The 57,671-nt window shown below is 71.8% G+C and carries 45 protein-coding genes, 1 tRNA gene and 1 riboswitch (2 of these 47 cut by a window edge); of the genes, 20 read left to right on the plus strand and 26 right to left on the minus strand.

Going from position 1 to position 57,671, the window contains the following annotated elements; all coding sequences use genetic code 11:
* The 5 genes from SNA_RS04050 to SNA_RS04070 all read left to right on the plus strand — a co-directional run.
* Positions 1-112, plus strand: partial view of a hypothetical protein gene (locus tag SNA_RS04050; protein WP_052808875.1) — the 3' portion only. 395 nt of this gene lie to the left of the window's left edge; 112 of the gene's 507 nt are visible here — the last part of the coding sequence; its start codon lies off the left edge, out of view; the stop codon is at positions 110-112.
* Positions 109-459, plus strand: a complete 351-nt coding sequence (locus tag SNA_RS04055) for a winged helix-turn-helix domain-containing protein (protein ID WP_030068040.1) — start codon at positions 109-111, stop codon at positions 457-459. Before SNA_RS04050 ends, SNA_RS04055 begins: the two co-directional genes overlap by 4 nt.
* Positions 456-1,496: an ABC transporter ATP-binding protein gene (locus SNA_RS04060; protein WP_044363263.1), complete on the plus strand. Its 1,041-nt coding sequence runs from the start codon at positions 456-458 to the stop codon at positions 1,494-1,496. The genes SNA_RS04055 and SNA_RS04060 overlap by 4 nt, the downstream gene beginning before the upstream one ends.
* Positions 1,493-2,440 carry an ABC transporter permease gene (locus SNA_RS04065; protein ID WP_078969669.1) on the plus strand — a complete coding sequence of 316 codons (948 nt, stop codon included), beginning with the start codon at positions 1,493-1,495 and terminating at the stop codon, positions 2,438-2,440. The genes SNA_RS04060 and SNA_RS04065 overlap by 4 nt, the downstream gene beginning before the upstream one ends.
* A gap of 136 nt (positions 2,441-2,576) precedes the next feature.
* Positions 2,577-4,112, plus strand: coding sequence for a type III PLP-dependent enzyme domain-containing protein (locus SNA_RS04070; protein ID WP_241779535.1), 1,536 nt, complete (start codon positions 2,577-2,579; stop codon positions 4,110-4,112).
* Positions 4,113-4,163: 51 nt separating this feature from the next.
* On the opposite strand, the gene SNA_RS04075 is transcribed toward SNA_RS04070, so the two are convergent.
* A complete protein-coding gene (locus SNA_RS04075; protein ID WP_044363266.1) occupies positions 4,164-5,117 on the minus strand; it encodes a MurR/RpiR family transcriptional regulator in 954 nt (317 codons plus the stop codon).
* Positions 5,118-5,276: 159 nt separating this feature from the next.
* Here SNA_RS04075 and SNA_RS42085 point away from each other — a divergent pair, with 159 nt between their 5' ends.
* On the plus strand, positions 5,277-5,582 hold the full coding sequence (locus tag SNA_RS42085) for a hypothetical protein (protein WP_157879859.1): 306 nt from the start codon (positions 5,277-5,279) through the stop codon (positions 5,580-5,582).
* 105 nt (positions 5,583-5,687) lie between these two features.
* Here SNA_RS42085 and SNA_RS04080 read toward each other — a convergent pair whose 3' ends face one another.
* Together SNA_RS04080 and SNA_RS04085 are read right to left on the minus strand one after the other, a co-directional pair.
* On the minus strand, positions 5,688-6,761 hold the full coding sequence (locus tag SNA_RS04080) for a sigma-70 family RNA polymerase sigma factor (RefSeq protein ID WP_078969670.1): 1,074 nt from the start codon (positions 6,759-6,761) through the stop codon (positions 5,688-5,690).
* A 390-nt stretch (positions 6,762-7,151) separates the two neighbouring features.
* Positions 7,152-8,540, minus strand: coding sequence for a cystathionine beta-synthase (locus tag SNA_RS04085; RefSeq protein ID WP_030068046.1), 1,389 nt, complete (start codon positions 8,538-8,540; stop codon positions 7,152-7,154).
* Positions 8,541-8,774: 234 nt separating this feature from the next.
* Between SNA_RS04085 and SNA_RS04090 the strand changes: the two genes are divergently transcribed.
* The 3 genes from SNA_RS04090 (at position 8,775) to SNA_RS04100 (ending at position 12,647) form a co-directional block, all read left to right on the plus strand.
* Positions 8,775-9,791 (plus strand): SGNH/GDSL hydrolase family protein, encoded by a 1,017-nt coding sequence (locus SNA_RS04090; RefSeq protein WP_241779539.1) that lies wholly within the window; start codon positions 8,775-8,777, stop codon positions 9,789-9,791.
* A 207-nt stretch (positions 9,792-9,998) separates the two neighbouring features.
* The gene (locus tag SNA_RS04095; RefSeq protein ID WP_030068049.1) at positions 9,999-11,219 is read left to right on the plus strand and encodes an acetyl-CoA C-acetyltransferase; all 1,221 of its coding nucleotides are present in this window, start codon (positions 9,999-10,001) and stop codon (positions 11,217-11,219) included.
* A 489-nt stretch (positions 11,220-11,708) separates the two neighbouring features.
* Complete coding sequence (locus tag SNA_RS04100) at positions 11,709-12,647, plus strand: hypothetical protein (protein WP_044363269.1); 939 nt, start codon at positions 11,709-11,711, stop codon at positions 12,645-12,647.
* A 33-nt stretch (positions 12,648-12,680) separates the two neighbouring features.
* Here SNA_RS04100 and SNA_RS04105 read toward each other — a convergent pair whose 3' ends face one another.
* Complete coding sequence (locus SNA_RS04105; RefSeq protein ID WP_030068052.1) at positions 12,681-13,025, minus strand: hypothetical protein; 345 nt, start codon at positions 13,023-13,025, stop codon at positions 12,681-12,683.
* 98 nt (positions 13,026-13,123) lie between these two features.
* Between SNA_RS04105 and SNA_RS04110 the strand changes: the two genes are divergently transcribed.
* The gene (locus tag SNA_RS04110) at positions 13,124-13,351 is read left to right on the plus strand and encodes a DUF4287 domain-containing protein (protein WP_030068053.1); all 228 of its coding nucleotides are present in this window, start codon (positions 13,124-13,126) and stop codon (positions 13,349-13,351) included.
* An 88-nt stretch (positions 13,352-13,439) separates the two neighbouring features.
* On the opposite strand, the gene SNA_RS04115 is transcribed toward SNA_RS04110, so the two are convergent.
* Entirely contained in the window at positions 13,440-14,258 is an 819-nt protein-coding gene (locus SNA_RS04115) for a Bax inhibitor-1/YccA family protein (RefSeq protein WP_044363272.1), read from the minus strand.
* Positions 14,259-14,870: 612 nt separating this feature from the next.
* Here SNA_RS04115 and SNA_RS04120 point away from each other — a divergent pair.
* Positions 14,871-17,732, plus strand: a complete 2,862-nt coding sequence (locus SNA_RS04120) for a bifunctional glycosyltransferase/CDP-glycerol:glycerophosphate glycerophosphotransferase (protein WP_198534980.1) — start codon at positions 14,871-14,873, stop codon at positions 17,730-17,732.
* An 11-nt stretch (positions 17,733-17,743) separates the two neighbouring features.
* Complete coding sequence (locus SNA_RS04125; protein WP_030068057.1) at positions 17,744-18,910, plus strand: glycosyltransferase; 1,167 nt, start codon at positions 17,744-17,746, stop codon at positions 18,908-18,910.
* Positions 18,911-19,220: 310 nt separating this feature from the next.
* Here SNA_RS04125 and SNA_RS04130 read toward each other — a convergent pair.
* Positions 19,221-19,302: transfer RNA gene (locus SNA_RS04130), tRNA-Leu, on the minus strand.
* Positions 19,303-19,723: 421 nt separating this feature from the next.
* Here SNA_RS04130 and SNA_RS04135 point away from each other — a divergent pair.
* Together SNA_RS04135 and SNA_RS04140 are read left to right on the plus strand one after the other, a co-directional pair.
* Positions 19,724-20,536: an ABC transporter ATP-binding protein gene (locus SNA_RS04135; protein ID WP_044363275.1), complete on the plus strand. Its 813-nt coding sequence runs from the start codon at positions 19,724-19,726 to the stop codon at positions 20,534-20,536.
* 51 nt (positions 20,537-20,587) lie between these two features.
* Positions 20,588-23,128 (plus strand): ABC transporter permease, encoded by a 2,541-nt coding sequence (locus SNA_RS04140; protein ID WP_030073209.1) that lies wholly within the window; start codon positions 20,588-20,590, stop codon positions 23,126-23,128.
* A gap of 72 nt (positions 23,129-23,200) precedes the next feature.
* Here SNA_RS04140 and SNA_RS04145 read toward each other — a convergent pair whose 3' ends face one another.
* The 10 genes from SNA_RS04145 to SNA_RS04190 all read right to left on the minus strand — a co-directional run bounded on the left by SNA_RS04145 (position 23,201) and on the right by SNA_RS04190 (position 35,256).
* Entirely contained in the window at positions 23,201-24,511 is a 1,311-nt protein-coding gene (locus SNA_RS04145) for an SAM-dependent methyltransferase (protein WP_044363279.1), read from the minus strand.
* 232 nt (positions 24,512-24,743) lie between these two features.
* Positions 24,744-26,132, minus strand: a complete 1,389-nt coding sequence (locus tag SNA_RS04150) for an NAD(P)/FAD-dependent oxidoreductase (RefSeq protein ID WP_044363281.1) — start codon at positions 26,130-26,132, stop codon at positions 24,744-24,746.
* 569 nt (positions 26,133-26,701) lie between these two features.
* Entirely contained in the window at positions 26,702-27,694 is a 993-nt protein-coding gene (locus SNA_RS04155) for a Ppx/GppA phosphatase family protein (protein WP_044363284.1), read from the minus strand.
* The gene (locus SNA_RS04160) at positions 27,691-28,242 is read right to left on the minus strand and encodes a DUF501 domain-containing protein (RefSeq protein WP_030073201.1); all 552 of its coding nucleotides are present in this window, start codon (positions 28,240-28,242) and stop codon (positions 27,691-27,693) included. Before SNA_RS04160 ends, SNA_RS04155 begins: the two co-directional genes overlap by 4 nt.
* 63 nt (positions 28,243-28,305) lie before the next feature.
* Positions 28,306-28,767 (minus strand): FtsB family cell division protein, encoded by a 462-nt coding sequence (locus SNA_RS04165; protein ID WP_030073200.1) that lies wholly within the window; start codon positions 28,765-28,767, stop codon positions 28,306-28,308.
* Between the two features lie 157 nt (positions 28,768-28,924).
* The gene (gene eno / locus SNA_RS04170) at positions 28,925-30,214 is read right to left on the minus strand and encodes a phosphopyruvate hydratase (protein ID WP_030073199.1); all 1,290 of its coding nucleotides are present in this window, start codon (positions 30,212-30,214) and stop codon (positions 28,925-28,927) included.
* A 337-nt stretch (positions 30,215-30,551) separates the two neighbouring features.
* Positions 30,552-31,196, minus strand: coding sequence for a transglycosylase family protein (locus tag SNA_RS04175; RefSeq protein ID WP_044363287.1), 645 nt, complete (start codon positions 31,194-31,196; stop codon positions 30,552-30,554).
* 2 nt (positions 31,197-31,198) lie between these two features.
* Positions 31,199-31,372, minus strand: a riboswitch (cyclic di-AMP (ydaO/yuaA leader).
* 263 nt (positions 31,373-31,635) lie between these two features.
* Entirely contained in the window at positions 31,636-32,700 is a 1,065-nt protein-coding gene (locus tag SNA_RS04180; protein WP_338059797.1) for a transglycosylase family protein, read from the minus strand.
* A 276-nt stretch (positions 32,701-32,976) separates the two neighbouring features.
* Complete coding sequence (locus tag SNA_RS04185) at positions 32,977-34,305, minus strand: cytochrome P450 family protein (RefSeq protein WP_044363291.1); 1,329 nt, start codon at positions 34,303-34,305, stop codon at positions 32,977-32,979.
* A gap of 75 nt (positions 34,306-34,380) precedes the next feature.
* Positions 34,381-35,256 (minus strand): LysR family transcriptional regulator, encoded by an 876-nt coding sequence (locus SNA_RS04190; protein WP_030072659.1) that lies wholly within the window; start codon positions 35,254-35,256, stop codon positions 34,381-34,383.
* Between the two features lie 244 nt (positions 35,257-35,500).
* On the opposite strand from SNA_RS04190, the gene SNA_RS04195 reads away from it, so the two are divergent.
* On the plus strand, positions 35,501-36,727 hold the full coding sequence (locus SNA_RS04195) for an MFS transporter (protein WP_241779540.1): 1,227 nt from the start codon (positions 35,501-35,503) through the stop codon (positions 36,725-36,727).
* Here the strand turns inward: SNA_RS04195 and SNA_RS38800 are convergent.
* The gene (locus SNA_RS38800) at positions 36,714-37,373 is read right to left on the minus strand and encodes an ATP-binding protein (protein ID WP_157879860.1); all 660 of its coding nucleotides are present in this window, start codon (positions 37,371-37,373) and stop codon (positions 36,714-36,716) included. The two genes, SNA_RS04195 and SNA_RS38800, sit on opposite strands and share 14 nt — an antisense overlap.
* Positions 37,374-37,468: 95 nt before the next feature.
* Entirely contained in the window at positions 37,469-37,750 is a 282-nt protein-coding gene (locus SNA_RS42090; protein ID WP_030072662.1) for a hypothetical protein, read from the minus strand.
* 278 nt (positions 37,751-38,028) lie between these two features.
* Between SNA_RS42090 and SNA_RS04210 the strand changes: the two genes are divergently transcribed.
* Together SNA_RS04210 and SNA_RS04215 are read left to right on the plus strand one after the other, a co-directional pair.
* Positions 38,029-38,880 (plus strand): helix-turn-helix domain-containing protein, encoded by an 852-nt coding sequence (locus tag SNA_RS04210; protein ID WP_030072664.1) that lies wholly within the window; start codon positions 38,029-38,031, stop codon positions 38,878-38,880.
* 8 nt (positions 38,881-38,888) lie between these two features.
* Positions 38,889-39,080: a hypothetical protein gene (locus SNA_RS04215; RefSeq protein ID WP_030072666.1), complete on the plus strand. Its 192-nt coding sequence runs from the start codon at positions 38,889-38,891 to the stop codon at positions 39,078-39,080.
* Between the two features lie 38 nt (positions 39,081-39,118).
* On the opposite strand, the gene SNA_RS04220 is transcribed toward SNA_RS04215, so the two are convergent.
* The 4 genes from SNA_RS04220 to SNA_RS04235 form a co-directional block, all read right to left on the minus strand.
* A complete protein-coding gene (locus tag SNA_RS04220; protein WP_030072668.1) occupies positions 39,119-40,159 on the minus strand; it encodes a nucleoside triphosphate pyrophosphohydrolase in 1,041 nt (346 codons plus the stop codon).
* 104 nt (positions 40,160-40,263) lie between these two features.
* On the minus strand, positions 40,264-40,902 hold the full coding sequence (locus SNA_RS04225) for a SurA N-terminal domain-containing protein (protein WP_030072669.1): 639 nt from the start codon (positions 40,900-40,902) through the stop codon (positions 40,264-40,266).
* A gap of 427 nt (positions 40,903-41,329) precedes the next feature.
* Positions 41,330-43,069: a serine/threonine-protein kinase gene (locus SNA_RS04230; RefSeq protein ID WP_044363294.1), complete on the minus strand. Its 1,740-nt coding sequence runs from the start codon at positions 43,067-43,069 to the stop codon at positions 41,330-41,332.
* A gap of 342 nt (positions 43,070-43,411) precedes the next feature.
* Positions 43,412-45,514: an N-6 DNA methylase gene (locus tag SNA_RS04235; RefSeq protein WP_044363342.1), complete on the minus strand. Its 2,103-nt coding sequence runs from the start codon at positions 45,512-45,514 to the stop codon at positions 43,412-43,414.
* Between the two features lie 296 nt (positions 45,515-45,810).
* On the opposite strand from SNA_RS04235, the gene SNA_RS04240 reads away from it, so the two are divergent.
* Together SNA_RS04240 and SNA_RS04245 are read left to right on the plus strand one after the other, a co-directional pair.
* On the plus strand, positions 45,811-46,578 hold the full coding sequence (locus SNA_RS04240) for a DUF4190 domain-containing protein (protein ID WP_030066894.1): 768 nt from the start codon (positions 45,811-45,813) through the stop codon (positions 46,576-46,578).
* A gap of 449 nt (positions 46,579-47,027) precedes the next feature.
* Complete coding sequence (locus SNA_RS04245; protein ID WP_044363298.1) at positions 47,028-48,527, plus strand: DUF2079 domain-containing protein; 1,500 nt, start codon at positions 47,028-47,030, stop codon at positions 48,525-48,527.
* A gap of 59 nt (positions 48,528-48,586) precedes the next feature.
* Here SNA_RS04245 and mfd read toward each other — a convergent pair whose 3' ends face one another.
* A complete protein-coding gene (gene mfd / locus SNA_RS04250) occupies positions 48,587-52,123 on the minus strand; it encodes a transcription-repair coupling factor (RefSeq protein ID WP_044363301.1) in 3,537 nt (1,178 codons plus the stop codon).
* A gap of 376 nt (positions 52,124-52,499) precedes the next feature.
* On the opposite strand from mfd, the gene SNA_RS04255 reads away from it, so the two are divergent.
* Positions 52,500-54,137 carry an MFS transporter gene (locus SNA_RS04255; RefSeq protein WP_044363345.1) on the plus strand — a complete coding sequence of 546 codons (1,638 nt, stop codon included), beginning with the start codon at positions 52,500-52,502 and terminating at the stop codon, positions 54,135-54,137.
* A 24-nt stretch (positions 54,138-54,161) separates the two neighbouring features.
* Here the strand turns inward: SNA_RS04255 and SNA_RS39145 are convergent, their stop codons facing one another.
* From SNA_RS39145 to SNA_RS04270, 3 genes are all read right to left on the minus strand, one after another.
* Entirely contained in the window at positions 54,162-55,496 is a 1,335-nt protein-coding gene (locus SNA_RS39145) for a coiled-coil domain-containing protein (protein ID WP_198534979.1), read from the minus strand.
* A 77-nt stretch (positions 55,497-55,573) separates the two neighbouring features.
* Positions 55,574-56,629 (minus strand): LCP family protein, encoded by a 1,056-nt coding sequence (locus SNA_RS04265; protein WP_078969672.1) that lies wholly within the window; start codon positions 56,627-56,629, stop codon positions 55,574-55,576.
* 204 nt (positions 56,630-56,833) lie between these two features.
* On the minus strand, positions 56,834-57,671 hold the end of the coding sequence (locus tag SNA_RS04270) for an SUKH-4 family immunity protein (RefSeq protein ID WP_044363303.1). 2,204 nt of this gene lie beyond the right edge of the window; the window shows 838 of its 3,042 coding nt (coding positions 2,205-3,042); its start codon lies beyond the right edge, outside the window; it ends in the stop codon at positions 56,834-56,836.

The following is a 57,671-nucleotide window of genomic DNA, read 5'->3' on the forward strand; positions in this document are numbered from 1 at the left end:
CACCGTTTCGGTGCTGGCGTTCCTGCTGTTCGTCGGCCCGGCGAACCGCTGGGCGGTCGCGCCACTGCGCGACCGCAGCACAAGAGCCCCCTCCGAAAGGGCGATCCGATGAGTACACCCACCGGGTTCGACGAACTGATCCATCCCGCCACCAGGCTGTCGGTGGTCGCGCTGCTCGCCGCCACGGAATGGGCCGACTTCGCCTTCATCCGGGACAGCATCTCGCTCAGCGACTCCGCGCTCTCCAAGCAGCTGCACACCTTGGAGGAGGCCGGCTATCTGGAGATCCGCAAGGAGGGCGGCGGCCGCAAACGCCGCACCAAGGTCCGGCTGACGGAGCGCGGCCGCGGCGCCTTCGAGGGCCATGTGGCGGCCCTCCAGGCGATCGTCGAGGGCGCGGGACCGGCCGCGGCCGCGGCGCAGCAACGACACCAGGAACATGCAGAGGCACACCGATGACGAGTACCGCACACCCGCCCCTGGAGCCCCTGCGGCCGACGGGCCCGGACGACTCCGCCACCACCACAGCGGCCACGCCGACCGCCCCTGACGGCCCGCCCGTCATCCAGGTACGCGACATGCGGATGGCCTACGGCGACGTCGCGGTCCTGCACGGCATCGATCTGGACATCCACCGCGGCGAGATCTTCGCCCTGCTCGGCCCCAACGGCGCCGGGAAGACCACCACCGTCGAGATCCTCGAAGGTTTCCGGCAGCGCTCCGCCGGTGACGTGCGCGTCCTGGGGACGGATCCGGCCCGCGGCGGCGACGCCTGGCGCGCCCGGATCGGCCTGGTCCTCCAGTCCTGGCGCGACCACCGGCGCTGGCGGGGCGGGGAGCTGCTGGCCCACTTCGCCACCTACTACCCCGACCCGCGCGACCCGGACGCGACGCTGGACCTGGTGGGCCTGCGCGACCGGGCCGACCGGCAGGTCGGCCAGCTGTCCGGCGGCCAGCGCCGCCGCCTGGACGTGGCGCTGGCCGTCATAGGCCGCCCCGAGATGCTCTTCCTGGACGAGCCCACCACCGGCTTCGACCCCGAGGCGCGGCACGACTTCCACCTCATGGTCGAGCGACTGGCCCGCGAGGAGGGCGTCTCCGTTCTGCTCACCACCCACGATCTGGTGGAGGCCGAGCGGCTGGCCGACCGGATAGCCGTGCTGGTCAGCGGCCGGATCCGGGCCTACGGCACACCCGTGGAACTGGCCCGGCGGGCCGCCGCCCAGGCCGAGGTCCGCTGGACGGCCGCCGACGGCACGCCCCGCCGCGAGCGCACCGAGGACCCCTCCCGGCTGGTCTGGGACCTCCACCGGGCGGCCGACGGGCCGATAGCCGACCTGGAGGTCCGCCGGCCGACGCTGGAGGACACCTATCTGCACATGGTGCACAGCGGGGACGCGGCGGACGCCGCGAGCGATATCAGCAACGAGGACGGAAACGGGGCCGGCGACGGCAACGGGTCCGTGCTCACCAGGGGGAAGAAGCACGCCGCATGACCACGAGCGAGACCACGAACCGGACGACCACGCAGACCGCTGCTCGGACCACCACCCGGACCGACGCACAGGCCGGGGCCCGGCCCCGGGCGGCCGGGCTGCGCCACATGCGCGCCGGGTTCCAGCGGGGTGCCATCGAAGTGCGCCATCTGATGCGCAACCCCAAGGAGATGAGCGGCTTCCTGGGGAATGTGGTGGTCGCGCTGGTGCTGGCGGGAACCCTCAGCAAAAAGGTGCCCGGCACCCACATCCCGATGGGCCATCTGACGCTGGCGGGCTTCGCCGCGTATCTGCTCTTCCAGGTCGGGCTGATCAACCTCCCGCAGGTCCTGGTGACCGAGCGGGAGGAGGGCGCCCTGCTGCGCCTGCGGGCCACCCCCGGCGGCATACCGGCGTATCTGGTGGCCAAGGCGATGGTGATGGTCGCCATGGCGTACGGCACGCTCATCCTGCTGCTGGGGGCCGGTGCCCTGCTGGTGGACGGGCCGCTGCCGCGGGACGCCGCGGGCTGGCTGACGCTGCTGTGGGTGACCGCGCTGGGGCTGCTGGCCGTCATGCCGCTGGGCGCGGCCATAGGCGCCGTACTGCCCAATCCGCGCGAGGCGCTGGCGTTCATCATGCTGCCGGCGATGGGGCTGCTGGTCACCTCAGGAGCGGTGTTCCCGTTCTCCTCGCTGCCGGTGGTGGTCCAGAAGATAGCCGCCGTCTTCCCGCTCAAGTGGATGGCGCAGGGCGTGCGGGCGGCCCTGTTGCCGGACGCCGCGCGGGCCGCGGAACCGGCCGGTTCCTGGGAGCTGCCGACCATCGCCATGGTGCTGAGCGCCTGGGCCGTCCTCGGCTTCCTCCTCGCGATACCCCTGCTGCGCCGCGCCGCGCGCCGCGAGTCCGGCTCGCGGCTGACCGAGCGGCACCGTAAGGCGGGGCTGAGCGGGGCGGCGGCGTAACGTCCGGGCTGGGGGCACCCCCGCCCAGCGGTGGCTGGGGGAGGGTCGGTGGAGTAATGGCGGAGGCGTCGTGCCGTATCCGTGGGGGCGACGCCATCCGTTGGCGCGACGCCCCGGCCAGTGATGAAGTTGCCTCATGACTGGTCCCATGGAGGAGCCCACCACGGTTCCCCTCACCGGCCCGCTGCCGGGCCACCGACCCGGCGGGACGTCCGGCCCGCCGGCCGGCCCACTGCCCGGCGGGACGCCCAGCCGGATGACTGACCGGATGCCCGGCCCGACGCCCGGCCGGACGCATGGCGCCGAGCCCCGCACGCCTCCCCCCACCCGTCCCGGTCCCGCCCCCCACGCCCACCCCCGCGACCGCGCCGTCCAAGCGGCCGTTGCACGGGGCCTGGTCGGTCCGGGTGAGCCGGTCGCCGGGTTGCTGGATGTCGACGGGATCCGGCGGTCGGCGGCCGAACTCCGGTCCGCCTTCGAGGAGTTCACGGCGCCGGGGACACCGGTTCTGCACGCCTTCGCGGTGAAGGCCGCCTCGCTGGTCCCCGTGCTGCGACTGCTGGCGCAGGAGGGGCTCGGGTGCGAGGTGGCCAGCCCCGGGGAGCTGGCGCTGGCCCGGGCCGCGCGGGTGCCGACCCGTCGTACGGTGCTGGATTCGCCCGCCAAAACCCTGGCCGAACTGCGCGAGGCCCTGGCGCTCGGCATCGCGGTCAACGCCGACAACCCCGAGGAACTGTCCCGTATCGACGGCCTGATGGCCTCCGCACCGTCCACCGCGCCGATCGGGCTGCGGGTCAATCCGCAGATCGGCGGCGGCAGCATCGGCGCGATGAGCACCGCCACCGACACCTCCAAATTCGGTGTGGGGCTCCGCGACGAGGGCGCCCGCGCCTGGGTCGTACGGTCCTGCCTCGACCGCCCGTGGCTGACCCGGCTGCACGCCCATGTCGGTTCCCAGGGCATGTCACTGAAGCTGATGGCCGCGGGGGTGTCGGACCTGTACCACCTGGCCGAGGAGATCAACGAGCAGGCCGGACGGCGGCAGATCGACACCCTCGACATCGGCGGCGGCCTGCCGGTCAACTTCGCCTCGGACGCCGTGACCCCGACCTTCCGCGACTACGCCGCGCTGCTCCGTTCGACCGTGCCGAGGCTGATGTCGGGACGCTACGGGCTGGTCACCGAGTTCGGGCGGTCGCTGCTGGCCAAGCACGGCACGATCGTCGCCCGTGTCGAGTACGCGAAGTCGGCGGGCGGGCGGCCCATCGCGGTCACCCATGCCGGCGCCCAGGTCGCCACCCGTACGGTCTTCGCGCCCGACTCCTGGCCGGTCCGGGTCGCCGCGTACGACGCGCACGGCCTGCCCAAGACCGGCGCGCCCGTCGCCCAGGACGTCGCGGGTCCGTGCTGCTTCGCGGGCGATCTGGTCGCCGAGAACCGCCCGCTCCCGCTCCTCGGGTCCGGCGACCATGTCGCCCTCCTGGACACCGGCGCCTACTATTTCTCCACCCACTTCGCGTACAACTCACTGCCCCGGCCCGGCATTCACGGCTACGTCGCCGCCCCCGACGGCACCGTCCGCTTCGCGACCGTACGCGCCCCGCAGACCCTGGCCGAACTCACAGCGGAAAGCGGCGGGGACGCCCCGGACGCGCTCCGCGGGCTGACCTAACCACCGCCGTACGGCCCCGGCCCCTCCCCCTCGCTCCTCACTGCTCACCCCTCACTCCACGAACAGCCCCCTCGCCGCCGCGTTCGTGTCGAACTCCTCCAGGCGGGCCTGGGCGTCCGGGAGGGCGTCGCACATGGCCTCCAGGAGGACGCGGCCCAGCAGCATCGGGGCGCAGGCGGTGTCGAAGGCGAGGCCGGTGCCGACGGGGGCGGGGAGGAGGAGGTCGGTGGGGTGGGCCACGGGGGCGAAGGCGCTGTCGGCGACGGTGACGAGGGTCAGGCCGGCGTCGCGGGCGGTGGCGAGGGCGTCGACGACCTCGCGGGGGTGGCGGGGCAGGGCGAAGCAGAGCAGGGCGGTGGCGCCGGCGCGGACGGCGGCGTCGATGCGGTCGGTGAGCATGGTGCCGCCCTCGTCCAGGAGCCGGACGTCGGGGTGGACCTTGCGGGCGAAGTAGCTGAAACCGGCGGCCTGGGCCGAGGCGGCGCGCAGGCCGAGGACGGGCAGCGGCCGGGAGGCGGCCAGGACGCGGCCGGCCTCGATCACCGGGGAGGGGTCGGCGAGCGCGGCGGCCAGATGGCGCAGATTGTCGATCTCGGCCTGGACGGCCTGCTGGTACTCGTTGTACGCGTCGCTGCCCCCGGGTGTACCGGTGGGCGCGACCTCGCGGAGGTGGCGGCGGAGCGCCGGGTAGCCGTCGAAGCCGAGGGCGACGGCGAAGCGGGTGACGGAGGGCTGGCTGACACCGGCCAGTTCGGCCAGTTCCACGCTGGAGAGGAAGGGCGCATCGGCGGCCTGGCGCACCATGCAGTGCGCGATCCGGCGCTGGGTGGGCGTCAGCCGGTGCCCCTCGAAGAGCTTCTGGAGGCGGGCGGCGGCGCCGGTGTCGGCCGCGCCGGTGCCCGGCTCCAGGTCCGAGCCCGCATCCCTGCCCGCGGCGGTACCGGTACCGGTGTCCGTACGCGCGCCCTGGGCCGCGCCGCCGCCGTTGTCCCGGTCCCCGCTCATTGCCCTCTGCTTCCCGGCCCGGAGGGGGCCTTGTGCTCGTGCTCGTGCCGTGTGTCCCGGTGCCGCGCCGCCGTACCGTCCCGCAGTGCCGACTGACGGTACCGGCCGCCCGACGGTAGGTAACCTCTGGGCGGGCAGCCGGTCGCCGATCGCCCCGGCGTGGCTGCGCAGCAGGCGCAGCCCGTGGGCGGCGTCGTCGGGCCCGACGACGCCGCCCACGGGCTGGTTGGCGCCGACGCCGGTGCTGCGCCCGTGGACCCGGCCGGTGGCGGCGAGGCGGCGGGGGGTCTCCCAGGATTCCGCGGCCCGTGCGAGGGCTTTGCGGTCGGGGGGCTCGGGGTGGGCGGTGCGGTCCGCGAGGGCGGCGATATCGGCGGTGCGCAGGCCGGCGCCGTCGAGGTGACGGGCCGGGTGGCTCCTCGGCCGTTGTCCAGCACCTGCGCTCCACCTCGCTCCGTACGGTGAGCGGGCGGGCGGCGCGGCGGCCGTCCACCCCTACCGCTATTCAATCACCTATGAGTGTGCATGACCTTATGCAGGACCGGCAACGAGAAATACGGGCGCCCGCACTCAGCCGGCGGCGGGCCGCTCCCCCGGCCGCACCCCGGACCGCTCCCCGGACGACGCGGGTACGTCCGTCCACCGCGGCGGCAGCCCGAACAGCGGGAACAGCCGCTCCGTGTCCAGGAACGAATTCAGGCCGGTGATCCGCCCGTCCGCCGTGTCGATCACCTGGATCGCCCAGGGCCTGCCGTCCGCCCGGTACTGCCCGAAAGCGGGCCGCCCGTTGGCCGTCAGCGGCACCAGATGCGATCCCTCGCAGCCGCAGCCGGGGCCGCGCATCCACCGCACGATGTCCTCGCGGCCGCGCAGCCACAGTGCGTACGGCGGCATCGACAGCGTCGAGTCCTCGTGCAGCAGGGCCGTCAGCGCCGCCATGTCGAAGCGCTCGAAGGCGTCCACATACCGCTCCAGCAGCGCCTGCTGTGCCTCGTCCAACGGCGGCGCAACGGCCGCCTCCCGGCCCTCGCCCCGGCCCCCGTGGCCCTGGTCCGCGGCGAGCGTCGCCCGCGCCCGCTGCAAGGCGCTGTTGACCGCCGCCACGGAACTGCCCAACAGCTCCGCCACCTCGCTCGCCGACCAGCTCAGCACCTCCCGCAGGATCAGCACCGCCCGCTGCCGGGGCGCCAGCCGCTGCAACGCGGAGACGAAGGCGAGCCGGACCGACTCCCGTGCCACCGCCGCCTCCGCGGGATCCGCGGTCTCCGCCAGCACCCGCGCGTCCGGCACCGGCCCGATCCAGGTGGCCTCGGGCAGCCCGTTGCCCACCGGGGTGTCCACGCTCGACGGCGAGGCGAGATCCATCGGCCGTGCCCGCCGCCCGCTCCCCTTGAGCAGATCCAGACAGACGTTGGTGGCGATCCGGTAGAGCCACGACCGCAGCGAGGACCGCCCCTCGAACCGCTGATAGCTGCGCCAGGCCCGCACCATGGTCTCCTGCACGGCGTCCTCGGCCTCGAACGCGGACCCCAGCATGCGGTAGCAGTACCCGGTCAGCTCGGTACGGTACGCCTCCAGCCGGTCCGCCAACTCCCCTGGCGCGCCGCCCTGTCGGGCCTCATCGCGCACTGCGACTTCACTCATCGAGGTCCGCCGTTCCTCCCTCGGCCGACCACCGGCCCGCGTCCGCCGACCGTACCAACGGCCGCCGGGAGAAGGGAGAGATGTTGCGGGGACCGCCACACCCCGGCCGAGCCGGGGGCGGGACGACGGCGGTCCCCGCAAGGGACGCGGGCCGGGTCAGGGCCGGGCGTCGCGTCCTGGCGATCGTGGAGGTCCGGGAGCCGCTCCGGAGGTCCTTATCGCCTCGGTCATCAATGTGCCTGACGCGTGTTAAGTCCGTGCTGCGAACGCGTGACGCATACGTACACCTTGCGATTCCGTCCCGTTCCCTGACGGTCGCTTAACAACCGTACGTCCCACCCGTACGGCGACGGCGAGGTGCGCCGCCCCGCACGGGTGCACGGCCCGGCGCTACTTGGCCACGCCGCGCGCCAGATAGGCGAGCAGGTCCTGCCGGCTCACCACGCCCTTCGGCTTGCCCTCGACCAGGACGATCGCCGCATCCGCGTTCTCCAGGACGGCCATCAGATCGGCGACCGCCTCCCCGGAGCCGACCTGCGGCAGCGGCGGGCACATGTGCTTCTCCAGCGGGTCGGAGAGCGAGGCGCGCTGGGTGAACAGCGCGTCGAGCAGCTCGCGCTCCACCACCGAGCCGATGACCTCGGCGGCCATCACGTCCGGGTGGCCGGCGCCCGGCTTGACGATCGGCATCTGGGAGACGCCGTACTCGCGCAGCACCTCGATCGCCTCGCCGACGGTCTCCTCGGGGTGCATGTGCACCAGCGAGGGCAGCGCACCCTCCTTGTGCTCCAGCACCTCGCCGACCCGGGCCGCGGTGCCGCTCTCCTCCAGGAAGCCGTAGTCGGCCATCCACTCGTCGTTGAAGATCTTGGAGAGATAGCCGCGGCCGCTGTCCGGGAGGAGGACGACCACGACATCGTCCGGGCCCAGGCGCGAGGCGACCTCTAGACCGGCCACCACGGCCATCCCGCAGGAGCCTCCGACCAGCAGGCCCTCCTCCTTGGCCAGGCGCCGGGTCATTTGGAAGGCGTCCTTGTCGGAGACCGCGACGATCTCGTCCGCGACCGTACGGTCGTAGGCGGTGGGCCAGAAGTCCTCGCCGACGCCCTCGATCAGATACGGGCGCCCGGAACCGCCGCTGTAGACAGAGCCCTCCGGGTCGGCGCCGATGACCTTGACGCGGCCCTCACTGGCGTCCTTCAGATAGCGGCCGGTGCCGCTGATCGTGCCGCCGGTGCCGACGCCCGCCACGAAGTGGGTGATCCGCCCGTCGGTCTGCGCCCACAGCTCGGGACCGGTGGTCTCGTAGTGCGAGCGCGGGTTGTTGGGGTTGCTGTACTGGTCGGGCTTCCAGGCACCCGGCGTCTCGCGCACCAGCCGGTCCGAGACGTTGTAGTACGAGTCCGGGTGCTCGGGGTCCACCGCGGTCGGGCAGACCACGACCTCCGCGCCATAGGCCCGCAGCACATTGATCTTGTCCGTCGACACCTTGTCGGGGCAGACGAAAATGCACTTGTAGCCCTTTTGCTGGGCCACGATCGCCAGGCCCACACCGGTGTTGCCGGACGTCGGCTCCACGATGGTGCCGCCGGGCTGCAACTGGCCCGACTCCTCTGCGGCCTCGATCATCCGCACTGCGATGCGGTCCTTGACCGAACCGCCGGGGTTGAAGTACTCGACCTTCACCAGGACGGTGGCCTGGATGCCCTTGGTCACGTTGTTGAGCCGTACCAGCGGGGTGTTGCCGACGAGCTCAATCATCGAATCGTAAAACTGCACGGTGGTCTCCGCGGTCGGGGGCACGCTCTCCTGCGCCCGTGCCGCCAGCCTATGCGCCGGGCCCGGCCGGGGCCGCGTCGATCGCTGTCCGTTAGAGGTCAGGTGCGTTGCGTTCCGTGCGGGAACGGGCAACAACTTCTCGTACGAGTTTGTTGTTGTCGATACCAGCGCGTCCGGTCCCCTGGGCCGCGGCGCGCACGCACGCACTGCACGGGGAGGTGCCCGGCTATGCCGATGACGATGTCCAGGGCGCGCGTGGCGCGCCGGATCGCGACCGCCGCGGCGGTGGGCGGGGGCGGGATCGGCCTGCTCGGCGTCGCCGCGGTCGGGGTGCTGCTGACCGAGGTCCGGCTGGCCCGGCGTACGGTCGGCGGCTCCAGCGACACCCCGCCGTGCGCCGACGGCCGCTACGGCGCCCCGTTCCACCACGACGACGGGCGGCCGCCGCTGCGGCTCGCCTTCCTGGGCGACTCCACCGCCGCCGGGCAGGGCGTGCACCGCCCCCGCCAGACCCCGGGTGCGCTGCTGGCCTCGGGGCTGGCCGCGCTGTCCGAACTCCCCGTCGAGTTCCGCAATGTGGCCCTGCCCGGTGCCCAGTCGAACGATCTGGAGCGCCAGGTGGAGCTGATCCTCGGGGAGGGCAGCGCCGAGGCCCGGCCCCCTGACGTCTGCGTCATCATGATCGGCGCCAACGATGTCACCCACCGCATGCCGCTCGCCGAATCCGTACGGCATCTGTCCGAGGCGGTACGCCGGCTGCGCGAGGCGGGCAGCGAGGTGGTGGTGGGCACCTGCCCCGACCTGGGCACCATCGAGCCGGTCTACCAGCCGCTGCGCTGGGTGGCCCGGCGGCTGTCGCGGCAGCTGGCCGCCGCCCAGACCATCGGCGTGGTCGAGAACGGCGGGCGTACGGTCTCGCTCGGCGATCTGCTGGGCCCGGAGTTCGAGGCGCATCCGCGCGAGCTGTTCGGGCCGGACAACTACCACCCGTCGGCCGAGGGGTATGCCACCGCCGCGATGGCGGTGCTGCCGACGCTGTGCGCGACGCTGGGGCTGTGGCCCGATGAGGAGCGGCCCGAGCCCGGCCGCGGCGAGGGCATTCTGCCGGTCGAGATGGCGGCGGCGGAGGCGGCGGCCGAGGGCGGTACGGAGGTCAGCGGGCGGCGGGCGCCGTGGGCGCTGCTCAAGCACCGCAGGCGCCGGCAGCTGCCGGATGCGGAGCCGTCCGAGCTGCCGCAGATCGGGTGGTGAGGGCGGGCCGCCCGGGGCGGGAGTCCCCAGGGCCCGGCCGGGCCGGAGCGGGAATACCCGGCGCCCCCTCCCCGTTCCTCCAGCACGTCCATAAGCGCTCGCTTAGAAAAGAGGCCCGCATCACAGCACGCACCCCGTGACCTTGGCACTACGTGCAGGTAACTTCCCTCACAGTCCACCCTTTCCATACGTTCCTGGAGCCGTGTGATGCCCGAAGCCGTGATCGTCTCAGCCGCCCGCTCCCCGATCGGCCGCGCCTTCAAGGGCTCGCTCAAGGATCTGCGCCCCGACGACCTGACCGCGAAGATCATCGAGGCCGCCCTGGCCAAGGTCCCCGAGCTGGACCCCACCGACATCGACGACCTGATGCTCGGCTGCGGCCTGCCCGGTGGCGAGCAGGGCCACAACCTCGGCCGCATCGTGGCCGTCCAGATGGGGATGGACCACCTCCCCGGCTGCACCATCACCCGTTACTGTTCCTCCTCGCTCCAGACCTCCCGCATGGCACTGCACGCCATCAAGGCCGGCGAGGGCGATGTCTTCATCTCGGCGGGCGTCGAGACCGTCTCGCGGTCCGTCAAGGGCAGCTCGGACGGCCTGCCGGACACCCACAACCCGCTCTTCGCCGACGCCGAGGCCCGTACGGCCGCCCGCGCCCAGGAGGAGGGTTCGGGCTGGCACGACCCGCGCGAGGACGGCCTGATCCCGGACGCCTACATCGCCATGGGCCAGACCGCGGAGAACCTCGCCCGCCTCAAGGGCGTCACCCGCCAGGACATGGACGAGTTCGGCGTACGGTCCCAGAACCTCGCCGAGAAGGCGATCAAGAACGGCTTCTGGGAGCGCGAGATCACCCCGGTCGAGCTGCCCGACGGCACGGTCGTCTCCAAGGACGACGGCCCGCGCGCCGGCGTCACCCTGGAGGGCGTCCAGGGCCTCAAGCCGGTGTTCCGCCCCGACGGCCTGGTGACCGCCGGCAACTGCTGCCCGCTGAACGACGGCGCCGCGGCGCTGGTGATCATGTCCGACACCAAGGCGCGCGAGCTGGGCCTGACGCCGCTGGCCCGCATCGTCTCCACCGGTGTCTCCGGCCTGTCCCCCGAGATCATGGGCTACGGCCCGGTGGAGGCCAGCAAGCAGGCCCTGCGCCGCGCCGGCCTGTCGATCTCCGACATCGACCTGGTCGAGATCAACGAGGCGTTCGCCGCCCAGGTCATCCCCTCGTACCGCGATCTGGGCATCGACCTGGACAGGCTGAACGTCAACGGCGGCGCCATCGCCGTGGGCCACCCCTTCGGCATGACCGGCGCCCGGATCACCACCACCCTGATCAACTCCCTCCAGTGGCACGACAAGCAGTTCGGCCTGGAGACGATGTGCGTGGGCGGCGGCCAGGGCATGGCGATGGTCATCGAGCGGCTGAGCTGAGCTGCAGCGGAGGGTAGGGGCCGGGTGCGAGGGACGAGTGCCCGGCCCCTGCCCGCAGCGGAAGCGAAGCTCAGCGCGACCACAAACGCGAGCGGCTGAGCTGAGCTGCCGGCCTCGAAGCGGGCGATCGGCTCCTTAGCGGGCGATCCGAAGGGTGCGCACGGAAAGCGGTGGTCAACTCCCGCTCCGCGCGCACCCTTCGCTGTCGTACGGGCACCTATGGCGACGGCAAGTGGCCTGCGTCACCGGTGACAAGATCGCGACCCAAGTGGGGCCACGATTGTGACCAACGCCCCGACGCGACGGCGTTCTTGCAGGTCACCGCGGGGTGCCCGGACGCCCGAACCCCCAAGCTCCGAGCAATTCGGACATAGTGCGCTGGGAACGGTCGCCGTCGCCCTGCACCCTGATGTAGGAAGTCGGGGGACATCTGCTATTGGGAGTACGCATGAGCCACCGCAGCGAGGTTTCGGGAAGCGAGGTCTCGGCATGAGTGTCAACAGCTTCGTCCTCATGTCGGCCGCGGCCGTGGCCGTGGCGCTGGGCGCCGCCGCCCTGCACACCGCCTGGGGCCTGCGCCGCCAGGTCACCGCGCTGCACGCCGAGCTCGTGGCCGCCCGTACGGACGCCGCGACGGCCGGTACGACGGGCCTCGCGACCGTCCCGGCCGCCCGCACCGCCCCGGCCGATGCCACGCCGCTCGCGGACATACGCGCCGCGGTCGCCGATGCGCTGGCCGAGGAGCGGGAGCGCGAGCTGGCCGAGGCGCGTGCGTTCTGGGCGGCCCAGGAGGCACGGGATGCGGCCGATGCGCCGCCGCTGATCGGCGGCGCCGACCTCGGCGCGGAGGGTGCGGCCGACGCCCCGGCCGACCGGCCCGGTGCCGGGCGGGAGGACCGCGCCGAGCTTCGGCCGTTCCTGCCGCGGCAGGCGGACCTGGCCGGTCTGGAGCCGCTGCTGGGTCCCGACGCCCTGGACCCGTACGACGCGCTGGAGTCCGTCGAGGCGCTGGACGCTCCCGAGCTGGAACACGTCGAGGAGGCCGCCGAGTCGGCCGAACTGGCCGCCGCCCGCCGGCGCCACCCCTCGCACCCGGACTTCTCGCCCTCCCCGGTGATCAGCGACCACGAGCGCACCGTCACGCGCCTGGAGCAGCTGGCCCGGCACGGCGTCCCGCTCGCGGACGTCCGCCCCGGTCCCCTGGGCACCCTGGACGTCTATGTCTTCACCGACGGGACCACGCTGTGCCTGACCCCCGGCGACCGGGACACCGCGGAACGGCTGGCCGCCGCCCTGCGCGCCGAGCACACCCCCGTACTCCTGGGCGGCTCCGGCATCTCCGGCGGCTACGCCCTGACCTTCTGCTGGGGTGAGGGCCGGCAGGAGAGCGTCTACATCCTGGCGGACCGCGTCATCGCCTCGCTCTGACCGGCCCCCTCGCTCCGACCGGCCCGGCCCGCCCTACCAGCGCCCCGCCGCCTGCGTGACCAGGCGCACGGCCTCCGCCAGGTCTTCGGCGGGGGCCGGTTTCGCGTCAGGGGCCGCGGTGGCGGCGGCGGTGCGCAGCGCTTCGGCCAGATCGTGGCCGGCCACCGCCAGCTGATCGCCGGCCGCGAACGTTCCGGCGTCGGGCATGCTGCGCGGCACCTGCCCGGGGGTCTCGATCCGCTGCGCACGCAGGGCCAACTCCCGTGCCAGCGCGAGCCCTTCGGCCGCGGCGCCGCGGGCCAGCGTGCTCTGGGGCAGCGACCTGAGGCGGTCGGCGAAGGCGTCCACGGCAGTCTGCAAAGGCATCACGTCAAGCACGCGGTGAGCCTATGCGCCACTCCCGGGTGGTTGCCAACACTCGAACGCTCAGGCACGGTGTGCTGAAGAACCAGCATCGACCGCGTCCGGAGGCGCCGATGTCTCAGCTCTACTCCGACGAGACCCACCGGAATCTGCTCTCCCGTATCCCGCACTGCACCGGCCGTGAGATCTCCGAATGGCTCCGCACCGTTGACGAGGGTCCGTCCCTCTTCCGCTTCGACGAAAAAGTCAGCTGGCTCCGCGGCGAACACAACCTCGCCTACGGGCACGCCAAAGCGATCGTCCACGAATACGACCTCAGGCGCGCCGCGCGCAAACGGTGATTCCCGCACCCACAAGGTTCCCCGTGACGAAGGGCCCGCAGGCGATGTGCCTGCGGGCCCTTCGTCACGAGATCTGCGCCTGGCGGCGTCAGTCGCGCAGGATCTGGATCAGCCGCAGCATCTCCAGGTAGATCCACACCAGGGTCATGGTCAGGCCGAAGGCGGCCAGCCAGGACTCCTCGCGCGGTGCGCCGTAGGCGATGCCGTCCTCGACCTGCTTGAAGTCCAGGGCCAGGAACAGCGCGCCGAGGACCACGCCCACCACGCCGAACAGGATGCCCAGGCCGCCGCTGCGGAAGCCGAGGCCGTCGCCCCCGCCGAACACCATGAAGAGCATGTTGACCAGCGACAGCAGCACGAAGCCGAGCGCCGCGATGATCACGAAGCGGGTGAAGCGGGCGGTGACCCGCACCAGCCGGGTCTTGTAGGCGACCAGCATGGCGACGAAGACCGCCATCGTGCCCAGCACCGCCTGCATGGGCGCGCCGCTGAACTTCGGCAGGTCGTTGATGGCGCCGCTGAGCGCGCCGAGGAAGATGCCCTCGAAGGCCGCGTACGCCAGGATCAGCGCGGGGACCGGCCGGCGCATGAAGCCCTGGGCGAGGCCCAGTCCCATCGCGACCACAGCGGCGAAGACCGCGAAGCCGAGCTGGCCGGCCAGGAAGATCCAGCCGACGGTGGCGCCGGCGATGACCGTGCCGAGCGTCATGCCGGTGCGCGTGACGACGTCGTCCATCGTCATCGGGCGGGTCTGCGGGTCGTACTGGGGTGGCGCCTGGGTGGCGTACGGGTTGGTTCCGGCGTACGGGTTGGCGGCGCCCCCGGCCTGCGGCGGGGCGTTGAAGCCCGCGTAGCCGGTGCCGCGGCTGAAGCCCCGTCGCGAGAAGACCGGGTTGCTGCTCCTCATCCTCACTCCTCCATGGCCGCCCTGCGCGGCCTTGACGGCAAGCGTAATGGGTTGGCAAAAGCGCGTCGCTAGTTCCTGGGCAGGATCTTTCCCCGCGGGCGGGGTGACGCCTCCTCTGCCGGTCGGTGTGCGGTGTCCTCCCCAAGGAGGACGCACGGGAGGGCACGAAGGTGCCGGGATACGGGGAGCGGTTCCGGGTGCACGCTCCCGGCGCCGCCGGACCGGCTGCCCGACGGGCTCCCCAACGGGCTCCCCAACGGACTGCCCAACAGACCGTGCATTCCGTGGAATCCGGTGAATATGCGAGCGGATGAACGGCCCAGGTAAATGAGACATATGAACGGGACAAGAACCGTACAGGGAATGTGTGTGAACGCCGCTGTGAACGGCGGGATGTGACGCCTCAATGAGACGAGCGTTACGCCTGGAGAAGCAACCCGGACGCAGTGGCAACCGTCTTCCCTGGCAGCCGGAACCTGCCCTGACAGGTGGACGCGTCGCGCGCCGAGGCGATCACCGTCCGTATCGGCCCGAGTGCGGACGGTCTGCGAACAAGGGTGCAGACAGGTCTATTCTGGCGGGAAACAGTAGCGAAAGAGGGTTGAGGTGCCTGTGCCTGACGTCTCAGTAGTCGTCATTGTCTACAACGACGCCGACCGGTTGCCGACCGCTGTCCAGTCCGTACTGGATCAAACGCTCCGGGACGTCGAGGTGGTGATCGTCGACGATTGCAGCACCGACCGTTCTTTCGAAGTGGCACAACGTCTCGCGGCCACGCACCCCGAGCGGGTGAGAGCCTTCCAGCTACCGGAGAACAGCGGCGCGGGAGGCGAACCGCGTAACGCCGGAATTCAGCACACCACCGGTAAGTACGTCATGTTCCTGGACAGCGACGACGTACTGGAGCTCAATGCCTGCCGGAATATGCTGGAGGCCGCCGAGGAGACCGGTTCGGACATCGTCTCCGGGCTGTGCGTACGGCTGCACAAGGACACCCGAAACCAGAAGCGCGACGAGTGGTACGCCTGGCTCTACTCCACCACGCGCACCCTGGAGTCGGTCACCGAACTTCCCGACCTTTTCGTCTGGGACACCCTCTCCACCAACAAGTGCTACCGCCGCGAATTCCTCGTCGAGAATGATCTGCGCTTCCCCAAGGGAATGTTCTACGAGGACCTGATGTTCATCGCGGACGCGTACCTCGCGGCCCGCCGCATCACCCTGATTCCCAATCAGGTCTATTTCTGGCACGTGCATGAGCGGGGCGCCGTGAAATCGGTGACGAACCGCCGGCACGAAATGACCAACTACGAGCACCGGCTGGAAATTCACCGGCGTATCGATGCGCTGCTGGCAGCGCGCGGGCTGGACGATATAAGGCTCGCCAAGGACGTCAAATTCCTCAAGCACGATCTCGTTCTGCATCTGCGGGATCTGCCGTTCCGGGACGAGTCCTACCGCCAGGAATTCGCCGAACTGTCCCGCGAGTATCTGGCCGGTATCTCCCCCGAGGCGTATGCGCGGGTGCAGCCGATCCAGGCCATCTGCGCCTATCTGCTCCAGCAGGGCGACTGGGACAACCTGATCCCGGCGGTCGACACCCTCACCAACCGCGACAAGCTCTCCTCGCCGCTGGCCGAGCGCGACGGGCGGATCTACTGGTGCGGCGGGCATTTCGACGACGAGTTCGGCCGCGGTGTGCTGGATGTGACCGACGCCGGGTACCATGAGAAGCCGGTCGACAAGCTTTTCCTGCGCAATCAGCTCACCCGCTTCGAGGAGTCCGGCGCGGCGTCCGGCGGCGCCCTGCGGCTGGCGGGGCGGATCACCAATCCACTCGGGGTCATTTCGCCGGGCGCCCGGCTGACCGGCCGGCTGGAATTCAGCGCCCGTCGGCGCAGCCTCCAGTCCTTCGCCTTTCCTGTACGCGCGCTGCGCCACGACGGCGACACCGTCCACTGGGAGGCCGCCGTCGACCTCGGCGCGAAGCTGCGCCCGCTGGGCATCGTCGACACCATCTGGGACGTACGGCTGGTCCTGGACGTGGACGGCGTGTCCACCACGACCCGGCTCACGGTCGCCGACACCGCGCTGTCGGGCGGGCCGCTCCCGGTGCGCCCGCGGCTGACGCGGATGGTCGCCGACCATCTCGAACCGCATGTCTCGGCCCGCGGGCATCTGGCGTTCCGCCTGGTCAGCGAGAGCCGTCAGGCGGAGCGGGTGCAGCAGCTGATCGCCCGCGGAGTGCGCGGAAAGCCGGGGACGCTCGCCAAGACCGGCTACCGCAAGGCGAAGGCGCTGCGCAAAAAGGTGACGTCCGGTGACAGCAAACTCCGGGTGTATCACGAGGTGTTCAGCCGGCTGCCGGTCAGGAAGCGGACGGTGGTCTTCGAAAGCCACCTGGGCAAGCAGTACAGCGACAGCCCCCGGGCGATCTACGAGGAAATGCGCCGGCAGGGCCTGGACTTCGAGGCCATCTGGTCGTACAGCGGAAGCCCGAAGGATTTCCCGAAGGAGGCCACGCTCGTCAAGCGCTGGTCGCTGCCGTATCTCAAGGCGCTGGCGCAGGCGGAGTTCTGGGTGGACAACCAGAGCTATCCGCTCAAGCTCAGCAAGCGGCCGGAGACCACATATGTGCAGACGTGGCACGGTTCGGCGCTGAAGAAGATGGGTTTCGACCAGCCGTCGCTGAAGGCACAGACCCGGCAGCAGCAGGCCGAGCAGCAGCAATCGCTGGACCGCTTCGACCGCTTTCTGATCCGTTCCGAGCACGATGTGCGCACCCTCGCCAAGGCGTTCCGGCTCCCGGAGAAGACGCTGCTGCGGGTGGGATATCCGCGCAATGACGCCCTGGTGCGGACCCGGCAGCGGGAAGCGGAGCTGGGGCGGCGCGAACGGGGCGAACTGGCCGCGGAGCTGGGGATTCCGGACGAGAAGACCGTGCTGCTGTACGCGCCGACGTTCCGCAAGGCGGGCGGCCGGCACGGCCGTTTCGTCCTGCCCTTCGACGTGGAGCGTTTCGCGGAGCAATTCGGCGACCGCTATGTCCTTCTGGTCCGCTCGCACTATCTCAACCATGTGGTGCTGCCGCCGACCGTGGAGGGCACCGTCATCGATGTCTCGGCGCGGCATGATGTGACGCCGATCCTGGCCCTGGCCGACGGGCTGATCACCGACTATTCCTCGGTGATGTTCGACTATGCGCTGCTGGACCGGCCGTTGGTGTTCTTCACCTACGACTACGACGAGTACGTCCACGAGGGCCGCGGCACCTACTTCGATCTGCTGGAGCATGCACCGGGGCCGGTGGTCCGCAGCGAGGACGACTTCTACGAGACCCTCAAGTCGTTCGACACCCAGGCCCTGGAATATGCGGCGGCCCGCCGGGAGTTCGTGGCCGAATTCGGCGAATACGACCGCGGTGACGCGGCGAAGAGCATCGTCGATCAGTTTTTCGCGCACTGGAGGCGTTGATGGAGACGTCGATGAACAAGTACGGGGACCAGCCGCGGGACATCTTCTTCGTCTCCAACAGCGTCAACGAGATGGGCGGCATCACGAGCTGGTCGCACCAGATGGCGCGGCTGTTCAGTGAGCGCGGCCACCGGGTGCACGTCATCGGCATCGTGCCGCCCCCCGAGGGCCGCGTCCACGAGCTGGCCGACGACATCCCGTACCGCACCACCACGCTCTACGCCGAGCATCCGCCCACCGTCCGGCCCGTACGCGGCCTCAAGGACAAGCTCAACGTCGTCGAACAGCGCCGCCGGGCCGCCCGGGAGGCCGAGATGCACGAGCAGGCGGCCAAGATGACCGCGCTGTTCCGGGCCGCGCGGCCGGGTGGCGTGGTGATCGTCACCCAGGTGTGGGCGATGGAGTGGGTGGCGCTGGCCGACACCGCCGGGCTGACGGTGATCGGGATGAGCCATGAGTCGTTCGCGACCTGCCGGAAGTCGTCGCGTTTCGAGCGGGTCAAGCGGTTCTACAAGGACGTCGACCGGATGCTGCCGCTCACTCGGGAGGACGCCGACCTCTGGATCCGCCAGCGCATGGACAACGTCGGCTTCATGCCCAACCCGCTCCCCTTCTTCCCGGAGGTGCCCTCGGACCGGTCCGCCCGCTGTGTGGTCAGCATCGGCCGGCTGCACGAGGAGAAGGGCGTCGACCTGCTGCTGGAGGCATGGGCCCAGGTCGCGCCGCAGCATCCGGACTGGACGCTGCGGATCTACGGCTCCGGCGAGGAGGAGGAAGCGCTGCGCAAACTGGCCGCGGAACTGGGCGTGGCCGCCTCCGTCGCCTGGATGGGCCGCACGAGCGATGTGCCGGGTGCGCTGCGCGAGAGCGCGGTCTTCGCGCTGAGTTCGCGGGGCGAGGGCTTCCCGCTGGCCCCCATGGAGGCGATGGCGACGGGCGTGCCCTGTGTGGCCTTCGATGTGGCGCCGGGGGTCCGCGAGATCATCACGGACGGCGAGGACGGATTCCTTGCGCCTCCGGGCAATATCGCCGAATTCGCCCGCCATCTCGACACCCTGATCTCCGACAAGGAGCTTCGGGACGCGATGGGCACGGCGGCCCGGGAAAACATTCAGCGGTTCTCCGCCGAGGAGATTGTCGCCCGCTGGGAGGGTCTGTTCGCGCTCGTGGAGCGGTGAGCGGAGCGTCGGGCGTACGTGTGCGGGGCCGTCGGCGGTTGCCGGCGGCCCCGGCCGTACCGGGCGTCAACACGGAGCGTCAGCACGGGACGTCAACACGGGGCGTCAACTCCCCGAACAGGGCGAAGAGTTGGCAGTCGGGAGCATTGGCCGCATCACGACATCCGGCGCTGCTCCCGCGTCGGCCGATGCAGCGCCGGCCGGCCGCTCCCTCGCCGCTCGCGCCCGCGGAACCCGGGATTCCGTTCACCGGTGCGGCAGACGGGAATTACATTCGGTCGAATGTTCAAATAAAAAGGAATGTGCGCTGTGCCCGGAGCCGGACTTGAACCGGCACGGCCCGTAGGCCAGCGAGGTTTAAGCTCGCCGTGTCTGCATTCCACCACCCGGGCCTGGGGTCCCCCATGCCACCTCAAAGAGGGCAGCACGAGCGTAGCCCGCAGCGCACCACACCCATCGGCCACTCACTCCGAGGTTGTCTTATTTTATTGGCAACTGAGGGTGCATCAGTGCCCGGTACACGCCTACGGCACATGCCTGAGGCCCAGCTTTGGCGAGGCACCGGCGCAAGGGAATTCAGGCCCGAATTGACGGAAACTCGCCGTCCCCCTTCGACGGGCCGTCTCAGGGGCCGTCTCCTCCCCAGGGATGACCGGCCAAGGGGGCCCGTACACCCCAGGGCTGGCCCCAGGACGGTCACACGGGTTGACGTTCGCACCGGCGTCCTGTCCCACGATGGAAAGGTCCGCATTCCCCGGCCCGCCCGGCCGCCGCGGATCCGATGGTCCCTCGTCCCGACAGGAGCTCCACCCCGTGACCACCACCCCCTCCGGCGTCGCCACCGCCACCCGCGCCACCGCGGTGGCCGCCCGTGCCACGGATCTCACCAAGGTCTACGGTCAGGGCGAGACCCAGGTGGTCGCCCTGGACGCCGTGTCCGTCGCCTTCCGGCAGTCCGAGTTCACCGCGATCATGGGTCCGTCCGGTTCCGGCAAGTCGACGCTGATGCACTGCATGGCCGGACTGGACTCGATCTCCGGCGGCTCGGCCCGGATCGGCGAGACGGAGCTGACCGGGCTGAAGGACAAGAAGCTCACCCAGCTGCGCCGCGACAAGATCGGCTTCATATTCCAGGCGTTCAACCTGCTGCCCACGCTGACCGCGCTGGAGAACATCACCCTGCCGATGGACATCGCGGGCCGTAAGCCGGACCGCGCCTGGCTCGACCGCGTGGTGGAGACCGTCGGCCTGGGCGGCCGCCTCAAGCACCGCCCCGCCCAGCTGTCCGGCGGCCAGCAGCAGCGCGTCGCGGTGGCCCGCGCACTGGCCTCCCGGCCCGAGATCATCTTCGCGGACGAGCCGACCGGAAACCTCGACTCGCGCTCCGGCGCCGAGGTCCTGGGCTTTCTGCGCAACTCGGTGCGCGAGCTGGGGCAGACGGTGGTGATGGTGACCCATGACCCGGTCGCCGCCTCGTATGCGGACCGGGTGGTCTTCCTGGCCGACGGCCGGATCGTCGACGACATGGCCGACCCGACCGCCGACATGGTGCTCGACCGCATGCTGCGTTTTTCCGGGGGTTCCCCCCAGACCCCCGCTTTCGACGCCAAGGGCCGCACCAGCTGACCCTCAGCAGCCACCTGTACTCCGGACCTCTCCCCCAGGACTGACCCACTCATGTTCCGCACCGCCCTGCGCAATGTGCTTGCGCACAAGGCCCGGCTGCTGATGACCGTGCTCGCCGTGATGCTCGGCGTGGCCTTCGTCGTCGGCACCCTGGTCTTCACCTCGACCGTCTCCGACGCGCTCCAGACCAGCTCCCGCAAGGGCTTCGACAACGTCGACGTGGCCATCCAGCGGCACGCGCCCGACGGCGCCGACCGCGCTCCCGGCGCGCGCTCCCCGCTGGACCGCAAGCTCCTCGACGAGTCCGCCCGCCTGCCCGGCGCCGCCTCCGCCACCGGCACCGTCTCCGGCTTCACCGCCATCGCGGACAAGAGCGGCAAGCTGATCGGCGACGGCTTCTCGACCAGCGGCAGCAACTACTTCCCCGGCGCCGACGGCAAGGACGCCCGCTATCCGATGCGGGACGGCGCCGCCCCCAAGGGCCCCGGCCAGTTCGCGCTGGACGCCCACACCGCCGACCGGGCCGGCTACAAGGTCGGAGACACCGTCCGGATATCCGTCGACGGACCGGTCCGCAAGCAGAAGCTGACCGGCATCTTCACCACCGACGACGGTGCCGTCGCGGCCGGCGGCAGCCTCGCGCTGTTCGACACCACCACCGCCCAGAAGCTGTTCACGGCGCCCGGTGAGTTCGGCGAGATCGACATCAAGGCCGCGCCCGGCACGTCCCAGGCGGCCCTGAAGAGCGCGGTCGACAAGATCCTGCCCAAGGAGGGCGCGACGGCCACCACGGGCCGTGAACTCGCCGACGAGCAGGCGAAGTTCATCGCCCAGAGCATGGACGGCATGAAGAGCGGCCTGCTGGCCTTCGCCGGTGTCGCCCTCTTCGTCGGGGTCTTCATCATCGCCAACACCTTCACCATGCTGGTCGCCCAGCGCACCAAGGAACTGGCGCTGCTGCGCGCCGTCGGCGCCAGCCGCCGCCAGGTCACCCGCTCGGTGCTGACCGAGGCGCTCGTGGTCGGTGCGGTGGCCGCGGTGACCGGCCTGCTGACCGGCATAGGCATCGGCGCCGGACTGCGTGCCCTGATGGGCGCCACCGGCGCCAAGATGCCCGACGGCCCGCTGGTGGTCGCGCCGTCCACGGTCCTGACAGCGCTGCTGGTCGGCATCGTCGTCACGGTCCTGGCCGCGTGGCTGCCCGGCCGCCGCGCCGCGAAGATCCCGCCGGTCGCCGCGATGAACAGCGTGCACGCCACCGCCACCACCACATCGCTGGTGGTCCGCAACACCATCGGTGCGCTCCTCGCCGGTGCCGGTACGGCCGCGGTGCTGGTCGCCACCGGGATGTCCGACGGCAGGGTCACCATGGGCCTCGGCACGGCCCTGCTGGTGACCGGCGTGCTGGTCCTGACGCCGCTGCTGTCCCGTCCGCTGATCGCGCTGGCCGCCCCTGTGCTGCGGCTCTTCGGGATCTCCGGCAAGCTCGCCCGGCAGAACGCGGTCCGCAACCCGCGGCGGACGGCCGCCACGGCCTCGGCGCTGACGATCGGGCTGCTGCTGATCACCGGTATGACGGTGGTCGCGGGCAGCGTCCAGCAGGCCGTCGACAAGATGGCCACCGCCTCGCTGAAGGCCGACTATGTGGTCTCCATGGCGAACCGGACGCCGCTCTCCCCCGACGTGGCGAAGAAGCTCGCCGGTCTGCACGAGGTCACCGCCTCCAGCCCGCTGCGCAACTCCGCCTCCCGCATCGGCACCGACACCGCGTACCTGACCGGCGTCAACGGCAAGGACTTCGGCAAGCTCGCCCGGCTCGACTTCACCGAGGGCGCCCTCGGCACCCTCGGCGGCGGCCGCGCCGTCGTGGACGACAGCCTCGCCAAGGCGAAGGGCTGGCACCCGGGCTCCCGGCTCCCGGTGACCTTCGAGGACGGCAAGAGCGGCACGCTCACCGTCGCGGGTGTCTACAAGAGCAGCGAAATGTTCCAGGGCATCGTCCTCGACAACGCCACCCTCGCCCCGCACCAGAAGCACGTCACCGATATGCAGGTGATGGTCAAGACGCAGCACGGCGCGACCGCCGAGACCAAGGACTCCCTGGTCGACGCCCTCGGAAAGAACCCGGCGATCACCATCGCGGACAAGAAGGACGTCTCCGACGGCATCGCGAAGATGATCACGCTGATGCTGAACATGCTCTACGGCCTGCTGGCCATGGCCGTGATCGTCGCGGTGCTCGGCGTGGTCAACACCCTGGCGATGTCGGTGTTCGAACGCTCCCAGGAGATCGGCATGCTGCGCGCCATCGGCCTGGACCGCCGCAACATCAAGCGCATGGTCCGCCTGGAGTCACTGGTGATCTCGCTCTTCGGCGGGGTGCTCGGCATCGGCCTGGGTGTCTTCTTCGGCTGGGCGACCGGTGAGCTGATCAAGGCTACGGGCCAGCTGCCGACGTACGAACTGGTGCTGCCGTGGGGCCGGATGGGCCTGTTCCTGGGCGTGGCCGCGGTGGTCGGCGTCCTGGCCGCGCTGTGGCCGGCGCGCCGGGCGGCACGGCTGAACATGCTGGCCGCGATCAAGGCGGAGTAGCGGCGGAGCAGCGGCCGAGGGCCCCGGGACCACGCACGGTCCCGGGGCCCTCGTACTGCGGCGCCGCTCCCCTCAGGCCCGCCAGTCCCGCGCCCGCAGCGGCATCCCGGACTCCCCGGCCTGCGGCGTGCGGACGGCCAGCACCTGGTTGACCCCTATGCGGTTGCGCTCGAACGACAGCGCCGAGGCGGCCATGTACAGCCGCCACACCCGGGCCCGGCCCGGCGAGGCGAGCCGCGCCGCCCGGTCCCAGTGCCGTTCCAGATTGGCGACCCACTGCCGCAGCGTCAGCGCATAGTGCTCCCGGAGCGCCTCCACATCGCGCACCTCGAAGCCCGCGTCCTCCAGGGCTCCGGTGGTCCGCCCGACGGGCGACAGCTCACCGTCGGGGAAGACATAGCGGTCGATGAACTCATCGACGCGGTAGGTCTCCTCGTCGGCCAGCGGCCGCCGCGCGATCTGGTGGTTGAGCAGCCGCCCGCCGGGCCGCAGCAGGGCGTACAGGGCGCTCGCATACTCCGCGTACCGGTCCCGGCCGACATGCTCCGCCATCCCGATGGAGGAGACCGCATCGAACGGGTCGTCGCGGATCTCGCGGTAGTCCTGCACCCGGATCTCGATCCGGTCGGTGAGCCCGGCGTCGGCGACGCGCTTACGGGCGTAGGCCGCCTGCTCCTCGGAGAGGGTGATGCCGACGGCCCGTACACCGTAGGTGCGGGCGGCGTGCAGCACCATCGAGCCCCAGCCGCAGCCCACGTCCAGCAGCCGCTGGCCCTCCTTCAGGCCGAGCTTGCGGCAGATCAGGTCGAGCTTGTCGTGCTGGGCCTCCTCCAGGGTGGCCTGCGGGCTCTCCCAGTACGCGCACGAATAGACCATCGACGGGCCCAGCACCAGCTCGTAGAAGTCGTTGCCGACGTCGTAGTGGTGGCTGATGGCCCGCCGGTCGCTGCGCAGGGTGTGCAGCGGACCGCGGCGGGGCCGCGCCTCCTCGGCGGGCGGGGCGGGCGGCAGGGGAAGCCCGACCAGGGACAGTATTTCCCTGGCCGCGGCGCGGATCTCCGGGCGGGCCAGGGAGCGCAGGACGGCGGCCCGCCGCGGCGGGGCGGCCGGTTCCGGGCGCTCCCAGATCATCCCGGCGAGCAGGTCCAGCGCCTCGTAGAGATCGCCTTCGATGTCGAGGTCACCGGCCACCCAGCCGCGGGCCAGGCCCAGCTCACCGGGCTTGAACAGCAGTCGGCGCAGCGCCCGGCGGTTGCGGAAGACGAGTACGGGTGCCCCCGGCGGGCCGGCCTCGCTGCGGTCCCAGGCGCGGATACGGACCGGGAGCCGGGCCCCCAGCACCTCCTCGGCGAGCTTGGTGAGCCGTCCAGCGGCGTCGGCCATGTCGCACCTCCGTGTTCACGAGTGGGCACCCGGCCATTCGGCCGGTCGGGCGAAGAAGTTTCACCCGCCACGTAAACGCCAAGTGGCCGCCCATTTAGTCCCGTTCGCACGTAAGAGAACCGCACAACGGCCGGTTTGCGCCAGTGCGGACACGCCCCCGGACATGCCGAAGGGCGCCCGCCCCACGGATGGCGGACGCCCTTCGGGCCAGCCGGAGTACCCGGCCGTGAAATCAGCTGGCCTTGGCCTTCGGCTTGTCGCCGGAGGAAGCCGCCGCGGGGGCGGGGGCCGGCTTGGCCGCCTCGTAGAACTCCTCGCGGGGGTTCTCCATGGCGCCGAGCGAGACGACCTCACGCTTGAGGAACATCGCCAGCGTCCAGTCGGCGAAGACCCGGATCTTGCGGTTGAACGTCGGCATCGCCATGCCGTGGTACGCGCGGTGCATGTACCAGGCCAGACGGCCCTTGAGCTTGATCTTCACCTTGCCCATGACGATCATCGCGACGCCCTTGTGCAGGCCCAGACCGGCGACCGCACCCTTGTTGGCGTGGCTGTACTCCTTCTGCGGGAAGCCCCGCATACCGGAGATCACGTTGTCGCCGAGGACCTTGGCCTGCCGCAGCGCGTGCTGGGCGTTCGGCGGGCACCAGGCGTTCTCGTTGCCGTTCTTGCGGCCGACCATGTCCGGAACCTGGGCGTTGTCGCCCGCGGCCCAGATGTAGTCGGTGCCCTGCACCTGGAGGGTGGCGGCGGTGTCGACGTGGCCGCGCGGGCCCAGCGGCAGGCCGTAGCGGGCCAGCGCCGGGTTGGGCTTGACGCCGGCGGTCCACACGATGGTGTTGGAGTCGACCTCAAGGCCGTTGTTCAGCTTGACGTGGCCGTCGACGCAGGAGTCCATGCCGGTCTTGAGGTAGACCTCGACGCCGCGGCCCTCAAGGTGCTCCTTGCCGTAGGCACCGAGCTTGGGGCCGACCTCGGGGAGGATCTTGTCGGCGACGTCGACCAGCAGGAAGCGCATGTCTTCGCGCTTGACGTTCTTGTAGTACTTGGCGGCGTCGCGGGCCATGTCCTCGACCTCGCCGATGGACTCCGCACCCGCGAAGCCACCGCCGACGAAGACGAAGGTCAGCGCCTTGCGGCGGACATCCTCGTCGGTCGTCGAGTCGGCCTTGTCCAGCTGCTCCAGAACGTGGTTGCGCAGGCCGATGGCCTCCTCCACGCCCTTCATACCGATGCCGTTCTCGGCCAGGCCGGGGATCGGGAAGGTGCGCGAGACCGCACCCAGCGCGATGACCAGGTAGTCGAAGGGCAGCTCGTACGCCTCACCGACCAGCGGGGCGACGGTGGCGACCTTGCGGTCCTGATCGATGGTGGTGACCCGGCCGGTGAGGACCTCCGCCTTGGGCAGGACGCGCCGCAGCGGGACGACGACGTGCCGGGGGGAGATGCTGCCGGCGGCGGCTTCGGGGAGGAAGGGCTGGTAGGTCATGTACGACCGCGGGTCGACGACCGTGACGGTCGCCTCGCCGTAGCGCATCTTCTTGAGAATGCGCCGAGCTGCGTACAGGCCTACGTACCCACCGCCTACTACGAGGATCCTGGGACGCTCCGTGGTGCTCATGCAATCGAGTATCCACCCCCACATGGGGGGTCGCTCGTGAGCCCCTTCACAAGACCCTCGGGGGTGTCTGCTACACTCCGCCGGCTTCGTGACCGACGCCATAGCGCGAAACGGGAACCACGGTGTATCGCGAGGCATTGAGCACCCCGCTGATCAGGGATTGCGGGCCTTGGGCCGGGCCCCGGACACCCCGTGGATGCCCGTCCATATCGCGCCCGCAGCCGCCCATCGTCCGGGTCGAGCGGATGCAGGACCTTCGAATGAGGGCCTCGCAGCCGAGATCTTCAGCCCTGAGGCGGGATTTTCATGTGAAGGATTTCACGAACTTTTTTCCCGGACCCTTGCCGCACCGCCTCCAAAGCCCCCTGAAAGCCGCTCAGACGGCGCCCGTCCCGCTCAAAAGCCGCGGCGGCAGAGGGCGTTGCCGGCCTTTCCGGCAGGGCGATACCACCCGTTTCGGCACGGCCGACGAGGGGCCGACAGGGAGGTGGACAGGGCGCAAGCAGCACCCGAGCACCGAGCCCCGGCCGTCGTTCGCCGGGGCCGGCCCGTGGTGCGGCGCGCGTGCCTCAGACGAGGCTCCAGGCAATGCCGTCCAGGATGTCGTGCTCGCTGACCACGACCTCCTCGGCCCCCACCCGTTCCATGATCGTCAGCAGGACGAGGGCGCCCGCGGCGATCACGTCGACACGGCCCGGGTGCATGACGGGGCTGGCGGCGCGTTCGGCGTGCGTGGAGGCGAGCAGGCCCTCGGTGATGGCGCGGACCTGGGCGAGGGAGATGCGCGAGTGGTGGATGGCCGCGGAGTCGTAGCGGTCGAGGCCCAGGGCGAGGGCGGCGACCGTGGTGACGGATCCGGCCAGTCCGACGAGGGTGGTCGCCTCGGACAGCGGCACCGCTTCCTCGGCGTGGTCCAGGGCCCGCGCGATATCGGCCTTGATGGCGGCGATCTGCTCGGGGGCGGGCGGGTCGGTGAGAGGGGCGTGCGAAGCACTCGTCGAGGGGCGGTGGCCGGGAGACGGGCGGGCGTGGCCGCCCTGGACGAGATGGCGTTCGGTCATCCGGACGCAGCCGATGTCGACCGAGCGGGCGGCCCGCACCGCCTCGTTGCCCAGGACGAATTCGGTGGAGCCGCCGCCGATGTCCACGACGAGATAGGGCGGCGGCACGTCGTCGCGGCCCTCCAGCTCCCTGGTGGCGCCGTGGTACGAGAACGCGGCCTCCTGGTCGCCGGTGATCACCTCGGGCTCGACGCCCAGGATGTCGACCACACCGCGGACGAAGTCCTCGCGGTTCTCGGCGTCCCGGGAGGCGGAGGTGGCCACGAAGCGCAGCTGTTCGGCGCCGAGGTTCTTGATGAGGGCGGCGTACTCGCGGCAGGCCGCGAAGGTGCGCTCCAGCGCCTCCGGGGCCAGCCGGCCGGTCCGGTCGACGCCCTGGCCCAGCCGGACGATCTGCATCCGGCGGTCCAGCTCCTTGAGCTCACCGGACTCCGGGTCCAGGTCGGCGACCAGCAGCCGGATCGAGTTCGTACCGCAGTCGATGGCGGCGACCCGCTTCACTTGGCGTCTCCTTCGGATCCTTCGGGGGCGTCCTGGCAGGGGCTCACGCACGGGCCCTTGCGCCACCACTCCGGGAGCATGGCGATGGCCTCGTCGCCCAGCGGATTGACGCCGGGACCGGCCGCGAGCGAGTGGCCGACCAGGACGTGCAGGCACTTGACCCGGTCGGGCATCCCGCCCGCGCTCGGGAAGCCCGCCAGCACCTCGATGGCGTCCCGGCGCCGGATGTAGTCCTCGTGGGCCGCGCGGTAGGCGGCGGCCAGCTCCGGGTCGGTCGCGAGCCGCTCGGACATCTCCTTCATCACGCCATTGGCCTCCAGCGTGCCGATCGCCGAGGCCGCACGCGGGCAGGTCAGGTAGTAGAGCGTGGGGAAGGGGGTGCCGTCCTCCAGGCGGGGCGCCGTCTCGACGACGTCCGGCTGCCCGCACGGGCAGCGGTGCGCGATGGCGCGCAGACCGCGCGGCGGGCGGCCCAGCTGCTCCTTGAAGGCGGCGATGTCCGCGGCGGTGGGCTCGGTGGGCTCGGTCTGGGGCGGGGCGGTGTCCATGTGCGCTTTCGGTGGTGAGGTGGGTGGCGGGGAGGGCGCTCCCCGTTCTCGACAGTACGGCGGCTAGCGACGGCCCGGCCGGCCCGGCTCGTGCGCACCGGCCCACAGGGTCTCGTACCAGGGACGCCGCGCGGCCCGTGGTGTCCGCTTCGCGGGGGCGTCGCCGGAACCGTCCTGGACGATAAAGCCGGTTTCGCCCGGCATGACGTAGTGGAGCTGGCGGCGGGCCTGCTGCTTCACATAGGCGGGATCCTGCCAGCGGGCCTTCTGGTCGCGCAGTTCGTTCAGCATCCGGGCCGCGTGCTCGGCCTTACGGCGCTGGGCGGCGATGTCCGAGCGCTGGGAGACGTACTGCTTTATCGGCCAGGCGAGCGCGACGACCAGCGAGCAGGTCACCAGGGCCAGCAGCGCGGCGCGGCCGGTGAGGCGGCTGCGGCGGGGCCGGCGGGCGCGGTAGACCCGGGCGGCCGCCTGTTCGCCGAGCGCCTTGAGTCGGGTCGCGGTCGAGAACCGGTCCGCGGGCACGTCGCCTTCCCTCCACTGGCCGAAGCAGGTACGTCCCCGGCAACGGTACGGGACCGTTGCCGGGGACGCTTCGCTTCGCTACGCCTTTGCTCTTCTACTGTGCCTTTGGGTGCAAAGCGGGCAAGACTGACTGGCCGGCGATCAGCCCTTGCTGTGCCTACTGGTTCGCAGAGCGAAACCGGGGGAAGGCCGAGCGGCCCGCGTACACCGCCGCGTCGTCGAGGATCTCCTCGATGCGCAGCAGCTGGTTGTACTTGGCGACGCGCTCGGAGCGGGCCGGGGCGCCGGTCTTGATCTGGCCGCAGTTGGTGGCGACGGCGAGGTCGGCGATGGTGACGTCCTCGGTCTCACCGGAGCGGTGCGACATCATGCACTTGAAGCCGTTGCGCTGGGCCAGCTCGACGGCGTCGAGGGTCTCGGTCAGCGAGCCGATCTGGTTGACCTTCACCAGGAGGGCGTTGGCGGAGTTCTCCTCGATACCGCGGGCGAGGCGCTCGGGGTTGGTGACGAAGAGGTCGTCGCCGACGAGCTGGACCTTGGCGCCGAGCTTCTCGGTGATGACGTTCCAGCCGGCCCAGTCGTCCTCGAACAGCGGGTCCTCGATGGAGACCAGCGGGTAGGCCGCCACCAGCTCCTCGTAGTACTCGGTCATCTCGGCGGCCGAGCGGCTCTTGCCCTCGAACTGGTAGGTGCCGTCCTTGTAGAACTCGGAGGCGGCGACGTCCAGCGCCAGCGCGATGTCCTGGCCGGGGGCGTAACCGGCCTCCTTGATGGCCTCCAGGATCAGGTCCAGGGCCTCGCGGTTGGAGCCGAGGTTCGGGGCGAAGCCGCCCTCGTCGCCCAGGCCGGTGGCCAGGCCCTTGGCCTTCAGGACCTTCTTGAGGGTGTGGTAGACCTCGGCGCCCCAGCGCAGCGCCTCGGAGAAGGACTCCGCGCCGATCGGGGCGATCATGAACTCCTGGATGTCCACGTTGGAGTCGGCGTGCGAGCCGCCGTTGAGGATGTTCATCATCGGGACGGGCAGGACGTGCGCGTTCGGGCCGCCGAGGTAGCGGAACAGCGGCAGGTCGCTGGCCTCGGAGGCGGCGTGCGCGACGGCCAGGGAGACGCCCAGGATGGCGTTGGCGCCGAGCGAGCCCTTGTTGTCGGTCGCGTCCAGGTCGAACATCGCCTGGTCGATCAGCCGCTGCTCGGTCGCGTCGTAGCCGACGAGCTCCGGGCCGATCTGCTCGATGACGGCCAGGACGGCCTTCTCCACGCCCTTGCCCAGGTAGCGGTTGGGGTCACCGTCGCGGAGCTCGATGGCCTCGAAGGCACCGGTCGAGGCGCCGGACGGCACGGCGGCACGGCCGGTGCTGCCGTCGTCGAGGCCGACCTCGACCTCGACCGTGGGATTACCTCGCGAGTCGAGAATTTCGCGGGCTACGACGACGTCGATGGACGGCACGTTGTCTCCTTCATGGGTGTCTGGAGTTGCAGCACGAGCCTAACGGCCCCGGGGAGATCCGCCTGCCGTCGGCCCGCTCCGTGGGACGGAATTGCCGAACAAGAAGCCCGAAGCCGCAGTTCACGGAAGGTTTGGCGGCATTGTTCGCTGAACGGGGAAAAACGCGGGAATCCGCTGGTCGGCGCGGGGTGGGCGAGGCGGCGTACGGGGCGGGCCGCGGAGCGTACGGAAACGCCCCGCCGCGGCGCGCTGGGGGGAGTGCGCGCCGGGCGGGGCCGTCCGGTGTCCCGGTTTCCCGGTGTGTCCCGGTGTCCCGGGGTCCCTGCGAGGGGACGGCTCAGATGCTGAGCTGCTGGCCCGGGAAGATCAGGTTCGGGTTGCCGCCGATGACGGACTTGTTGTGCGCGTAGACGGCCTTCCAGTTGGTGCCGTGCGCCTTGGCGATCTTGGCGAGGGTGTCGCCCGCCTTGACGGTGTAGGTGCCGGTGCCGTGCGACGGCTTCGGAGCCGGCTGTGCCTGCTTCGGGGCCGGCTTGGCGGTGTGCTTGGGGGCCGGCGCGGGGGCCTTCTTCACCTCGGCCTTGGCGGAGGTGCTCAGGTCGGGGGACGGACCGCCGGCGGTCAGGTTGCCGGCACCGGCGCAGGACCAGGCGCCCGGGCCCTGGATGGCGAGGAGCTTCTCGGCGGCGGCTATCTGCTGGTCCTTGGTGGCCAGGTCGGCGCGGGCCGCGTACTGGGTGCCACCGGCGGCGGCCCAGCTGGAGTTCGAGAACTGGAGGCCGCCGTAGTAGCCGTTGCCGGTGTTGATCGACCAGTTGCCGCCGGACTCGCACTGGGCGACCTTGTCCCAGGTGGCGACGGAGGCGGCGCTGGCGGAGGTGGCGCCCATCATCGGGACGGCGACGGCGGCACCGGCGACACCGGCGAGGGTGGCGATGCGGACGGCCTTGGACGGACGACGGTGCTTGCCCTTGTTCAGCATGTTCGTTTCCTCACCGACGCCTACGAGGTGAGCTGTCGGGTTCGGGCTGTGAGTGGCCCGGCCGGTGCGCGCTACTGCGCACACGCGGCTTCACCCCAAGCCGGTTGACCCGCTTTCACGGGTGGGGCCGGCACTTACCTTGGGTCCCCCGCTCCTGCCTACGGCGCTTGCGCGTCATGTGCCTCCGACCACCGGCAGGATTCGGCGAGTGATCAAAGGGCTCGCTTTGGCGAGCGGTCCCGACCGTAAGCAATAACCGCGTTGGCGTTCAAACCCCATCATCTGAACCAAGTTGACCGTTTTTGATCATGTGGAGCTTTTGTTTCCGCAGGTCGGCCGCGGTGCGGGGGCGATGCGGAATCCGACGGACGAGCCGGACACCGCACCCCGGAACGAGACGCTTGTCTCACTTTCGCCAAATGGGGCGAACCCCTGGTAACTACCCTTCCTTGTGCCCGAGATCGAGCAGCTGACCTGGGCGAATCAGGTCCGGATCGGCCCCGACGGCCTTCTCGTTGCGGTCGTAGAGCGCGGGCCAGCCGCCGGGCAGATCGTGGGCCTCGGCGATGCCTGACAGGGTGTCACCGGGCCGGACGGTGTAGCCGTCGGCGGGCGCGGAGGGATCCGTACGGCGACCCCCACCGGGGCCCGTACGGTGCGCGTCGCCGCCGCGGGAGGCGTGGCGGCCCGGGCGGCCGGTGCCGTCCTCGCCCTTGCCGTCCTGGCCCGGGTCCGTCTCGCGGCGGTGCCTGCCCTTGGCGGGGGTGGGCTCGGGGCTGTCGGGTCCGTCCGTACGGCTGCCGTCGCCGGCCGGGCGGGACGGGTCCGAGGTGCCGGGGGCCGAGGGGGACGGCGTCGCCCCATCGGAAGCGTCGTCGGAGGGGTCACCCGAGGGATCGGCCGTCTGGTCGCCCGAGGGGTCTGCGGACGGGTCGCCGGACGGGTCTGCGGACGGGTCTGCGGACGAGCCGTCGGACGGGTCTGCGGACGGGTCTGCGGACGAGCCGTCGGACGGCCCGTCGGAGGCATCGCCCGAAGAGTCGTGGGAGGGGTCGCCGGACTGGTCGCCGGTGGCGCCGTCGGACGGATCGGCGGACGGGCCGTCGGTGTCACCGTCGGACGGGCCGGACGGATCCGCCGAGTCGCCGCGCCCCGTCGGCTCCGGCCGCGGGGTGGGGGTGCTGCCCGGGTCGACGTCCGGGGCGTGCCCGCCCTTGGTCAGTCCGGCGTGGACCGCACAGCTCGGCCAGGTGTCCGGGCCGCGGTCGTGCAGGAGGGACTCGGCGACGGCTATCTGCTCGGCGCGGCTGGCGAGGTCCGGGCGCTCGGCGTACGCGCTGCCGCCGTGCTGGTCCCACATCTCCTGGGTCAGCTGGAGCCCGCCGTAGAAGCCGTTGCCGGAGTTCGCGCTCCACATCCCGCCGGACTCGCACTGGGCGACCTTGTCCCAGGTCGTGGCGTCGGCGGCCTGGGCGCCGCTCGCGGCGAACAGTGGCAGAGCCATGCCGGACGCGGTCACGCCCGCCGCGACTATGAGGGCCGGTGCCTGACGGGGGCGACGGTGTCGGCCGTTCCCGGAGCGCATGCGGTTGCCTTTCGACCAGCGGTTGAGTTGTCCGAGACGCCCGCCGGGCGGCGCGGTCGGGCCGCGCAACTCGAACCGGTGGGCGAATCGTGGGTCGAAACGTAGCCCGAGTCACTGGTAGTCACAAGTCGGTGTAGCCGAGATCACGCGGAGGTCACGCTTCCGACTGCCCGTCACCCTGCGTTCCCTCGCTGGTCAGAGCCGCTGTGCCGGGTCCGCCGCCGATTCTTCCGGAGTGAACTGCACCGGCAGGGACCGCAGTCCGCGCATGATGAGCCCACCGCGCCAGCGCAAATCGGCCACTTCCGCGGCAAGTCGGATGTCCGGAAGCCGGGTCAGCAGCGTCGCGAGGGCGGTCTGGCCCTCCAGCCGGGCGAGCGGGGCGCCCAGGCAGTAGTGGATGCCGTGCCCGTAGCCGAGGTGCTGGTTGTCACGGCGGGTGAGGTCCAGGACGTCCGGATCGGCGAAGCGTGCCGGATCGCGGTCGGCGGCGGCCAGCACCACCAGGACCGGGTCCCCCTCGGCGATCCGCTGCCCGCCCAGCGTCAGGTCTTCGGTCGCGAACCGCCAGGTCGCCAGCTCGACCGGGCCGTCGTAGCGCAGCAGTTCCTCGATGCCGGTGGCGAGCAGGTCCCCGTCGTCCGCCTCGATCGACTTCTGGAGCAGCTCGCGCTGGGCGGGGTGCCGCAGCAGCTGGTACACGCCGTTACCGATCAAGTTCACGGTCGTCTCAAAACCGGCGAACAGGAGGATGAAGGCCATCGCGGCGACCTCGTTCTCGGTGAGGTGCTCGCCGTGGTCCGAGGCGCGGATCAGCCCGGAGATCAGGTCCTCGTCCGGGGCGGGGGTGGCCCCCAGGGTTTCGCGCTTACGGTGGATCAGCTCGGCGAGATAGCCGCGCATCTTCTTCACGGACCGGGCGACTCCGCCCCGCGGCCCACCGCCGTGCCGGATCATCATCCCCGCCCAGTCCCGGAAGTCGTCCTGGTCCTCGGGCGGTACGCCGAGCAGATCGCAGATCGCGTAGATGGGCAGCGGGAACGCGAACTCGTGGATCAGATCGGCCTCGCCCTTCGCCGCGAAGGAGTCGATGAGGCGGTCGGTCAGCTCCTGGACACGCGGGGCGAAGGCCGCGACCCGGCGCGGGGTGAACGCCTTGGAGACCAGACGGCGCAGCCGGGTGTGGTCGGGCGGGTCGATATTGAGCAGATGCGTCATGAGGTTGGCGCTGCGCTCGCCGGGGATGCCGACCTTGCCCTTGCCGTGGGCCGCCTCGCTGTGGTGCACCGGGTTCTTGGAGAGCCGGGCGTCGGCGAGCGCCTGGCGCGCGTCCCCGTAACGGGTCACCAGCCACGCCTCCACACCACTGGGCAGCGCGGTCCGGTGCACCGGCGCATGCTCGCGCAGCCAGGCGTACGCGGGGTACGGATCGGCGGCGAACTCCCAGGTGAAGAGGTCGGGGCGGCCGACGGGGCAGCCGGTGGCAGGGGGGACGGGGGCGGTGGCGTCTGGCGTGTCGGGCACATCCCGACGGTAACCCGTGCGCACTGCACGTACGCCGCCCCGGAAATCCCTCGGGCCCGGCCCGTCCTCCCCCGGCTACCCCGGATCCACCCCCAGCCCTTCCAGGAACGCCGCGGCCGCCGGCGACGGCCCCAGTGCGCTCCACACCACCCGCTCGGTACGTTCCGGCGCGGGCCGCACCCGCACCATGCTCAGCCCCGGCAGCTTTGAGGCGAGCGCCTCCGGAACCATCCCGACCCCCAGCCCCGCCCGCACCAGGTTCGCCAGAAACTCCGTGGTCGTCACCTCGAACGCCACCTCCGACGTCAGCCCCGCCGCCCGGAACGCCTCATCGCGCTGCCGACGGGCCGCCGATCCCGCCGCGAAATCGACGAAGACCTCGCGCGCCAGCCGCGACAGCGAGGTCCACTCCTGCCCGGCCAGCGGATGGTCCGGCGCCACCACCCCGACCAGTTCGCCCCGCGCCAGCACCTTCTCCCGCACACCGGTCGTACGGGCGCCGGGCACCAGCCCCACGAAGGCGACATCCAGCGACCCCTCGCGCACCTTCCCGATCAGCGCATCGCTCATCTCCATCTGGAGGCCGATCCGCACCTCGGGGTAGTGGGCCCGGAAAACGCCCAGCTCATGGGCGAGATCGACGGCCGTCACCGCCGAAATCGCCCCCACCGCCAGCCGCCCGCGCACCTCGCCGGTCGCCGCCTCCACCTCCGCCCGCGCCCGCTCGGCCGCCTGCAACGCCTGCCGGGCGACCGGCACGAACGCCTCCCCCGCGACGGTCAGGCGGACGCTGCGGCTGGTCCGGTCGAAGAGCCGGGCGCCGAGTTCCTTCTCCAGCCGGGCGATCTGATGGCTCAGCGCGGACTGCACGACATGGCAGCGCTCGGCGGCCCGGGTGAAGCCGCCGGTTTCGGCCACCGCGACCACATAACGCATCTGCTGAAGCTCCATGCCGACCGACGATAGTGCCGTCCATCTCTCTTCACGATCGATCTGATGAAAACTATGCGTTGGACTCATCAATCGATCCGGGTCCAGGCTGGGACTGCCCGCCGCCACGGTGGCCACGGGCGCACGACGGGGAGGCCCTGGCATGGCACGCACACCGACACGGCAGACACCGGAGGCCCGGCAACCGGTCGCCGAGGACCCGGCACGCGCCGCCTCCCGGCTGGGCCGCGGCACGCTCCTCCTCATGTCCGTCGCCACCGGACTCTCGGTCGCCGGCAACTACTTCGCCCAGCCGCTGCTGGACCTCATCGGCCGCGACCTCCATCTGTCCGCGTCCACCGCCGCCCTGGTGGTGACCGTCGCCCAGACCGGCTACGGCCTCGGCCTGCTGCTGCTCGTCCCCCTCGGCGACCTGCTGGAACGCCGCCGGCTCGCCGTCACGCTCTGCACGCTGACCGCCGTCTTCCTGACCGTGACGGCGAGCGCCCCGAACGCCGCCATGCTGCTCACCGGCACCGCACTGACCGGTCTGACCTCGTGCGCCGCTCAGGTCGTCGTCCCGTTCGCCGCCACCCTGTCCGCCCCCGCCGAACGCGGCCGCACCGTCGGCACCGTCATGACCGGCCTCCTCCTGGGCATCCTGCTGGCCCGTACAGCCGCCGGGCTGCTCGCCGAACTGAGCGGCTGGCGCACCATCTACTGGGTCAACGCCGCCCTGATGCTCGTGATGGCCGTCCTGCTGCGGCTCCGCCTCCCCGCCCTGCGCACCCCGGCCGGGCTCCGCTACCCGGCGCTGCTGCGCTCCACGCTCGCACTCTTCGTGGCGGAGCCGGTCCTGCGGTGGCGGGCGGCACTCGGCGCCCTGGCCTTCGCGGGCTTCTCCACCCTGTGGACCGCCGTGGCGTTCTTGATGTCCGGCCCGGCCTACGGGTGGCAGGAGTCGGCCATCGGGCTGCTGGGTCTGGTCGGCGCGGCCGGTTCGCTGTCGGCGTCGGTGGCGGGCCGGATGGCGGACCGGGGGCTGGTGCACCGGGTCACGGGCGTCTCGGCGTTCCTGCTGCTGGGGTCCTGGGGGCTGCTGGCGGCGGGCGGCTCGGGCGGCGGCTGGTCCCTGGCCGCGCTGCTGGCGGGGGTGATCGTCCTGGACCTGGCCGTCCAGGGGCTGCACATCAGCAACCAGCACGCGGTCTACGCGGTCCGCCCGGAGGCCCGTAACCGCCTCAACTCCGCCTACATGACCAGCTACTTCGCGGGCGGCGCCGTGGGCTCGGCACTGACGTCGGTGGTGTGGGTCGCCGGTGGGTGGGACGCAGTGTGCGTCCTGGGCGCCGGGCTGGCGGGGGCCGTCGTGGTGGTGTGGATCGGCGAGCGGGTGTGGATACGCACCGGGCGCCTGTCGGCCGACGGAGGCGCGGAGGGGGCACCTGCGGCGGCCCCGGTGGCGGCCGGTAACCCGATCACCAGGAAGTGACCTCGCCCCAGACGGTGTACCCCTTGCCCGTCCGCAGCCACCCCCACCGCTTCGTCAGCGCCTCAACGATCAACAACCCGCGCCCGCACTCCTCGTCAGGCACCGGCTTCTCCCGGACGGACGGCCCGTTCCGACCCTCATCCGTCACCCTGACCCCAGCCGTCCGGTCATGGTCGGACCGCGTCAACTCCACGACGATGAACCGGCTCACGGTGTGCTCCAGTGCATTGGCCACCAGCTCCCCCGCGACCGCCTCCAATGCCTCCGCCCCCTCCGCGGGCAACCCCCACGCCCGCGCCATGTCCCGCACGAACCGCCGCGCGACGCCCCCGGAGGCGAGGTCGTCACCGGGCACGGACAACACGCCGGACGCCTCCGCAACGCCGAAGTCCTCGCCCCGCTCCCCCTCCCCCTCCTCTTCCTCTTCCTCTTCCTCCTCTTCCTCCCGCTCCTCGTCGTCAGGCGCGAGACGAACCCGCCGACTCTCGGCGAGGAGCAAGGCATCGTCCAACGCATCCGCCAACTGCGCTGCCAGCAGAGCAAATTCCGACCGCACTCCTGGCCCGGCCTCCGCCAGCGCACCCCGGGCGTGCCCCAACAGTCGTCCCGCAAACCCGAGTTGCATGGATTCGATCCGGTCGGCCAACCGAGACACCGGCCCGGCCCCGTCCGTCGAGACGTACGAGGGCCGACCGTCCACGCGGGTCCGGGGCAGCAGCCGCATCCCCGGCTCGTCGCGGTTCACCGCGCCACCCCCAGTCCCCGCAGACACCGCGCCCGCCACTCGTCGCGGGTGAGGAGGTAGGGACGGACCAGGGGGGTCGCCAGCCCATCGAGGGGGATGTCGGCGGCGTACGGGCCGGGGCGACGGCGGGGCGACTTGGCCACAGCGAGAGGCGACGGGGCCCGGTGAGCCGCATGGAGGGGGCGGGGCGGATGAGCCGACGGTTTGGCCCGGTGACGGCCGCGCGGCGCGAAGAGGACGCGGAGGCGGGTGCAGGTACGGCCGATGAGACTGGTCATGCTCTCAACTCCCTTTTGGCGCAGGGATTCACGGGATGCGCACGGCGCGGTACGCGCCGGTGGCCTGCCTCCCTGGCCGCGGGCACACCCACCCCAGGGCAGGCGGGCATGCTCGCGCGGTGCGCTTCCGGCGGTTGCGGTGTGTTGCTTGCGCGTTACTTCAAGCTAGCGCCCTCCCGTGCAAAATGCCATGCAATCAGGGTGCAATTACCCCCTACGAGTTGGACCAAGGCCAAGTCATCGAGGCAGACTGAGGCGACCCAGCAAGAAGGGACGCCATGCCGACTCGACGCACCCCTACTGAGCGTCAGAAACGCCTCGGGGCGGAACTGCGCAAACTCCGGCTCGCCGCAGAGGTCAGCACCGACTGCGCGGCTGGCCTGCTCGGCATGGACCGCACCAGAATTTCGAACATGGAGTCCGGCACTCGGACCATCAGCCCCGAGCGAGTGCAGACGCTGACAAGCAACTACGCATGCTCCGACACCGCCTACATCGACGCCTTGGTCGCGATGGCGGGCGACAGGCAACGCGGCTGGTGGGAGGAGTACCGCGGCACCCTTTCGCAAGGTCTGCTCGACATCGCCGAGTTGGAATGGCACTCGAAGCGTCTACTCACGGTCCAGACTGCGCATGTGCCCGGCCTGTTGCAGACCGAAGACTATGCGCGGGCGGTGTTCGGCGCGGTTCTCCCGCCGCTGTCACGCCTGGAAGTCGAGCTTCGCGTGAACCACAGGATCGGGCGGCAACGCGTCCTCGACAAGGAGATCGCCCGGCCGTACGTGGGGTACGTCCATGAAGCGGCGCTGCGCATGCAGTTCGGGGGCCGCAAGGTCACCCAAGCACAGCTCGACCACCTCTGCGCTCAGTCAGAACGCAAGCACATCACGGTGCGGGTCATCCCCGTTGACTGTGGAGCCTTCCCTGGGGCAGGCCACGCGCTGCTCTACGCGGAAGGCGTCGTCCCTCGGCTCGACACGGTCCAACTGGACTCGGCACACGGGCCGGAGTTCACCCACGCCGAGGCTCAACTTGCCAAGTACCGAGCACATCTCGACTGGATGGCGGAGAACGCCCTGGCTCCCGAGAAATCGCGAGAATTCATTCACGCCATCACGCGCCAACTCTAGGAGACCGAATGCCTGACATCACGTGGGAAGCCCCCTTCTGCGGCGAGGGCAACAACTGCTTCCGCATAGGAACCGACGCCGAAGGCAACGCCTACATCGCCCTCAACGGCGAAGAAGACCGCCCCCTCACCGACTCCATAGAAGCCCTCCGCACCCTCATCCGAGACGTAAAAGCAGGCAAGGCAGACCACCTGCTGTAGCCCGCATACCGGCCGGGGTGCACCTCGACCACCCCGGCCTACCGCCTCTCGGCGGCCAGCACCGCATCCCGATACGCCCGAGCCGCCGCCCGCAGCGCCGCCTCCGGGTCGACCCCGTCCTTCTCGGCCCGTACGGCCAGCGCCAGCAGCTCGTAACCGATGCCCTCCCCCGACGGCAGCGGCACCTCCAGCCCGGCCGTCCGCGCCCGCGACGCCAGCTTGGCCGCCAGCGCCAGGCCGGGCTGGCCGAGCGGCACGCCCTCGGTCACCGAGCCCCGTCGCTTCTCCTCGGCCTTGGTCCGCAGCCAGTGGGCCTTGACGTCCTCGGGGGTCTCGGCGTCGGCCTCCCCGAAGATGTGCGGATGCCGGTGGAGCAGCTTCTCGACGATCGTCCCCGCCACATCGTCGATCGAGAACGGCTCCTCCGGATCGTCCTGCGCGATCCGGGCGTGGAAGACGACCTGGAGGAGCACATCCCCCAGCTCCTCGCGCAGCTCCTCCCGGTCGCCCGCCTCGATCGCCTCGACCATCTCGTACGCCTCCTCCAGGCCGTACTTGGCGAGGTCCTCGTGCGTACGGATGCTGCTCCAGGGGCACTCGGCGCGGATCTGGTCCATCACCTGGACGAGATCGAGCAGCCGGGCGCCGGGCAGGTCGTACGAACCGGGGAGCAGCTCCAGGTCAGGCATGGTCTCGCGACCGGAGCCGGCCAGCCGGGCCAGCCCGTCGGTCAGCGCGCTCTCCCCGTCGGCGGAGGTCAGGACGACGGCCGTACGGGCATCGGAGGGGGGTACCTCCGGTGCCGTCGAGGCTACGGGGACGCAGTAATCGACCAGCTCACGGGCGGAGGGAGCGGCGATCTCCACCTCGATACCGGCCTCGGCCAGATACGGCAGCTGCGGATGCTCCGCATCGGCGCACAGCACCCGGTCCGCCGCGCGCAGGACCTGCCACGCGGGCCAGGACAGCAGCCCGGGGGCGACCCGGTGGCTGGTGGTGAGCAGGACCAGGCGTCCGGTGCCGCCGCCCTCGGGGCGGGCACCGGCGCCGGTGTCGGTGGCAGAGGCGTCAGCGTTCACGCATCGAACGTAACCCACCCCACTGACAACGCCCGGCCCGCCCGGCGACAACGCCCGGCCGGCCCCGGCCGACCGTCGCTGCCGCTGCGGGGGGCCGCTGCCGCTCACACCCGCTGCTTGGCGCCCCCGGTCGTGATCCACGGCTCCTTGGTCTCCCCCAGGATGACCTGCCGGTCGTCCCACTTCCCGAACCGCGGATTGACGTCGATCCCCATCGACCGCGACGTCTTGGCCAGCGCCTGCGCCAGCTGCCGCTGCCCGTCCGGCTGGCCGCGGTCGGCCCCGAGGTGCTTGGCGAGCCCGTCCAGCAGCAGCTGATTGCGCACCATGGCATCGATCTCGTCCGGCGCGATCCCCTGCTGCAACCACATCGCCTTCAGCCGCTCCGCACCCCCGGCCCGCGTCTCGGCCGCCGTGCGCCACTTCTGGATGTCGTTGCGGGTGACCGTGACCCCGGCGTCCTTCGCGCTCCGGGCCAGCACCTGATCGAAGATCATCCCGTTGAGGGTGGCCAGACTCAGCCGTCCGGTGTTCATGATCAGCTGCTCACCCTGCGGAGCCCTGCCCTGCGCCTCCCGCACGTCCTTGACCTTCGCCTGCAACTGCGCGACGGAGATCCGCTTCCCGTCCACAACGGCCGCGGCCCCGGGGTGCGCCCCGCTGCCACAGGCGGCCAGTATCGGGGTCGCGGCGAGCAGGGCTGCGGTGGCGGATACGGAGAGCGCTGTCCTACGGCGGAACACTTGGCCTCCCGGCAGATCGTGCGACGGAGTGACGACCTTGCTTGATCGAGGTCGATGCTAAGCAGTCGACGTGGTCTGGGCCACTGCTTCGGCCAACGATCTGGTGCGCGGAGGGTTTCCCGTACGCCCACTGGCAGAGCGCCCCACGGGCGCCGCACCCCCGACGACGGGGACGGTCGTCTCCTGCCCGCGGCCGCTGCGTGGTGCTCACAGAGCGGCCTCGATCTCGGCGTCGGTGGCCGGGCGCAGGGCAGCGGGCTCAGCCTGCCAGGCCGGCACATCCCCACCGGGCGGGACCACCAGCACCCGGGAAGCAGCACGGCTCACGGCGGCCTGACAGGTGCAGCGCGGCGGCCCGTTTCCCTTCGGCGGGGGCGGTCCGTCGGTACGCCTGCGGCCCAAGGCGGGCATGGCGTCACCCGTCCCCTCAGCCCCGCACCTGTCCCAGCCAGTGCAGCATCCGCCGCACCTCCCCCGGAAACGCATGGTGCGGGCCGTGCAGCCGCTCCGCGTCGTAGAGGAGGCGGGTGAGGGAGTCCTGGGCGGCGGTGTGGTCGCCCTGGGCGAGGAGCAAGTGGCCTATGGAGCGGCGGATTTCGAGGGGGCGGGTGGGGGCGTCGGGGTAGCGCTCGAAGTAGGGGAGGAGGGCGCGGTATTCCTCCAGGGCCTGGGTCACTTCGCCGAGTTGTTCCAGGCACTGGGCGGCCTCGTAGTGGAACTGGAGGGCCTGGCGGGTGGCGGCCGGGCCCGTCTCCTTGGCCAACTCCTCGGCCAGTTGACGGAGTTCGGGGAGCGCGCGGCGGTATTGGCCGTCGTCCATGAGGGTGGCGGCGTACTGCTTGCGGAGGGTGCGGACCACCGGGGAGTGGTGGCCGTGGCGGGCCGCGGCGGCCGGGAGGACGCCGCCGAGGATGTCCACGGCGCGGGTGATACGGCCCTGGTCGAGGAGGACTTTGACCTCGTCGACGGCGGCGGCGACGTCCGGCTCGGAGGAGGAGGAGAGGGAGGGAGGGGAGGTGGAGGTGGAGGAGGAAGTGACGGGTGGGGTGGCTGCTGCGGGGAGACCGGCGAGGGCGGCTCGGGGGTCGGGGGGGGGTGGGGTGGTCCCGGTGGTGGCAGGGGTGGCGGGGGTGGGAGGTGCAAGCCCCGGCGAGGAGGCGGCGGGCGCCAAGGCCGGTGGAGCGGCGGGCGCCAGGGCCGGTGATGCCGCGCGGACGGCCACCGGCCGGGCTCGTACAGGCCACGGAGCATGAGGCTGGCGGAACGGGCGGGTGGGGTCCAGCGGGGCGAGGGGGGTGGGTGGGTGGTCGGTGGCGTGGGGGCCGGATTCGGAGGTGGGGAGGAGGGGGGCCAGGGCCCGGTAGACCTCCTGGGCGTCGGCGGGGCGGGCGGCCGGGTCCTTGCGCAGCAGGCGCAGGAGGAGGGCTTCGAGGGGTTCGGGGACGTCGGGGCGCAGGCGGCGTACCGGGACCGGGTCCTCGTACAGGTGGCGGTGCAGGATGCCGAGGGCGGTGGAACCGGCGAACGGGACCTCGCCGCTGAGGAGTTCGTGGAGCAGGATCCCCAGGGCGTAGAGGTCGGTGTGCGGGCCGACCGCGCCGCCCATGGCCTGTTCGGGGGCCATGTACGCCGGGCTGCCGAGGGGGGATCCGGTGTGGGTGAGGCGGGTGGTGTCGGTGTCGAGCGCGGAGGCGATGCCCAGGTCGAGGACGACCAGGGTGCCGTCGGGGCGGACCATGACGTTACGGGGTTTGAGGTCACGGTGGACGATCGGCACGGCGTGCACGGCCGCCAGGACGGCGCAGAGCTGGGCGGCGGCGCTGGCCGCCCACTGCCAGGGGTACGGGTCGTGTTCGGCGAGGTGGTCGGAGAGGTCGGCGCCCTCGACGTACTGCATGACGAGGAAGAGGTCCTCGCCGTCGCTGCCCGCGTCGTGGACGGTGACCAGTCCGGGGTGGTCGACCTGGGCGGTGACGCGGCATTCGCGGACGAAGCGGCGGCGCATCTCCTCGCCGTCGGGGGTGCCCGCCACCCGGTCCGGGCGCAGCAGTTTGACGCCGACCCGGCGGTCCAGGCGGCGGTCGTAGCCGATCCAGACCTGGCCCATACCGCCCTGGCCGAGCAGGACGGACAGCTCGTAGCGATCGGCGATGACCCGGCCGTTCACCGCTGGTCCTTCCGGCGGAGTTCGTCGCTCGGGGCGGGGCCGTACATTGCTGCTCCTGGTGGATCAGTGGACCGGCGGGCACGCGTACGGGCGGGCACGCGGGCGCGCATACGGCGGGCGCGGTCGCTGTTCAGCGGTCGGTGACGCGCACCGGTTACCCGTACCGGCGACGCCTACCAGTGGCGCCCGAGACCTGCGAGCGTATATACGACGGCCGAGCCGCGTCCCGGGATGTGCGGAATCAGGAGGCCCGGGAGCCCCGGAAGCCCCGGCGGCCCCGTCCGCCCCTCTCCCGGGCGGCCCCCACGAGCCACCACGCCGCCGCCCCGGGAGCCGATGCCCTCACTCCGGCGCCAACGACCCCTCCGTGAAGCCGTCGTACATCCCCTGCACCAGCTGTTCGCCCAGGCGGGAGGCGAGGCGCAGGGCCTCTTCGAAGGTGGCCAGATCGTGGAAGTGCTTGCCGTAGCGGCGCTGTTCGGCGAGGGGGAGGCGGGGGAGCTGGAGGCGGCGGACGTCGAGGCGGGTGGCGGTGGAGGCGTAGCTGCTGGCCTGGCGGGTGTTGGCGGTGCCGCGCAGGAAGCCGGCGAGGAACCAGGGGTCGAGGGCGGCCGGGTCGGGGCGCAGCAGGGTGAGGTTGCGGCCGAGGGCGGCGCCGGCCGTGGCCTCGTCGATGACGCGGGCGATGGCACCGCCGCCGAGGACGGGGACGACGACGTCGCCCTGCTGGACGAGGACCGGTTCCTCGGCGGGAGTGGCGGGCGAGGTTTCCGGGAGGGCGCCGGAGGGGGCGGCGGCGCCGATGACGTCATGGTCGGTGAGGACGGCGACGGGCGCGCCGGGGACCGCGGTGCCGGGGCCGCCGGCGCGGAGGACCAGGGCGCCGGTGCGGGCGAGTTCGCCGAGCGTGGTCAGCGGCCAGCGGGCGGGTGCGGCGGCGGTGGCCCGGGGGGCGGGGCGGGGGGGGATCTCGGTGGTGCGGGCCAGGGTGTCGGTCAGCCGGTCGCGGACGCGGGCCAGTTCGGCGGGGCCGCCGGCCGCGGCGGGCGGCGGGAGGGGGCGGGCGGGGGCGAGGTCGACGTCGTCGCCGAGGAGGTCGATGGCGGCCAGCGACCGCCGTACGCCGGGCAGTTCCTCGACGCCGCCGTCGCGGACGAAGAGCTGCCAGGCGTCGACGGCGGTGGCGCGGACGGTCCCCCAGTCGAGCTTGTCGCGGCCGGAGGGGCCGGAAGGGCCGGCCGAGCCGCCGGCGGCCGGGCCGGCGGTGTCCACGACGAGGAGGTGGGGGGCGGGCCGGGTGGCGCCGTCGGGCTTGCGCAGCACCCACAGGTGCAGCGGGATGCCGTTGGGCGGGGCGGCGCCGGCGGGCAGCGCGATGACGGCGCGCAGGGCGCCGCGGCGCAGCAGATCGGCGCGGATCCGGCGGCCGGAGCGGCGGGAGGCGGCGGCGGGCGGCATGAGGAGGACGGCGGTGCCGCCGGGGCGCAGCCGGGCCAACGCGTGCTGGACCCAGGCCAGTTCGGATTCCGTACGGGCCGGGAAGCCGTATTCCCAGCGGGGGTCGTAGGCCAGTTCGTCGTGGCCCCAGTTGCGTTCGTTGAACGGCGGGTGGACGAGGACGGCGTCGGCGGCCAGTTCCCCGAAGGCGTCGGCGCGCAGGGTGTCGGCGGCCCGTACGCGGACCTGTGCGTCGGGCAGGCGCAGCGCGAGGCGGAGGGCGGTGAGCGCGGCGAGGTCGGGGTCGGCCTCCTGGCCGTGCAGGGCGGGCGGGGGCGCGTCCGGCTGCTCGGCGGTGCGCTCCTGGGCGGCGGTCAGCAGGCCGCCGACGCCGCAGGCCGGGTCGAGCACGGAGCCCAACGGGCCGTCCAGGGCGGCGAGTTCGGCCATCAGGGCGGCCGGGCCCGGCGGGGTGAGGGTGTACTGGCGCGGGTTGGCGTCCAGGTGGCGGCCGAGCAGGAACTCGTACGCCTCGGGGGCGCCGTCCAGGTCGGCGAGGTCGGCGGTGGCGCGCACCAGGGCGGCGGAGGGGGCGAGCGCCTCGCGGGTCAGTCCGCCGACGGGGTGGCCGTCGCCGAGGCGGGCGGCCAGGACGGAGTCGAGCATCGCGGGCAGGACGCCGGTCAGATCGGCGTCCTGGGAGGCGCCGCGCAGCTGCTTCCAGGCCGCGGGCCGGTCGCGTACGAGGAGGAGGACGGCGCCGGCCTGACGGAGCGCGCCCGCGGCGCCGGCCGGATGGCCGACGAGCTGCTGCCAGACCCGTTCACGCAGCGGCACCTCGGCGAGTTTGCCCTGGTCGCGCAGCCATTGTTCGACGTCGCGGAGGGCGAAGGCGGGGCTGGTCTCGGTGCCGCCGACGGGTTTGGGGAAGTCGGCGTGCCGGCGACGCCAGTTGCTGACGGCGGCGCGGCCGACCCCGGCCAGCCGGGCGATGCCGGCGGCGGTCACCTCGGTGGGCCGGTCCGTACCGGGCCCCCCGGAGGGGTCGCCGAGGGCCGCGGCGTCGTCCGTCGCGGTGTCCGTCGCGTTGCCCGTCTGTGCGATGTCCGGCACCTGGCTGGCTCCCGTCCCGATGCGTGTGACCACTGTGTCAGCAGCATACCCAGCACCGCTCGATCGACCCCTTCACGTCGTGAACCTCCGCATGTCGTGAACTCGTGTTGACTCGATTCACAGTCTCTGTTGTTATTGACCCAGCACTTCAGCGGAACTCGATTCAGCGCCCGGAAGGGGCCCCTCCCGCCATGTCTCAGCAGATGAACTACCAGTCGGCCCCGATGGGCGCGCCGGCCCCGCAGGCCGCCCGTAACGGCCTGGGTGTCGCGGCCCTGGTGCTCGGCATCATCGGATTCCTCAGCGGCCTCCCGATGTTCCTGTTCTGGCTGGCCGGGCCGCTCGGCCTGCTGGCCCTGATCTTCGGCATCGTGGGCACCGGCCGCGCCAAGAAGGGCCAGGCCACCAACAAGGGTGCGGCGATCACCGGTACGGTCCTGGGCGCCCTGGCCATCGTCCTGGCGATCATCGGCGTGATCGTGTCCGTGCTGGTCGTCAAGAGCGCCACCGAAACCGCCGTCGACGAGATCAAGAAGCAGAACGGCAGCAGCAACTCCGTCAAGGACCTCAAAGCGGGCGCCGTCGCGAAGTACAACAACGGCCTCCAGGTGACCGTTTCGAAGCCGAGCCCGTACACGGTCAACCCGAACACCCTCATCGACGGCCACACCAACGGCAACAAGGCGTGGAAGGTCACCGTCACGATCAAGAACACCGGCGGCAAGGACTACACCAACCCGCTGATGACGACCGACGCGGAGGCCGACGGGAAGAAGACCGAGGAGGTCGGCGACGACAAGCACGGCATCCTGCACCACGACTTCGAGAAGACGCTCAGCCCGAACGAGTCCTCCAGCGTGGAGATGGTCTTCGACGCGCCGCCGTCCGCCAAGGAACTCGAGCTCAAGATCACTCCGGACCTCATGCTCGTCCCCGCGAACTGGAAGCTGGCCCTGTAAAGCCGCCGCCCGTAAAGCCGCCGGCCCGGAACCGCATCGCGCGGTTCCGGGCCGACTGCCTGTGCACGGGTCTGTGCACAGGTCTGTGTACCGGGCTCGCGGACGGGGCCTGTGTACGGGGTCTGTGTACGCGGTCCGCGGACGGGACCTACCTCGCCGAGAAGCGGACCGGTGCCTGCGTGGGGGTCCCGCCAGCTAGCGGGCCGCGCCCTTCTGCCAGGCGTCCGACCCGCTCAGGCGTGCCGGTGATTTTGTCCGGGGAACAGCCGGTGAGGGTGAGCACAGCGGCCGGCGCGGCGGCGGCGGCAGCGGTCCGGGGCGGCGGCGGTTCACGGCGGGCGGTGGGTATCACCGCGCTCCCTTCACAGAGTGGAGTCGGGGGCGGGCGCCCGGGCCGGTCCGGTTCGCCGCTTCGAGTATCTTTTCGGGAATTGAGAGTGAGGACCCCCATGGACACGGCCGCAGCAACGGCCGCGGGCGCGGGCGGCCCCGTGCCCCAGGCCGCCACCGGCCCCGCGCCCGCCGGCACCCCGCATCCCGCCCCCGGCCCGCTACGCCGCGCCGCCCACCGCCTGCGCGAGGGGAGCGCGCCGCTGCGCGCACCGCGTCTGGACCCTTACTGGGCCGCCGCGCTCTTCTTCATCGCCTTCGCCGCGCTGGCGGTGGGCCGTTTCCGTACGATGTCCAACTCGTCCTGGGATCTGGGCATTTTCGAGCAGGTGATACGGGGCTACGCCCACTTCGGGGCGCCGATAGCCGATCTCAAGGGACCGGGCACCAATATCCTCGGCGACCACTTCAGCCCCGTGCTGATCGTGCTCGCCCCGTTCTACCGCCTCTTCCCCTCGCCGCTGACCCTGCTGCTGGCGCAGGCCGCGCTGTTCGCGGTGTCGGTGCTTCCGGTGACCCGTGCCGCCGCCCGCCATCTGGGGCGCCTGCCGGGGCTGGCCCTCGGCATCGCGTACGGCACGTCCTGGGGTGTGCAGAAGGCCGTGGACTTCGACTTCCACGAAATAGCCTTCGCGCTGCCGCTGATCGCCTTCGCCCTGGAAGCGGTGCTGCGCGGGCGCTGGACCGCGGCGGTGTGCTGGGCCGCGCCGCTGGTGCTGGTCAAGGAGGACCTGGGGGTCACCGCCGCGGCCATCGGCGCGATCGTGCTGATCCGTACGCGGCGGGCCGGTCCGCTGCCCATCGCCCTGGTGGTCTTCGGCCTCACCGCCACCGCGCTCACCCTCGGCGTGCTCATCCCCGCCTTCAACGGCTCCGGCTCGTACGACTACTGGAACAAGCTCGGCTCCGACGGCGGCGCGGATCCCGCCATCCCCCTCGATGTCGCGGTGCACACCACGCTGTGGGTGCTGCTACCGACCACCGGTCTGCTGGCCCTGCGCTCCCCTCTCCTGCTGGCCGCCGCGCCGACCCTGGGCTGGCGGTTCCTCTCGCACGATCCGCACTACTGGGGCATCGACTGGCACTACAACGCCGTTCTGATGCCGGTGGTCTTCCTCGCCCTGGTCGACGCCCTGCCGCGGGCCCGGGTCTCCGCGCGCCCCTGGCTGCGCTCCTACGCCCACCACCTGCCGGCCGCCGCGCTGGCCTGCGCGCTGGCACTGACCACCACGCTGCCGCTGTCCCGCCTGACCGAGGCCGCCACCTACCGCATACCGCCCGATGTGCCCGCCGCGGAGCGGCTGCTGGCGCGGATACCCGACGGCGCGACGGTGGAGTCCGACATCCGCCCGCTGTCCCGGCTGACCGGCCGTACCCGGGTGTTCTGGAGCGGCGACACCCGCGGCCTGTCCCCCGACTACATAGCCCTCCAGCGCCCCACCGACCGCAGCCCGCGCCAGGCCCTCGCCGACGCGGCCGCCCGGCATCCGAGGTCCACCTACGTCCTGCTGGGGGACTCCGGGGGCCTGCTCGTCCTCCGGCGTACGTCGGCGCGGTGACGGCGTACGGCCGCGCACCGGACCCCGGCTGACCCAGGGGCCCGGCGCGTATACGCCGCCTACGAACCCAGGATCGTCGTGAGGAACTCCCCCACCCAGGCGAGCAGTTCCCGCCCCACCAGCGGCTTGCCGCCGATCTTGCCGGTGGCCGGGCGCGGCACCAGCACCTGCCCGGTGGCCGGCTTGAGGACCGACCGGGGATACAGCCGCTTCAGGCGCAGCTCCTGGGACTCACGCAGCTCCACCGGGCCGAAGCGGATGTTGGAGCCCTGGAGGGTGATGTCGGTGACGCCGCAGGCGCGGGCCAGCATCCGCAGACCGGCGACCAGCAGGAGGTTCTCGACCGGCTCGGGCAGCTTGCCGTAGCGGTCGGTCAGCTCCTCGCGGACGGCGGCGATGTCCTCCTCGGAGTTCGCCGAGGCGATGGCGCGGTACGCCTGGAGGCGCAGCCGCTCGCCGGGGGCGTAGTCGTGCGGGACGTGCGCGTCGACGGGGAGTTCGATCTTGACTTCGAGCGGGGGCTCCTCCTCCGCGCCGCCGTCCAGGGACGCGCGGTAGTCGGCGACCGCCTCGCCCACCATCCGTACGTACAGGTCGAAGCCGACGCCCGCGATATGGCCGGACTGTTCGCCGCCGAGGAGGTTTCCGGCGCCGCGGATCTCCAGGTCCTTCATGGCGACGTACATGCCGGCGCCCATTTCGGTGTGCTGGGCGATGGTCGCCAGCCGCTCGTGGGCGGTTTCGGTCAGCGGCTTCTCGGGCGGGTAGAGGAAGTAGGCGTAGCCGCGGTCGCGGCCCCGGCCGACGCGGCCGCGCAGCTGATGGAGCTGGGAGAGGCCGAAGTTGTCGCCGCGCTCGACGATCAGGGTGTTGGCGTTGGAGATGTCGATGCCCGATTCCACGATCGTGGTGGAGACCAGGACGTCGAACTTCTTCTCCCAGAAGTCGACGACGACCTGCTCCAGCTGCGACTCGCCCATCTGACCGTGTGCCGTCTGGATCCGGGCCTCGGGGACGATCTCGCGCAGCCGGGCGGCGGCGCGGTCGATGGACTCGACGCGGTTGTGGATGTAGAAGACCTGGCCCTCGCGCAGGAGTTCACGGCGGATGGCGGCGCCGATCTGCTTTTGCTCGTAGGGGCCGACGAAGGTCAGGACCGGGTGGCGCTCCTCGGGCGGGGTGGTGATGGTGGACATCTCGCGGATGCCCGTCACCGCCATTTCGAGGGTGCGGGGGATGGGGGTCGCCGACATCGTCAGGACGTCGACGTTCGCGCGCAGCTTCTTGAGCTGCTCCTTGTGCTCGACGCCGAAGCGCTGCTCCTCGTCGACGATGACCAGGCCCAGGTCCTTGAACTTGGTCTCGGAGGAGAACAGACGGTGGGTGCCGATGACGAGGTCGACCGAGCCGTCGCGCAGGCCCTCCAGCGTCGCCTTGGCCTCGGTGTCGGTCTGGAAGCGCGACAGCGCGCGCACATTGACCGGGAACTGGCCGTAGCGCTCGCTGAAGGTGCCGTAGTGCTGCTGGACGAGGAGGGTGGTGGGCACGAGGACGGCGACCTGCTTGCCGTCCTGGACGGCCTTGAAGGCGGCGCGGACCGCGATCTCGGTCTTGCCGTAGCCGACGTCGCCGCAGATCAGACGGTCCATCGGGACCGACTTCTCCATGTCCTCCTTGACCTCGGCGATGGTGGTGAGCTGGTCGGGCGTCTCCGCGTAGGGGAAGGCGTCCTCCAGTTCGCGCTGCCAGGGGGTGTCGGGGCCGAAGGTGTGGCCGGGGGCCGCCATCCGGGCCGAGTACAGCTTGATCAGATCGGCGGCGATCTCCTTGACGGCCTTCTTCGCGCGCGCCTTGGTCTTGGTCCAGTCGGAGCCGCCCAGGCGGTGCAGGGTCGGGGCCTCGCCGCCCACGTACTTGGTGACCTGCTCCAGCTGGTCGGTGGGGATGTAGAGGCGGTCGCCGGGCTGGCCGCGTTTGGCGGGGGCGTATTCGACCAGCAGGTATTCGCGGGTGGCGCCCTGGACCGTGCGCTGCACCATTTCGAGGTAGCGGCCGACGCCGTGCTGCTCGTGGACGATGAAGTCGCCGGCCTGGAGGGTCAGCGGATCGATCGTCTTCCGGCGGCGGGCAGGCATCCGGGCCGCGTCCTTGCCGGCCGCCTTCTGGCCGGAGAGGTCGGTTTCCGTCAGGACGGCCAGTTTGAGGGCCGGGTCGATGAAGCCGTTGTCGATCGAGCCGCAGGCGACGTGGACGAGGGACGGCGAGATGTCGGGCAGGCCGGCGTCGAGGCGGGCGGGGATACCCTCGCCGCCGAGGACCTCGGCCGTACGGGCGGCGGGGCCGTGCGCCTCGGTGAGGAAGACCGTGCGCCAGCCGTCGGCGAGCCACTGCTTGGTGTCGGCCAGGGCGCGCTGGGTGTCGCCCCGGTAGGTCTCGGGGGCGTGCATGCCCAGCTTGAGGGTGTCGCCGTCGGTCGACAGGGCCTCGTCCGCGGCGAAGGGGCTGACCGACCACCACATCATGCCCAGCTCGCGGGCCCGGTCGCGGACGTCCGCGATGCCCCACAGCGAGGCCGCGCCGACGTCGATCGGCGCCTCTCCGCCGCCCGCGCTGGCCGCCCAGCTTGCCTGGAGGAACTCCTGGCTGGTCGCCACCAGGTCCGCGGCGCGGGTACGGACCCGCTCGGGGTCGCAGACCACCGCCATGGAGCCCTCGGGCAGCACGTCCAGCAGCAGCTCCATGTCGTCGACCAGCACCGGGGCGAGGGACTCCATGCCCTCCACCGCGATCCCCTCGGCGATCTTGCCGAGGAGTTCGCCCAGCTCCGGGTGGGCCTCGGCGAGCGCCGCGGCCCGCTGCCGGACCTCGTCGGTCAGCAGCAGCTCGCGGCACGGCGGCGCCCACAGACCGTGCTCGGCCACCTCCAGGGAACGCTGGTCGGCGACCTTGAAGTAGCGGATCTCCTCGATGTCGTCACCCCAGAACTCCACCCGCAGCGGATGCTCCTCGGTGGGCGGGAAGACGTCCAGGATGCCGCCGCGGACCGCGAACTCGCCGCGTTTCTCGACCAGTTCGACGCGCGCGTACGCGGCCGCCGCCAGCCCGTCGACGACCTCCTCCAGGTCGGCGGACCGCCCCGTGCGCAGACTCACCGGCTCCAGGTCGCCCAGCCCCTTGACCTGCGGCTGGAGTACGGAGCGGATCGGCGCGACGACCACCGAGACGGGGCCGGCGGTCGGGTCGTCCGGCTGCGGGTGGGCGAGGCGGCGCAGTACCGCCAGGCGGCGGCCGACGGTGTCCGAACGCGGCGAGAGCCGCTCGTGCGGCAGCGTCTCCCACGACGGGTACTCGACCACGCCGTCGGGCGGCAGCAGGGAGCGCAGGGCCGCCGCCAGGTCCTCGGCCTCGCGCCCGGTGGCGGTGACCGCGAGCACCGGGCGGCCGGCCTCGCGGGCCAGGGCCGCCACCGCGAAGGGGCGGGCGGCCGGCGGCCCGACCAGGTCCACATGCGGCCGGTGGCCGTCGGCCGCGGCCCGCACCGCTTCGGCGAGCGCCGGGTCCCGTACGACGGCGTCGAGCAGACCAGTCAGGCTCATGAAAAGGCTTCCGTCCCAGGAGGCGAGGCGCGAGCGGACCGCCGGGATCGCAGCTGTGCGCAATCACCGGAGAACCCCGCGCAGCGAACAGCATGTATGTGCAACGCGAGCGGCCCGACGCTCCCTTTGCGGCGCAAAGGGGCCCAACGGGCCGGGGTTGCCACGATACGCCCGCCCACCGACAACCGGCCGCCCGAGCCCTGGGGCCTGTCCGATGGGCGGGCCCACGCCGACACATCGGACAGGCCCCAGACCGGCCCCGCCGTCCACGGAGCGAGAATCCCCGTTCCGCCCACCGGTCCCGCATGGAAGGGTGTGCGCTACACACAATGCCCGGTGAAGACCGGAGGAGAGGCGGCGGGGCCCGGTGGCAGGCATCACGAGGCGGGACGAGCACGATACGGACATAGCCACGGGCGGCGCCCCCGGACCCCGGCGCGGGCCCGTCGTCGCCGCCCTGATGCTGGCCATGGCGCTGGCCGCCCTCGACTCCACGATCATCGCCACCGCCGTCCCGCAGATCGTCGGCGACCTCGGCGGCTTCGCGGTTTTCTCCTGGCTCTTCGCCGGCTATCTGCTGGCCGTCACCGTCACCCTCCCCGTCTACGGCAAGCTCTCCGACACCTTCGGCCGCAAACCCATCCTGATCGCCGGCATCGTGCTCTTCGTCGCCGGCTCGCTGGCCTGCGCGGGCGCCTGGGACATGGCCTCCCTGATCGCCTTCCGGGTGCTCCAGGGCCTGGGCGGCGGCGCCCTCCAGGGCACCGTCCAGACCATCGCCGCCGACCTCTACCCGATGAAGGAACGCCCCAAGATCCAGGCCAGGCTCTCCTCGGTGTGGGCCGGCTCTGCGGTCGCCGGGCCCGCGCTGGGCGGACTGCTCGCCGCGTATGCCGGGTGGCGGTGGATCTTCCTGGTCACTGTGCCGGTGGGGGCGCTCGCCGTGTGGCTGATCGTCCGCTACTTCCGCGAGCCGGCGCGCCCGGCCCGTACGAGCCGCCCCCGCGTCGACTGGCCCGGTGCGCTCGCCATCTTCGCCTGCGGCGGGCTGCTGCTGACCGGACTCGTCCAGGGCGGCGTCGCCTGGCCCTGGCTCTCGGTGCCGTCGCTGCTGCTCTTCTCGGGGGCGGCGGTGTGTGCGGCGGCGACCGTGGTGATCGAACGGCGCGCCGCCGAGCCGATCATCCCCGGCTGGGTCTGGCGCCGCCCCACCATCCGCGCGGTCAACCTCGGCCTCGGCGCGCTGGGCCTGCTGATGGTCGCCCCCACCGTCTTCCTGCCCACCTACGCCCAGGCGGTGCTCGGCCTGGGCCCGACCGCCGCCGGCTTCGTGCTCTCCGTGATGATCGTCAGCTGGCCGGTCTCGGCCGCCTTCAGCAGCCACGTCTACAACCGCATCGGCATCCGCAACTGCGCCCTGGTGGGCATCGGCGTGGCCGCGCTGGTCCTGGCCGCCTTCCCCCTGCTGCCGTATCCGGGCGCCGCCTGGCAGCCCGCGCTGCTCATGCTGGCGCTCGGCGCGGCCCTCGGCCTGTTCCAGCTGCCGCTGATCTTCGGCGTCCAGTCCTCCGTCGGCTACGGAGAGCGCGGCACCGCCACCGCCTCCATACTCTTCTGCCGTCAGGTCGGCCAGTCCCTGGGCGCGACCCTCTTCGGCGCGGTCGCCAACGCCGGTCTGAGCGCGAGCCTCGCCGACGCCCCGGCCGCCATCCGGCCCGGCCTGCCGCACGACCTCGACGCCGTCTCGCGCGCCCTGCAAAAGGCCGGCTCGCTCACCGCCGACGCCGCCGACTACCTGCGCCGGGCCGTCGCCACCACCGTCGGCCACGTCTACCTCGGCGCCGCCGCGGCCGCCGTCCTCGCCCTCCTCGCACTCCTCGCGCTCGCGCCCCGCCGCTTCCCGGTGCATGCGGACGCCGGGACACAGCGGGAGCGGGACGGCGGGGACGGGGGCGGGGAGGACGGCAGGGGCGGCGGGGACTGCGGGAGCCGGGCGGGCGGTGCGGAGGCGTAACGGCGGCGGGGCCCCCGTCCCGGTTCAGCCCTCCACGCGGGGCACCTCCTCCGTGTCCGGATCCGTGTCCGGCTCCGTCTCCGGATCCGTCTCCAGGCGGGGCAGCTCGGTCTCCAGGGTGTCCTCGTTGTCGGGGTCGCAGCCGTCGGGGTCGCAGCCGTCGGCGGCACCGCCGGGCCGCCGGTCGGCGGATCCACCGTCGCCCTGGCCGCCGTCTCCGGGGCCGCCGTCTACGGGGCCACGGCCCACGTCCTCCCGGCCCACGTCCTCCTGGCCCTCGGCGTCCCGGCCCTCGGGTTCGCGCCCGTCGGGTTCGTGCTCCTCCCCCTCACCGGCCCGGTTCCCGGACTCCGCATCCGCCGCCGTCTCCGGCTCCGTGACCTTCTCCGCCCGTGACCGCCCCTGCGGCTGCGGTTCCGTGGCCCTTTGCAGCTGCTCCTGCGCTTCCGGCTCCGGCTCCGGCTCGTCGTCGTCCAGCGCGTCCGGGTCCTTGCCCGTCAGCGCCGCCAGGCTGTTGCGCACATGCGCCATATGGGCCCGGACCTCGGTGCGCTCCTCCTCGTGTTCGCGCAGCAGCCGGGCCGTGTCGCGCTCGATCCGGTCGGCCTCCACCTTGGCCTCGGCCAGGATCTCGGTGGCGCGGTCGGCGGCGTCCTCCTCGGTGTGGCGGGCGGCCTCCTCCACGCGGGCGTGGGCGCGGCGCCGCTCGGTGAGCTTGGCCTCGCAGCGGGCGTCCAGTTCGGCGACCCGGCGGTTCGTCTCGGCCTCCAGCTTCGCCAGTTCGCGCCCGGCCACGTCCCACTCCTCGGCCTGCCGGTTCTCCTCCTCGTGCCACATCTGCTCGGTGCGCTGACGCATCTCGGTGAGCACCGCGGCCGCCTCGGCGCGCCACTGCTCGGCGTCCTGGGCCGCCTCGGCGGCCAGTTCGGCGGCCTGTTTCCGCGCCGCCTCCTCGGTCCGCCGCCCGTACTCCTCCGCCTCGGCCCGCAGCTCCCGCGCCGCCGTCTGCTCCTGGTCGCGGAGCCGGTCGGCGTACGCCATCGCCTCGTCGCGGAGCCGCTCCCCTGCGGTTTCCGCCTCGGCCCGCAGCCGGTCCGCCTCCGACTGAGCGGTCGTCAGGAGCAGCCGGGCCTGGTCGCCCAGGCCCTCGAAGGTCTGCGGCGGCAGCTTGGCCACCTGCTCCTGAAGTTCCGCCAGCTCCGCGTCCATCTCGTTGCAGAGCACGGTCAGCCGCGCGGCCCGCTCCCAGCAGGCGTCACGGTCTATTGAGACCTCTTCCACCCGCCGGTCGACGTCCTCCGGCCGATAGCCGCGTCCTCGTACGGTCTCGAACCCGTGCGGCGAAACCGAAGCACTCATCCCTCAAAGCCCCTTTTCTGGATCGGCCCGAAGCCGCCCTATCGCGACACTTCACCCCTCTCCCACACAAGGATGCGTCAATCGGTGCCAGAAGTCGGAATAGCCTCGTCGGCGCGCAAAGCGCCGAATATTCGGTTTGCGCCGTCCGTGTTCCAGAGCAGGACGTCGCCGGCGGCGCCCATCGCCACGCCGGGAGCCGCCACCGGGACGGTGACCGCCGCGCCGCCGCCCTGGGCGACCTCCTTCATCGACCAAGCCATGGCCAGCAGTTCGGGCGTTCCCGAAGCGTTGTCGACGGCGAGCGCGGACAGCCCGGCGCCGCCGACCGGCAGCAGCCGGGACGGATCGAGCAGCACGCCGGGCGCCAGCATCTCCTCCGCCACCGCCCCGATCAGCTGCCGCTGCCGCTTCACCCGTCCGAGGTCACCCTGCGGGTCCGCATAGCGGGCCCGTACGAAAGCCAGCGCCTGCCGCCCGTCCATCCGGTGGCAGCCCGCCGCGAAATCGGCCCCGGAATGCGCATCGCGCAGCGGCCGGTCCAGACACAGCCGCACCCGGCCCAGCGCGTCCACCAGCCGCACCACGCCCAGGAAGTTCACCTCGGCATAGCGGTCGACGCGCAGCCCCGTCGCCTGTTCGACCGTACGCGCCAACAGCCGCGGCCCGCCCTGCGCATACGCCGCATTGATCTTCGCCCGGCCGTGCCCCGGCACCCGTACATAGCTGTCGCGCGGCAGACTGACCAGATACGGGCCGTGCCGGCCGGAGTGCAGCACCATGATCGTGTCGGTGTTGCGGACCGTGTCATTGCCCACGTGCAGGTCCTTGCGCTGCTCGGGTGACAGCGCGGCGCGGCTGTCGGAGCCGATCAGCAGCCAGTTCGTCCCCTTGCCCGGGGGCGGGCGCCCGGCGTAGTCGGCCAGCGCGCCCGCATGCCGTACGCGCTCCGCCGCCCATCCGTACAGCGCCACCCCGCCCGCCGCCGCCAGCACCACCAGCGCCAGCAGCACCGCGAGAATCCGCCGCCGCCACGACCCCCGACCCCGCCGCCGACGCCGCGGCCCGCGCCCGGCCCGATGGACGGCGACGGAGGACGGCGAGGGCGATGAGGACGGCTGCCCTATGTGTGCCATGTAGGCATGGTGGGGGCGACGACGGCGCGGCGCAGGTCGAGCAGGCCGGCGCCCGCCGGTCGCGGAAGGCGGCGCCCGCCGGTCGCGGAAGCCGCCACCGCGTGTTCCGCTGCCCCGCCGGGTAGGGGTCTGCAAGGGGCGCTCGCGACCCTTAGGGGATCCGTTCGAACGACCCTTAAGGGACCGCCACCCCCGCCCCCGCCACTACAGCAACCCGTCCCACATCTGCTCCAGCAGCACCGACCACCACGTCTCCGGCGAGCCGAGGGCCGGGGGGTCCAGGGCGACCAGCTGGGCCTGGAAGTCGACGGTCCAGCGGCCCGCCTGTTCCGGTGTCAGCCCGAAGCGCAGGCGCCACATCCGCCCCAGCATCGCCAGGCAGCGCACGAACTCCGGCAGCCCGCTGTTGACGAACTGCGGCACGGCGGGCTGCCCGCCCGGTGCGGCCTCCAGCGGGACGGCCACGATGTTCGCGGTCCCGTACTGGACGCACAGCTGACGGCCGAAGTCGTTGCCCATGACGAGGTACGAGCCGGCGTCCGCGGCGGGCTGGACCCGCCGTTCCGTCGCCAGCTCCGCCAGCGTCGGCACCGGGCGGCCCGGCTGCGCCTGCGCCCAGAAGAACGGCCCGAAGTCGACCGGCAGCCCCGCCCACACCAGCATCTGGGCGACCACCTCGGGCACTCCTTGCCGGGAGACCGCCCGCTGGTCGAAGCGGAATATCCCCTGCGGCCCGAAGGACTGCTCCAGCTCCTGCCCGATCACCTGCGGCGGCACCGGAGGCACCGGCGGCACCTGCGAGGGATGCGGCAGCGGCACCCGCACCGGCGCCGGCCGCGCCGGGCCGTCCGCCACCTGGTGCAGTTCGCCCTGGTGCTCGACCAGATGCCGTACGCCCTGCTGGCGCGAGGCGTGGTCCGTGCCGTAGGCGGCGGTGTGGCTGATGCGCACCTGCGGCCAGGTCTCGCGGATCATCCGGGCGCAGTAGCCGCCGGGCAGGTCGCAGGACTCCAGCTCGGTGTGCAGCTCCAGCACCTGCTGC

The sequence above is a fragment of the Streptomyces natalensis ATCC 27448 genome, assembly GCF_000935125.1.
Lineage (GTDB): Bacteria > Actinomycetota > Actinomycetes > Streptomycetales > Streptomycetaceae > Streptomyces > Streptomyces natalensis.

Coding starts and splice junctions, on each gene's coding strand:
- SNA_RS04100 (WP_044363269.1), top strand. CDS start 11,709: ATGAGTGTCAACAGCTTCGTCCTCATGTCGGCCGCGGCCGTGGCCGTG.
- SNA_RS04125 (WP_030068057.1), top strand. CDS start 17,744: ATGAACAAGTACGGGGACCAGCCGCGGGACATCTTCTTCGTCTCCAAC.
- SNA_RS39145 (WP_198534979.1), bottom strand. CDS start 55,496: ATGAGTGCTTCGGTTTCGCCGCACGGGTTCGAGACCGTACGAGGACGC.
- SNA_RS04160 (WP_030073201.1), bottom strand. CDS start 28,242: ATGGACACCGCCCCGCCCCAGACCGAGCCCACCGAGCCCACCGCCGCG.
- SNA_RS04075 (WP_044363266.1), bottom strand. CDS start 5,117: ATGAGCGGGGACCGGGACAACGGCGGCGGCGCGGCCCAGGGCGCGCGT.
- SNA_RS04265 (WP_078969672.1), bottom strand. CDS start 56,629: ATGGCACACATAGGGCAGCCGTCCTCATCGCCCTCGCCGTCCTCCGTC.
- mfd (WP_044363301.1), bottom strand. CDS start 52,123: ATGAGCCTGACTGGTCTGCTCGACGCCGTCGTACGGGACCCGGCGCTC.
- SNA_RS42090 (WP_030072662.1), bottom strand. CDS start 37,750: ATGACCAGTCTCATCGGCCGTACCTGCACCCGCCTCCGCGTCCTCTTC.
- SNA_RS04210 (WP_030072664.1), top strand. CDS start 38,029: ATGCCGACTCGACGCACCCCTACTGAGCGTCAGAAACGCCTCGGGGCG.
- SNA_RS04145 (WP_044363279.1), bottom strand. CDS start 24,511: ATGGCCGACGCCGCTGGACGGCTCACCAAGCTCGCCGAGGAGGTGCTG.
- SNA_RS04115 (WP_044363272.1), bottom strand. CDS start 14,258: ATGAGGAGCAGCAACCCGGTCTTCTCGCGACGGGGCTTCAGCCGCGGC.
- SNA_RS04110 (WP_030068053.1), top strand. CDS start 13,124: ATGTCTCAGCTCTACTCCGACGAGACCCACCGGAATCTGCTCTCCCGT.
- SNA_RS04190 (WP_030072659.1), bottom strand. CDS start 35,256: ATGGAGCTTCAGCAGATGCGTTATGTGGTCGCGGTGGCCGAAACCGGC.
- SNA_RS04090 (WP_241779539.1), top strand. CDS start 8,775: ATGACGATGTCCAGGGCGCGCGTGGCGCGCCGGATCGCGACCGCCGCG.
- SNA_RS04070 (WP_241779535.1), top strand. CDS start 2,577: ATGACTGGTCCCATGGAGGAGCCCACCACGGTTCCCCTCACCGGCCCG.
- SNA_RS04150 (WP_044363281.1), bottom strand. CDS start 26,132: ATGAGCACCACGGAGCGTCCCAGGATCCTCGTAGTAGGCGGTGGGTAC.
- SNA_RS04060 (WP_044363263.1), top strand. CDS start 456: ATGACGAGTACCGCACACCCGCCCCTGGAGCCCCTGCGGCCGACGGGC.
- SNA_RS04080 (WP_078969670.1), bottom strand. CDS start 6,761: ATGAGTGAAGTCGCAGTGCGCGATGAGGCCCGACAGGGCGGCGCGCCA.
- SNA_RS04195 (WP_241779540.1), top strand. CDS start 35,501: ATGTCCGTCGCCACCGGACTCTCGGTCGCCGGCAACTACTTCGCCCAG.
- SNA_RS04140 (WP_030073209.1), top strand. CDS start 20,588: ATGTTCCGCACCGCCCTGCGCAATGTGCTTGCGCACAAGGCCCGGCTG.
- SNA_RS04055 (WP_030068040.1), top strand. CDS start 109: ATGAGTACACCCACCGGGTTCGACGAACTGATCCATCCCGCCACCAGG.
- SNA_RS04095 (WP_030068049.1), top strand. CDS start 9,999: ATGCCCGAAGCCGTGATCGTCTCAGCCGCCCGCTCCCCGATCGGCCGC.
- SNA_RS04245 (WP_044363298.1), top strand. CDS start 47,028: ATGGACACGGCCGCAGCAACGGCCGCGGGCGCGGGCGGCCCCGTGCCC.
- SNA_RS04180 (WP_338059797.1), bottom strand. CDS start 32,700: ATGGCTCTGCCACTGTTCGCCGCGAGCGGCGCCCAGGCCGCCGACGCC.
- SNA_RS04175 (WP_044363287.1), bottom strand. CDS start 31,196: ATGCTGAACAAGGGCAAGCACCGTCGTCCGTCCAAGGCCGTCCGCATC.
- SNA_RS04065 (WP_078969669.1), top strand. CDS start 1,493: ATGACCACGAGCGAGACCACGAACCGGACGACCACGCAGACCGCTGCT.
- SNA_RS04215 (WP_030072666.1), top strand. CDS start 38,889: ATGCCTGACATCACGTGGGAAGCCCCCTTCTGCGGCGAGGGCAACAAC.
- SNA_RS04240 (WP_030066894.1), top strand. CDS start 45,811: ATGTCTCAGCAGATGAACTACCAGTCGGCCCCGATGGGCGCGCCGGCC.